Genomic DNA, 48,668 nt, shown 5'->3' on the forward strand with positions numbered 1-48,668 from the left:
GCGAGCGCCTGCCGCGCGCCCTGTCGCAGCGGCTGGCGGTGGCGCGCGGCGACCTCGCCCATGCGGCAGGCGCGCTGCGGCCGCGCCTTCTCGGCCAGCGGGTCGAGCGCGAGCGGGCGACGCTGGACCGGCTCGGCCGCGATCTCGCGCGCTCGGCGGCGGTGCCCGTGGCCGATGCGGCGCGCAAGCTCGACCGGATGCCGCTCCGCCCGACGCTGGTGACGGGACGGCTGGCCGAGGCACGCGCGAAGCTCGACGCGCTGTGGCGCGTGGCGCAGAGCCTCAACCCCGATCTCGTGCTCCGGCGCGGCTATGCGCGGGTCGAGGCCGAGGGGCATGTCGTCGACAGCGCAGCGAAGGCGGAAGCGGTCGGCGCGATGCGGCTGATCTTTGCTGACGGCGGCGTGAACGTCGTCGCCACCGACGCGCCGCCGCCGTCGCGTCCGAAGCCCCGGCCGCCGCGCGACCCTTCCCTTCAGCCGCAGCTGTTCTAAATCGGGGTTTCAGGAAAAGGATATGCCCATGCTCATGTCGCAAAGCGGCCGGGAGGCGCGGTTGCGCTATCTCGCCAACAGCTTCCGGGTGCTCGTTCCCGGCGATCACGTCACCTGCGCGGTGTCGGGGGAGAAGATTCCGCTCGACCGGCTGCGCTATTGGAGCGTCGAGCGGCAGGAGGCCTATGCCTCGGCCGAGATGTCCACCAAGGCGGAACTGAAGGGCTGATGCGGGCGAGGGGGGCGATCACCGCCGGCACGCTGCTCGTTCTGGCGGCGTGTGCCGCCTCCCGGCCCCAGCCGAAAGCGCCGCCGGAGCCGCCGCCCGCGCCGCGCCCGGCCGTGCAACTTCCCGTGGCGCCGGCAAGCGGGGGCGCGAGCTTCTCCTTCCAGGGGACGATGAGCCAGGGCGGCATGCTGATCGGCACTGCACCCGGCGGAACCGTCTCGCTGGTGCTCGACGGCGCCGACGTACCGCTCAGCGCCGATGGCCGCTTCCTGGTCGCCTTCGGGCGCGATCATGGTCCCGCCGCCACTCTCACCGCGACGCGTCGCGACGGCACCACCGTGGTCGACCGTCTCGCCGTGGCGCCGCGCGACTGGCGGATCGAGGCGCTGCCCATCCCCAAATATCAGCAGCCGCCGGAGGAGTTCCTCCGTATCCGCGCCGGCGAGCTGGCGCAGATCAAGGCGGCGCGCGAAACCGTGACGACGATCCGGAGCGATGGCTGGCGCGAGCATTTCATCTGGCCGGCGATCGGCCGCGTCTCCGGGGCGTTCGGGGCGCAGCGCGTCTACAAGGGCGAGAAGGGCAGCTTCCATTCCGGCGAGGACATCGCCGTGCCGCAGGGAACGCCGATCCGCGCGCCGGCGGACGGCGTGGTGGTGCTCGCGGCGTCGGGCGATCCCTTCACGCTGGAGGGGCATCTGCTGATGGTCGGCCACGGCATGGGGCTCGACAGCGCCTTCCTGCACCTCAGCCATATCGACGTGAAGGTGGGCGATGTCGTCCGCCAGGGGCAGGTGATCGGCGAGAGCGGGATGACCGGCCGCGCCACGGGCCCCCACCTCCATTGGGCGCTCACCTGGCGCGGCGAGCGGATCGATCCCAAGCTGGTGGCGGGGGAAATGCCGGCGAACGCGGTTAGTGGACCCTGATCGCGCGGAAGGCGCGGCCCTTGCCGACCTTGACGAAATATGTGCCGAGCAGGCCCTTGTGGATGTGGACGTTCGCGCCGACGGCCGGGCGCTCCTCAAGCGGATCGGTGTTCCGCCACGTCGCATCGCCTTCGGCCAGCACGAAATCCCAATGATCGTAGCCGGCGCCGTGCACCGCGCGAATCGTGCTGTCCAGCGTGGTCGCTTCCGGTGAGTTGTCATCTTCCTTGTCGAGCCCGAAGGCCGTCAGATTGGGAAGCGAGAAGCCGAACAGGGAACGGCGGGTCCGCTTCATCTCCTCCTTGTTGATCACCGTGATGTCGCGCTGGGCGAGCGCCGTATCGAGCGCTTCGGCCTCCTTGTCGTAGCAGGCGAGTCGCTCCGCATTCGCCGAAATGCTCCGGCAGTGGCTGATGGCGGCAACAGGACTCGCCACATCCTGTGGTGCGGCTGCCGCGTCGGCCGCGGACGAGAGGGCGAGGATCGATAGCGAGGCGGCGAGATATTTGAGGGAGGCCATGGAAACCCCTTGGGTTCGTTTCTTTCTCCTCGTCCCCTAGCACGGCATTTTCGTGTCGCAAAAGCGAGCAGACCTGTTGCGGAAATGCGACACTCCTGTTCAAAGCGCTTTTCAGGCTTCTCTAAGATTGTGCACGGCCGGGAGACTATCCTAGCAAACGCCTACGACCCAGCCGGTGACGACGGTCGGGTTCTGGAGCGTGGCGCGAAAGTGGCGTTCCAAAAAAAGGGGACATTGTTCAAATGGCATATTCAATTCGCAGGCAATTGCTTGCTTCCACGCTGATGGTGAGCGCTGCCGCGTTCGCTACGCCGGCGTTCGCGCAGGATGCCGCGACCACGCCGCAGAGCTCTCCGGCCACGGCGACCCCGGCTGCCCCGTCGGACAACAACGCCATCGTTGTTACCGGCTCGCTGATCCGCAACCCGAACCTCACCGGCGTCGCGCCGGTCTCGGTGATCGGTGCCAACGAAATCTCGCTGCGTCAGTCGACCAACGCCGAAGAGCTTCTCCGCGACATTCCTGGCGCGGTTGCGGGCATCGGTTCGCAGGTCAACAACGGCAACGGCGGCGTTTCGACGGTCGACCTTCGCGGCCTCGGCGCCAACCGCAACCTCGTGCTGCTCGACGGCCAGCGGATCGTTCCGGCCGGCCTCGACGGCGTCGTCGACCTTAACAACATCCCGCTGGCTCTGATCGAGCGCACGGACGTGCTGACCGGTGGCGCTTCGACCACCTACGGCGCCGACGCGATCTCGGGCGTTGTCAACTTCGTCACCCGCCGTGACTTCTCGGGCGTCGATGCGACCGTCTCGGAAGGCATCACCCAGCGCGGCGACGGCAACCAGCTGCGCGCCGACTTCACGGTTGGCGGCAACTTCGCCGACGACAAGGGCAATGCGGTTCTCTCGATCGGCTATCAGCGCACGAAGCCGGTCTACCAGGGCGATCGCGGCTATTCCTATTACGCCATCGACTCCTTCGCGGGTGAGGCCAGCGGCTCGGGCACGACCTTCCCGTCGCGTCTGGTCGGCATTGGCATCGTGAATCAGGCTACGGGCGCGAACACCGCGCTCACCGATTTCGCGGGCAATCATCAGATCAACCCGACCACGGGTTCCATCGACGCCTATACGCAGCCGTATAACTTCAACCCGCTGAACGTCTTCCAGACGCCGTACAAGCGGTTCAACATCTACGGCGCCGCGCACTACGACATCACCGACAACATCGAATTCTACACCCGCGGCCTCTATTCGAAGAACACCGTCAACACGGTCATCGCGGAATCGGGCGCCTTCGGCATCGCGGTCGATGTTCCGCTCAGCAACCCGTATCTGCCGGACGCTGCCTTCAACCAGATTTGCGCTGCGGCCGTCGGCCAGGGCGTGCTGACGTCGGCGCAATGCACCGCGGCGCGCACGGCCACGGGCCCGAACGACCCGAACTACCAGACCTTCCGCACGACGCTCGGCCGTCGCGCGATCGAGGCTGGTCCGCGTATCAGCAGCTTCGTCAGCAACGTGTTTGACTACCATGCTGGCCTGAAGGGCGACCTGGGCGATCATCTCCACTGGGATGTCAACGGCAGCTACGGCGAGAGCGATCAGACCCAGCTCATCAAGGGCTACACGCTGAACTCGCGCTTCAAGGATGCGCTGCTGGCGACCAACCCCGACACCTGCCTCAGCGGCAATGCGGGCTGCGTTCCGGTCAACATCTTCGGTGGTGACGGCTCGATCACGCCGGAGATGCTCAGCTACCTGACGGCGAATTCGTCGGTTGTCACCCACACCTCGCTGGCGCAGGTCCATGGCCAGCTGACGGGCGACGTGCCGGTCACCTCGCCGCTCGCGGATGATCCGATCAACTTCGCGGTGGGTGGCGAATATCGCCGCTACACGGCGAGCGTGAGCTCGGATTCGCTGGCCAAGGGTGGCGATCTGGGTGGCGCCGGTGGCGCGACGCCGGACGTGAACGGCGCCTACTCCGTGTACGAAGGCTTCGGCGAAATTGATGCGCCGCTGATCCAGAACAAGCCGTATTTCGACATGCTCGAGCTGCAGGCGGGCATCCGCCGTTCGCAGTACTCGATCAATGCGCCTGGTTCGCCCGGCTATGGCACGACCACCTGGAAGGTGGGCCTGAACTGGCAGCCGGTCCACGACATCAAGCTGCGTGGCAACTATCAGCACGCCGTTCGCGCGCCGAACATCAACGAGCTGTTCAGCCCGGTGAACACCGTTCTGACCAACCTCTCGGTTGATCCTTGCGCCGGTGCTGCTCCGACCACGAACACGAACCTGCAGGCCGTCTGTCTTGCTCAGGGTGCCCCGCTCTCGTCGATCGGCCTGATCAACAACCCGACGGCTGGCCAGGCGAACATCACGACCGGCGGCAACACGAACCTGAAGCCGGAAAAGTCGAACAGCTATACGTTCGGCACCGTGCTGCAGCCGCGCTTCCTGCCCGGCTTCTCGCTGACGGTCGACTATTATCATATCAAGATTAAGGACGCGATCACCGTCGCCACTCCGGGCGACCTCGTCGGCGCGTGCTTCAACAACATCACGGCGGCCAGCGCGACTGATCCGGCCTGCACCATCATTCGGCGCGATCCGAACACTGGTCAGCTTGACGGTGATTCGAGCACCACGCCGGGTCTCTATGGCGTCACCACCAACCAGGGTCAGCTGAAGACGGACGGTATCGACCTGACGGCGAACTACACCCGTAACCTGGGCTTCGCTAAGCTGAACCTGAACTTCAGCGGTAACTGGACCAACAGCAGCAAGTTCAAGGCGTCGCCGGCTTCGGTCAACCGCGAGTGCGTGGGCTACTACTCGGTCAACTGCGCTTCGCTCCAGCCGAAGTTCAGCTGGACCCAGCGTACCACGCTGAGCCTCGAGAAGGTCGATCTGTCGCTCTTCTGGCGTCATATCGACGGCATGAAGTATGAGCCGCTGGCGGCATTGGATGGTCCCGCCTTCGATGGTGACATCGATCCGGCGACCGGCCTGTCGGGCCACTACAACTTCAACCGTATCAAGGCGGCGAACTACTTCGATTTCACGGTGCGTTTCGACGTCACCGACAATTTCGAACTCACCGCTACGGTCTACAACCTGGCCGACAAGAAGCCGCCGATCGTGGGCTACAATATCGGTTCGACCACGTTCAACAGCGGCAACACCTATCCCTCGACCTACGACCCGCTCGGTCGCCGGTTCCAGGTCTCGGCTCACGTCAAGTTCTAATAGCCGAGAAAAGAAGTACAATAATTGGGGGGGACAGGCTTCGGCCTGTCCCCTTTTTTATTTGGAGGATAGACTCTTCGCTCGTGCTTCGGGGCGGCGCAGAGTTCGCATAGGAAGCCGAGCCGACAGCATCCTATGCTGCCGGTCGCGGGCATGAGCGCCTCCCGGCGCGCAGGAAAGAAATTCGCCGGCGATCAGCTGGCCAGGATGCCGGCCCCGGGATCAAGTTCGATGCCGGCGCCGCGAGCGACCGATTCAAGCCAGACGCAGACCTTGTCGATCTCGTCGGCATGGTGCGCGACCGTGCTCGCATATTCGGCGCTTCTTTCGGACGATCCGAATGTCTGCCCCGTCTTGGAGTGGGTGTTGAACGCCGGTCCCGAGACGAGGGCGTCGATAGTCTCGTCGCTGTGCGCGAGGCCGAAGAGCCGCGCGATGCTTCCCATCGCCTGTCGCGGTTCGGCCAACAGGACCTCGCTCGAGATCGTTCGAACGCGCGGGGCGCCAAAGCGCAACGCCATGGCGCGGAACAGATCCTGCTGCGCCAGCCATCCCAGAGCGGCGATCTGAAGATCGGTCTGTCCGAAAAGCTGATCCTGGGTGAAATCCGCCCGGACCAGGCCATCCTTCAGCAAATTCAGGAAGATATCGCGGGCGAACAGGCGCCCATCCAGCCCTTTCTTCACGATCGAGATCAGGAAATCCCGAAGCGGCGCATAGATCAGAAGCGCCCGCGCATCGGGTCGCTGCGCCATCATCTCCATCGCGAGGCCGTTGGCGACGTTCGACGGTTTGACGATGACGGCCTCTCCCGGGCCGAAGGGGCGGGCAAGAAGGGTCAGCACGCCGGAAAGCACCGTGCGCAGCTCGCCCGGATTCGCGCCCCGCCTGCGCCAGCCCACGAGATCGTTGAGGATGACCGGTTCCTTCAGGCCCATCGCCCAGCCTTCCCGATCCAAAGCGCGGGCGACGAGCGTCGAGCAACAGAAGGCCGAATGGAAAACGAAGTGAAGCGGGCCGCTATGCTCCCCCGCCGCCTGTACGGCTTCCTCCCGGCGCAGGACGACGGGTTCCGCGCCGGTGGGAAGGTGCTGGTCCGTCAGGAAGGTCGCGCGGCGGTGATCCGCCCGCGACACGGGACGGAAATGGATCGCGTCATGGCCGGGATCGTAACGATGCGCGAGCCACAGCGGATCGCGGCTAATGGTAGCGACAGGGTCATCGATCATCGGTCGGTACGGGGTCCATTGCCTTGCGGGAAACCGCTCTTTAGCATCGGCGACTCGGGGGAGTCACGAAATGCAGGGAGAAGTTGATCATCTGCTGCGTGCAGCAGGTGATGCGTTGAGAACGGGCCGTCCGGAAGCGGCTCAAGGCCATTGGGAGCATGTGCTGACGATCGCGCCGGCCCACCCCGAGGCCCTGAACGGCCTGGGGATGATCGCGTTCAACGGCGGCCGGCCGGGCGAGGCCGCAGGCTTTTTCCTGAAGGCCGCGCAGGCGGAGCCGGAAGCCGTGGTTCTCTGGCTGAATCACGCCAGGGCAGCCCGTGCAGCCGGCGATTTCAACGCCGAGGAACAGAGCCTGTTGCGTGCGGTGGAACTCGATCCGGCCTCGCTGATCATCAATGTGCGGTTGGCGGAGAGCGCGGAGCGTTCCGGGAATCCCGTGAAGGCCGGGCGATATTGGGGCGCGGTGATCGCGAGCGCCGACGCGATGCCGGAAGTGCCTGCGGACGCGCGCCCGGCCGTGGATCATGCGCGGGCTTTTCTGGCGAACCAGAATGCATCGCTGGAAAGCCGGATCGCGGACCATCTTGCTTCCGCTCGCGCTTCGATCGAGCCGCGCCGCCGTCGCCGGGTGGAGGCGGCGCTGGATCATATGTTCGGCCGGCGCAGCGTCTATTTCAATCAATGCACGGGCCTGCACATTCCTTTCCTTCCGGCGGACGAATTTTTCGACCGGGAGCTGTTTCCCTGGTTCGCCGAGCTGGAACGGGCGACGGACATGATCTGCGAGGAGCTGAAATCGGCTCCGGGACGCAAGGATGAGGGCTTCGAGCCCTATGTCAGCCTGCCGGCCGGCACGCCCCGGAACCTCTGGTCTCCGCTGGACGGCTCGATGGATTGGAGCACCCTGCATCTCTGGCGGCATGGCGTGCGCGATGATGCGGTCTGCGCGCGCTTTCCCCGCACGGCCGCCCTGCTCGATACCTTGCCTCTCGCCCGTCTGGCGGGGCGGATGCCGACGATCTTCTTCTCCGTGCTGGCGCCCGGCGCGCGGATTCCGCCGCATACCGGCGTTACCAACGCCCGCGCCATCGTCCATTTGCCGCTGATCGCGCCTCCGGGGTGCCATTTCCGCGTCGGCGGCGAGACCCGTACCTGGGTCAAAGGCGACGCCTGGGCATTCGACGACACGATCGAACATGAGGCCTGGAGCGAGAGCGACAGGCCCCGGACGATCCTAATTATAGATTGCTGGAACCCGTATCTCTCGGAAGAAGAGCGCGAGTTTCTCGTTGACTTCTATAGTGCAAGCGCTGAAGCTGGTCTTGCGTCGGGTATTGGGGAATAGCCTGCGCGTTTCCTGGTCATCATCCGGGCATGTGGGGATTCCCCGTTCAGCCCGCAGCCCTAGTAATGGAGTATACGGTGCTTAATGTCATTCTGGGGTTGATGGCCGCTGCGGCAGTTCCGGCGGCTTCCGCTGCACCGGCTGCCCAGATCGCACCGGTGGCGACAGCATCGGCCGCTCAGTCGGCCCAGGCCACTCCGTCGCCCGAAGACAAGATTCGGTGCAAGCATTATACGGAAACGGGATCGCTCGCGAAGGTCCGCAAGGAATGCCACACGGAAAGGGAGTGGCGTCTGATGGCGGATCAGGGGCGTCGCGACGCCAGCCGCATGCTCAATTCCGGCGTCAATTCGGCGCAACAGCCGCAATAAGGCCGGCCCGATAAGGGAGGTGGACGGACGGTGCGTCCGTCCACCAGCCTTCTTACGCCACCGACAATTTCAGCGCCCCGTCGCCCTCGTCGACCTTCACCATCGACCCGTCGGGCACCTCGCCTTGCAGGATCATCTCGGCGAGCGGGTCCTGAAGGTAACGCTGCACCGTGCGCTTGAGCGGCCGCGCGCCGTAGACCGGATCATAGCCGACCCGCCCCAGCCACGCCCGCGCCGCGTCCGTGAGGCTGAGCGCGATCTTTCGATCCTTGAGCAGCTTCTGGATACGCGCCACCTGGATATCGACGATCGGCGCCATGTGGTGCGCGCCGAGCCGGTGGAAGAGGATGATCTCGTCCAGACGGTTGAGGAATTCCGGGCGGAAATGGCTGCGGACCACCTCCATCACCTGCGGTTCGGCATCCTTGACCGGCTGATCCTCGCCAAGGCTCGTCAGATATTGCGAGCCGAGGTTCGAGGTCAGGATGATGAGCGTGTTGGTGAAGTCCACCGTGCGGCCCTGACCGTCGGTCAGCCGCCCGTCGTCGAGCACCTGGAGCAGGATGTTGAAGACGTCCGAATGCGCCTTCTCCACCTCGTCGAATAGCACGACCTGATAGGGCCGGCGCCGCACCGCTTCGGTCAGCACGCCGCCTTCCTCATAGCCGACATAGCCCGGAGGCGCGCCGATCAGGCGGGCGACCGAGTGCTTCTCCATGAACTCGCTCATGTCGATGCGGACCATCGCCGCGTCGTCGTCGAACAGGAAGCCGGCGAGCGCGCGGGTCAGCTCGGTCTTGCCGACGCCCGTTGGTCCCAGGAACAGGAAGGAGCCGAGCGGCCGGTTCGGATCCTGCAACCCGGCCCGCGCACGGCGGACGGCGCGCGACACCGCGGCGACCGCCTCGGACTGGCCGATGACGCGCTTGCCCAGCACCTCCTCCATCTTGAGCAGCTTCTCGCGCTCGCCCTCTAGCATCCGGTCGACGGGAATGCCGGTCCAGCGGCTCACGACCGAGGCGATGTCCTCGCTCGTCACCTCCTCGCGGAGCATCGCACCGGCGGACGCAGCCTGCGCGTCGGCGAGCTGCTTCTCCAGATTCGGAATCACGCCATAGGACAACTCGCCCGCGCGGCCGAGATCGCCCGAGCGTTGCGCCTGATCGAGCGTGATGCGCGCCTCGTCGAGCTGCGCCTTGAGCTTGGCCTCGCCGGCGATCTTTTCCTTCTCGGCCTGCCAGCGCGTGGTGAGCGCGGCCGACTCCTCCTCCAGCCGCGCCAGATCATATTCGAGGCTGCCGAGGCGATCCTGAGAGGCCTTGTCGGTCTCCTTCTTCAAGGCCTCGCGCTCGATCTTGAGCTGGATGATGCGGCGATCGAGCGTCTCGATCTCCTCGGGCTTGGACTCCACCTCCATGCGCAGACGCGAGGCGGCCTCGTCCATCAGGTCGATCGCCTTGTCGGGCAGGAAGCGGTCGGTGATGTAGCGGTTGGAGAGCGTCGCCGCCGCCACGATCGCGCCGTCGGTGATGCGGACGCCGTGGTGGAGCTCGTATTTCTCCTTGAGGCCGCGCAAGATCGAGATGGTGTCCTCGACCGTTGGCTCGCCGACGAAGACGGGCTGGAAGCGGCGCTGCAACGCCGGGTCCTTCTCGACATACTTCCGATACTCGTCGAGCGTGGTGGCGCCGATGCAGTGCAGCTCGCCGCGCGCCAGCGCGGGCTTGAGCAGATTGCCCGCGTCCATCGCGCCTTCGGATTTGCCCGCGCCGATCAGCGTGTGCATCTCGTCGATGAAGAGGACGATGTCGCCTTCCGCCTGACGCACCTCATCGAGCACGCCCTTGAGGCGCTCCTCGAACTCGCCGCGATACTTCGCGCCCGCGATCAGCGCGCCCATGTCGAGCGCCATCAGGCGGCGATCCTTGAGCGTGTCGGGCACGTCGCCGTTGGCGATGCGCAGCGCGAGGCCTTCGGCGATGGCGGTCTTGCCGACGCCGGGGTCGCCGATCAGCACGGGGTTGTTCTTGGTACGGCGGGCGAGAATCTGGATGGTGCGGCGAATCTCCTCGTCGCGGCCGATGACCGGATCGAGCTTGCCGTCCTTCGCCGCCTGCGTGAGATCGCGGGCGAACTTCTTGAGCGCGTCGTAGCGGTCCTCGGCCGAGGACGTGTCGGCGGTGCGGCCGCCGCGCAGTTCGTTGATCGCGGCGTTGAGCGCGTCCGCCTTCACGCCAGCCGCCGCCAGCGCCTTGCCGGCGGCAGTGTTGGTCGCCAGCACGCAGGCGAGCAGCAGCCGTTCGACCGTGACATAGCTATCGCCGGCCTTCTTCGCGATCTGCTCGGCGGAATCGAGCAGGCGGACGGTGTCGTTGTCGAGCCCCGGAGGCGCGCTGGCGCCGGCACCCGAGACCTGCGGAATCTTGGCGAGCGCCGCGTCCGTCTCGCGCAGCGCGACGGCGGCCTGTCCGCCCGCCTTGGCGATCAGCCCGGAGGCCATGCCCTGCTCATCCTCCAGCAGCGCCTTGAGCAGATGCTCCGGCGCGATGCGCTGGTGGTTCATGCGGATGGCGACGGTCTGCGCGGACTGGAGGAAGCCCTTGGCGCGGTCGGTGAATAGTTCGAGATTCATGCATCTCCCCTCATACTGTCCGCCATCATATGGTGTTGCTCAAAAGCAACACAAGTGGGTCGGTTGGTCACGCCTCCGCTTCTGCTTCGCGCCGGTCCATCCGGGCGAGCAGCAGGTCGATCTTCTCGTGCAAACGCATGATTTCCAGTTCGGCTCGCAGATTCACCTCATAATCGTGGCTGGCGGCGATGCGGTCGCGGTCGGAGGCGCGGTTCTGGCTCATCATGATGATCGGCGCCTGGATCGCGGCCAGCATCGACAGCACCAGATTGAGGAAGATGTAGGGATAGGGATCGAAGGATCGGCCCCAATGGGCGAGGATGTCGCTGTTGAGCAGCATCCAGCCGAACAGCACCAGCATGAACGCGATGATGAAGCCCCAGGAGCCGCCCACCGCCGCCACGCGATCGGCCAGCCGGTCGCCGAAGCTGGCCTCGGCCTCCTCGATATCGGTGGCGTCGCGGCTGATCGGGCGGCGCGCCTCGAAGCTCGCAAGGACGTTGCGCTCCTCGGGATCGAGCGCGTGGGCCTCTTTCGAGAGATAGCGGCGGGCGAGTTCGGGCAAAGGCGGGCGCTTGCGCATCGATGGCTCCGGCAACGGTGTCGCGCCAGACGTGCGCCAAAGCGAAGGCGCCGCCAAGCGCCGAGGCCGTTGCGGCGGCGAATCGGCGCTCTATGGTGACGGCACTTCGAGCCGTGAGGTGTGACCCGATGCGTTTCCGTCTGACCGCCCTGCTGCTGGCCACCGCGGCGCTGAGCCCGCTGGCCGCGGCGCCCGCCCCGGTGCAGCCCGCGCCGCTGGCCGAGATCGCGCAGCAGGTGAAGCTGCCCTATGAGCAGTTCACGCTTCCCAACGGCCTGCGCGTGGTTGTCTCGACCGATCGCAAGGCGCCGGTGGTGGCGGTGTCGGTCTGGTATCACACCGGCTCCAAGGACGAGCCCGCCGGCAAGACCGGCTTCGCCCATCTCTTCGAGCATCTGATGTTCAACGGATCGGAGAATGCGCCGGGCGATTTCTTCGGCCCGCTGGAGAAGGTCGGCGCGACCGATTACAACGGCACCACCAGCTTCGATCGCACCAACTATTTCGAGACGGTGCCGACGCCGGCGCTGCCGCTGGCGCTGTTCCTCGAAAGCGACCGGATGGGGCATCTGTTGGGCGCGGTCGGCCAGCAGACGCTCGATCGCCAGCGCGGCGTCGTCCAGAACGAGAAAAGGCAGGACGACAACCAGCCCTATGGCCTCGTCCAATATGCGCAGCAGCAGGCGCTGTTCCCGGATGGGCACCCCTATCAGCACACCACCATCGGCTCGATGGCGGACCTCGACGGGGCGAGCCTGGAGGATGTCCGCGCCTGGTTCCGCGGGCATTATGGGCCGAACAACGCGGTTCTGGTGCTGGCGGGCGACATCGACGCGGCGACGGCGCGGCCGCTGGTCGAGAAATATTTCGGCGACATCGCGCGCGGGCCGCAGCCGGTGCCGACTATGGCGAGCGTGCCGACGCTGAAGGCGCGCAAGGACGAGACGCTCCACGATCAGGTGGCGACGGTGCGGCTCTATCGCCAATGGACGATTCCCGGCCTCACTGATCCCGACACCGTGCCGCTCGATATCGCGGGCAGCATATTGGGCGGGCTCGCCAGCTCGCGGCTCGACAATATCCTTGTCCGCAAGGAGGGGCTGGCAGTCGGCGTCACCGCCAATGCCGAGGCGCTGGAGCGGGTCGGCGAGTTCGAGGTGACGGTGGACGTGAAGCCGGGTCTCGATCCCGTGATGGTCGGCAAGCGGCTCGATGCGATCATCGCCGATTTCGTCGCCAACGGGCCGACAGCGGACGAGATTCGCCGCGCGGTGACGCAGGAGGTCGCCGGCCGGCTGTTCGCGCTGGAGAAGGTGGGTGGCTTCAATGGCCGCGCCGCCGCGCTGGCGCAGGGCGCGGTCTATGCGAACGATCCGGGCTTCTACGAGAAGCAGCTTGCCCAATATGGCGAGGCGACGCCCGCCTCGGTGAAGGCGGCGCTCCAGAAATGGCTGTCGCGCCCCGTCTATGCGCTCACCGTCGCGCCGGGCGACCGCGCGCCCTATGAGGAGGCCAAGGCCGTGCAGGCCGATGCCGCCGCACCCAAGCCCGGCGTGAAGCCGACACCCGCCAGCGGTTCGGCCCCGGTCGCGACGGCCGCCCGCACCGCACCGCCGGTCGGCGATATCGTCAATCTCACCTATCCGGCGATCCAGCGGACGACGCTCTCGAACGGCGTGAAGCTGGTCTATGCCCAGCGCACCGGCCTGCCGCTCACCCGCGTGTCGCTGACCTTCGACGCCGGCCATGCCGCCGATCCCAAGGCGGCACTCGGCACCGAATCGCTGATGCTGGCCCTGCTCGACGAGGGCACGACCACGCGCTCGGCCGCCGACATCGCCGCCGAGCAGGAGCGGCTGGGCTCGCGCATCTCGGCGGGTGCGGAAATGGACACGGCGGAGATCGGGCTCGCCAGCCTCTCGGCCAATATCGATCCGGCGCTCGACCTCCTGGCCGACGTCGCGCTCCATCCTAGCTTCGCCGAGATCGAGCGGCTGCGCGTCCAGCAACTCACCGGGATCAAGGCGGAGATGTCCGATCCGGCCTCGCTGGCCACGCGCATCGTGCCGGGGCTGATCTACGGCCCGCAGCATCCCTATGGCGTGCCGGCGAGCGGGTCGGGTGATCCGGCGGTGGTGGCGAAGCTCGGCAAGGCCGATCTCGCGACCTTCAAGGATCGCTGGTTCCGTCCCGAGGACTGCACCGTGTTCATCGTCAGCGACCTGCCGCTGGATCGCGTGAAGGCGATGCTGGAGAGCCGGTTCGGCCATTGGAAGGAGCAGGGCGCGCCGGCGCCCGCCAAGGCGATCGACGCCGCCGTCCCCGCGCCGCACGGCCGGATCGTGCTGGTCGACCGGCCGGGCTCGCCGCAGTCGGTGATCGTCGCGGGCGAGGTGCTCGCCGCCAAGGGGACGGACGAGCTGCTTCCGCTCATCACCGCCAACGATCCGCTGGGCGGCAGCTTCCTGTCGCGGCTCAACATGGATATCCGCGAGACGAAGGCGTGGTCCTATGGCGTCGAGGCGGGCTTCTCGCGCTATGTCGGGCGCGTGCCCTATTATGTCTCGGCGCCCGTGCAGACCGACAAGACCGGCGCCTCGATCCAGGCGATGCTGGGCGACATGAACGCCTTCCTCACCACCCAGCCGCTGACGCAGGAGGAGCGGGACCGCACCGTCCAGCGCAGCATCCGCCAGCTTCCCGGCAGCTTCGAGACGGGCACGCAGCTTATCAACGCGATGCAGCGCAACGATCTGCTCAAGCGCCCCGACGATTATTACACCCACATCGCCGACAAGTATCGCGCGCTGACGGTCGACCAGCTCAACGCCACGGCGCGGGCCGAGATCAAGCCGGCCGATCTCGTCTGGGTGGTGGTGGGCGATGCCGCCAAGGTGAAGCCGCAGCTCGGCGCGATCGGGTTGCCGGTCGAGGTGGTCAAGGCGCCGGGCGCGCAGTAATAGGTAACTGGTTTACGTAATGGGAAAGGATGACGGAATGGCGAGCATCGATGGTCAGTGGGATTGCACCGCGCAGTCGCCGATGGGCGAGCAGCAGTCCGTGCTGACGCTGACCAGCAAGCCGGACGGCAGCTTCGCCGGCACCAATGCCGGCCCGCTCGGCGCGCTCGACGTGACCGACGGTCAGGTGACGGGCGATCATGTCAGCTTCAAGATGGAGCTGAAGGTGCCCTTTCCGATGACGCTCGCTTGCGAGGGCGAGCTGAACGGCGATGTGCTGGAAGGCACGATCGACACCGGCGCCTTCGGCCGCTTCCCGGTCAAGGCCACGCGCCGGGCCTGACCGGTGACGAGGGGCTTCCCCGGCCCGTGAGCCGGGGCGGTCCTCAGCGCTTCACGCGGGTGACGTGGCCCATCTTGCGGCCGGGGCGGACGCTCTTGCCGTAGAGGTGGAGATGGGCATCGCGCTCGGTGAGGAACGCGGCCCAGCGATCGGCGTCATGGCCGATCAGATTCTCCATCGCGACCGATTGGCCGGTCAGCGCGGTCGAACCCAGCGGCAGACCGCAGATCGCGCGGATATGGTTCTCGAACTGCGAGGCGACCGCGCCCTCGATCGTCCAATGGCCGCTATTGTGGACGCGCGGCGCCATCTCGTTGAAGATCGGGCCGTCGGGTCCGGCGAAATATTCGACCGCCAGCACGCCGACATAATCGAGCGCATCCGCAAGCGCGCGGGTGTGGCGGATCGCCGCCTCGGCCTGCGCATGGACCACGCCTTCGGAGGGCACGGCGGAAAGCGACAGGATGCCGTCGGTGTGGACGTTGGTGACGGCGTCCCACGCGACGCTCTCGCCGTTGGCCGAGCGGGCGAGCAGCACCGAATATTCCACGTCGAAGCGGACGAAGCCTTCCAGCACCGCCGGCTGTCCGCCGATCGCTTCCCACGCCGCGCCTGCGTCCCCGGGTGTGCGCAGGCGCGCCTGGCCCTTGCCGTCATAGCCGAAGCGGCGGGTTTTCAGGATCGCGGGCGCGCCGATCCGGGCGACGGCTTCCTCCAGTTCGCCAAGCGTCTCCACGGCGGCCCAGGGGGCGGTGGCGAGGCCCTGACGGCCGGCGAAGTCCTTCTCGAGCGCGCGGTCCTGCGCGATGCGGAGCGCCTCCACGGGCGGATGGAAGGGCTTCAGCCCCTCGGTCGCGGCGAGCGCCTCGACGGGCAGATTCTCGAACTCGTAGGTGATGACGTCGCACGCCTCGACGAAGCGGCGCAGGCGGGCCTCGTCCTCATAGCCGCCCTGCGTCCATTCGGCGGCGACTTCGCTCGCCGGGCCGCTCGCCTCGGGGGCGTAGACATGGCTGCGATAGCCGAGCTGCGCGGCCGCCATCGCCAGCATCCGGCCGAGCTGGCCGCCGCCGATGATGCCGATCGTGGAGCCGGGCGGGATCATCATTCGGGCGCTTCGCACACCGCTTCGGTCTGCCGCGCGCGCCAGTCGGCGAGGCGGGCGGCCAGCGCCTTGTCCTGAAGCGACAGGATCGAGGCCGCTAGGAGCCCCGCGTTGATCGCGCCCGCCTTGCCGATCGCCAGCGTGCCGACGGGGATGCCGCCCGGCATCTGCACGATCGAGAGCAGGCTATCCATGCCCGAAAGCGCCTTGGACTCGACCGGCACGCCCAGCACTGGCAGCGCCGTCATCGAGGCGCACATGCCGGGGAGATGGGCGGCACCGCCCGCGCCCGCGATCACCACCTGAAGCCCGCGCTCCTGCGCCGATTTCGCATAGTCGTAGAGGCGCTCGGGCGTGCGGTGGGCGGAAACCACCTTGGCCTCGTGGGGGATGCCGAGCGCGTCGAGCGTCTCGGCGGCGTGGCGCATCGTCTCCCAATCGGAGCGACTGCCCATGATGATACCTACGAGGGGCTGGTCGGTCATCGGCCTGCCATAGCCTGGAGGAATGGAAGCCGGGACGCTTAGCGGCGCGAATCCCGCGAGGCAATCGGAACTATGTCCTTCGCCTCGCGGAATTGGCCGTGCCCTGGCGTCAGCGTTCGCTCAGATAATAGCGGTCGGTCGGCACCAGATCGTCGGTCAGCTCATAGACGATCGGCTGGCCGGTCGGGATTTCGAGGTTGACGATCTCCTCGTCCGAGATGCCCGACAGATGCTTCACGAGCGCGCGCAGCGAGTTGCCGTGCGCCGAGATGACGACGCGCTTGCCGGCCTTGAGCACGGGAGCGATCTCGGCTTCCCAATAAGGGAGCACGCGGGCGATCGTGTCCTTGAGGCTCTCGGTCTGCGGGATGGCGATGCCGGCGTAGCGGCGGTCCTTCGCCAGATCGAACTCGGAGCCCGGCTCCAGCACGGGCGGCGGCACGTCGAAGCTGCGGCGCCAGATCTTCACCTGCTCGTCGCCATGCTTGGCCGCCGTCTCGGCCTTGTTGAGGCCGGTGAGGCCGCCATAGTGCCGCTCGTTCAGATGCCAGTCCTTCTCGACCGGCAACCACAGGCGGCCCATCTCCTCCAGCGCGAGGTTGAGCGTCTTGATCGCGCGGGTCTGCACGCTGGTGAAGGCCTGATCGAAGTCGAAGCCCTTCTCCGCGAGTAGGCGGCCGGCGGCCTTGGCTTCCTCGACGCCCTGATCGGTGAGGTTGACGTCCCACCAGCCGGTGAAGCGGTTCTCCAGGTTCCAGGCGGACTGGCCGTGGCGGATCAGGACGAGGCGAGGCATGGGCGTCTCCGTAAAGCTGTCGGTCGCTCCCTAGCCAAGGCTTGCCGATCCGTCATCCCCGCCGCATGTCGCGGGAGAATTCCTCATCAAGGAGAGTCGCGGTGGCGATCGTGAAGCAGGCGGTGCGATATGAGGTAGGCGGCGTGGCGTTCGAGAGCCTCGCCGTGTGGGACGATGCGGTCAGCGGCCCGCGCCCGGCGGTGCTGATCGCGCCGACCTTCATGGACAAGTCCGCCTTCGAGGAGGGCAAGGCCTGGAAGCTCGCGGCGCTCGGCTATGTCGGCTTCGCGATCGATCTGTTCGGCGCCGACGTCCAGCCCGCCAACTTCGACGAGGCGGGCGCGGCGATGGGCGCGCTCAACGCGGATCGCCATGCGGTGGCGGCGCGGATGCTGGCGGCCGTGGAGCAGGTCCGCGCGCTGGAGGTGACGGACAACGCGCGGGTGGCGGCGATCGGCTTCTGCTTCGGCGGCAAGTGCGCGCTCGATCTCGCCCGCACCGGCTCGGACGTGAAGGGCGTGATCGCCTTCCACGGCTTGTTCGACGCGCCTCCCTTCGAGACGGCGGAGACCATTCCCGCCAAGGTGCTGGCGCTGCACGGCTGGGACGATCCGCTCGCCAAGCCCGAGGCCGTGATCGCCTTCGCCGCCGAGATGACCGCGAAGAAGGCCGACTGGCAGCTCCACGCCTATGGCCATACGCAGCACGGCTTCACCAATGACAGCCGCCCGGAGATGTTCCAGCCCGACGCCGACCGGCGCTCGTGGCAGGCGATGCAGAATTTCCTGACCGAGATCTTCTGATGCCGCGGCCCTCCCCCTCGCCGGAGGGAGAGGGCCTGGCCGGCTTCAGATCGCGTCGATCACGTCATGGAGCGCGGCGAGGCAGTCGCGCCCCAGCTTCTTCGATCGCTCGGGCGACCAGCCGAACTCGGCGTCGGGCAGGTCGTCATTGTCCTTGAAGGGCATCTCCAGCGTCATCGCCACGCAGCCGAAGCGCTCGGCGAGCTGGTTGGTGGACATGGAGAGATTGGCCTTGCCGACGCCCGCCGTCGCATAGCCATGCGCCTTCTGGAAGTCCGGCGTGCGGGCGACCAGCGCGTCCTGATAGCGGGCATAGAGCGTTGTCTGTCGCTCCTGAAGCGAGGGGATGCCCTCGAAGCCGGCGAGGAAGACATGCGGGATCGCCTCGTCGCCATGCACGTCCATGGCGAAATCGACACCGGTCCTGTCCATCGCATTGCGCACGCACAGCACCTCGGGCGAACGCTCGGGGCTGGGCTCGTGCCATTCGCGGTTGAGGTTCACGCCCACGGCGTTGGTGCGCAGATGGCCCCGGAAGCTGCCGTCCGGATTCATGTTGGGGACGATGTGGAAGGTGGCTTGTCTGCGCAGCGAGCGGGCGATCGGGTCGGTCGGGTCGGTCAGCGCTTCCAATGCGCCTTCCATCCACCATTCGGCCATCGATTCGCCGGGATGCTGGCGGGCGTAGAACCACACTTTCCTCGGCCCGTCGCCGAGCGTCAGGCAGTCCATCTCGCGCCCGTCGAGCGTCTGGCCGAGCGAGGCCAGCGTCACGCCCGGCTGGCCACCGATGCGGGCGACGAGATCGTTGTGCCGCTCCATCGAGTAGGGCGCAAAATAGGCGAACCAGATGGCGTCGCCCTTGGCCTCGTGCGTGAAGCGGAGGATGCCGCCGGCATAATGCGTGTCCGCCACGCGCCGCCACGTCACCCGGTCCTCGGACCAGCAGGCGTGATAGCCCGGCCAGCCGTCGGGATAGGCGGACTGGCCGGCATTGGTGATCTCATAGGTCAGCCGCCGCCCGCGCACGCCGAGCGCGCGGAAGTGGAACCATTGATAGAAGTCCGAATCCTTGTCGCGCGCGATCTCCAGCGTGATGCGATCGTCGAGGATGGACGTCAGGCGGATGTTGCCGCTGTCGAAGGCGGCCGAAATGCGGATCGTCATTTCACCGTGATAGTGCGCCCCGATTCACCGGGGAAGCCCGTGAAGAGCGCATGGGCGAGCTTGGCGACCGCCGCCTGCGGCGAAGCGTCGGGGGACTGGCCCCTGGCCTCGGTCATGGCGCGGCCTTCCCAGATCACCGTGCCGTCCGAACGGCGCTTGATCTGCACCATCATCCGCGTGCCGACGATGAAGCGCTCGCGGCTGCCGATCGGCACGGTGGTGCCCACCCCGCCGCCGACTCCGGTGTGGCGGCCGAAGCTCGCGCCGCCGATGCCGAAGCTCACCGACGAGCCGGGGCGCGGATCGGGCCGGGTGCCGCGGTCGGTCATCACCGAGACGGTCAGCTCCGAGGTCGCGGGCGAGGCGGCGCGGGTGAAGCCGTAGCGGGTGAGTTCTTGCGCGACGATATCGCCATAAGTGCCGAGTTCGAGGCTGTCGGGCGCGAGCGGCGAGCCGGGGCCGGCCATCGGCACCGATTCGACCGAGAAGCTGCCCGGCGCGATCGGCTGGGCGAGATGGAAGCGCGTCACCTGCACGGGGTTGGTGGTTTCGCAGCCGGCAAGCGCGAGCCCCGCGCCGAGCGCGAGGCCGGCGGCGGCGAAGCGGAGGGCGGACGTGCGCGACTGGAACATGACTGGCCTTTCTGCGGGCGCGATTCGCACGCGGGTGATCGATCCATGAGCGTAACGCTCTGACATGGGTTTTGCTTCCCTTAAGCCTGCTTTCGGCTGGGTGAATAATGTATTTCCTGTCATCGAATCGGGCGCCGGACTTGACTTCGGAGGCCGGCTCTCATAGGCGGGCGCCTCGTTTTTCCGGGCCGCACGGCCTTCAGACATAGAGAAGCAGGGCGTCCCGCCATGAAGATCCGTAACTCGCTCAAGTCGCTCAAGGGGCGTCATCGCGACAACCGCGTCATCCGTCGTCGCGGCCGCACCTACGTCATCAACAAGACGAACCGTCGCTTCAAGGCCCGCCAGGGCTGATCCGGCGTGGCCGCCGATCGCTCGGTGGCCCGTTTGAAGAGCGTCGTTTTCGACGTCGGCAACGTGCTTGTCGACTGGAATCCGCGCGCCTTCTTCCAGCGACATATCGCCGATCCCGCGCGCCTCGACCGATTCCTCGGCGAGGTGGCGACGCTGGAATGGCACACCCAGCATGACGCTGGCCGCAGCTTCGCCGACACGTCGGCGGAGCTGATCGCGCTTCACCCCGATGAAGCCGAAATGATCCGGCTGTGGGGCGATCGATTCGACGGGCAGATCGGCGATTTGCTGCCCGGCATGGCCGCGCTCGTCGCCGATCTCGATTCGGCGGGCGTGCCGCTCTACGCCATCACCAATTTCAGCCATGAGTTCTGGCCGCCCTTCCGGGCGCGCGAGGCGGCGCTGCTCGATCGCTTCCGCGACATCCTCGTCTCGGGCGAGGTGAAGCTGGTGAAGCCCGATCCCGCCATCTACGCGCTGGCGCTCGACCGATTCGGGCTGGCGCCGGGCGAGGCGCTGTTCGTCGACGACCGCGCCGACAATGTCGAGGCGGCCGAACGCTCGGGCTTCGTCGGTCACGTCTTCCGCGACGCCCCGGCGTTGCGCGACTCTCTCCAAGGTTACGGCTTGCTCTGAGGCCCGCGCGGAGACAGGTTCCGGGCCTGTCACGAACCGGAGCCACCATGCGCCTTGCCCTTGCCTCCTTCGCCGCGCTGATCGCGGCGACGCCTGCCCTGTCCGCCCCGCTCGACACCGCGGCGATCGATCGCGCGGCGGCTGAAATCCTCAAGACGACGCAGGTGCCTTCCGCCTCGATCGCGGTCGTGGAGGACGGGCGGATCGTCTATTCCAAGGCCTATGGGCAGCAGGGGCCGGGCAAGCCGGCGGTGACGGGCGCGCGTTATCCGATCGCCTCCATCTCCAAGCAGATCACCGCCACCGCGATCCTGATGCTGGCGGACGAGGGCAAGCTCTCGCTCGACGACAAGGTGAGCAAGTGGCTCCCTGATCTCACCGACGCCGACAAGATCACGGTCGCGCAGGTGCTGAGCCATACCTCGGGCTATCGCGACTATTGGCCGCAGGATTTCAGCTTCGCGGCGATGGAGCACCCGGTCACGCCGGCCGAGATCCTGGATCGCTGGGCCAAGGCGCCGCTCGACTTCGCGCCGGGCAGCCAGTGGCAATATTCCAACACCGGCTATGTGATCGCCGGCCGGATCGTCGAGAAGGTGTCGGGCGAGCCGCTGGTGCCCTTCCTGTCGAAGCGCGTGTTCCAGCCGCTCGCCATGAAGAGCGCCGTGGATGCCGACACCGGCATGACCGCCGCCGACGCCGTGCCGCACATGCGCTATGCGCTGGGCCCGGTGCGTGTCGAGAAGCCGGCGGCGCCGGGCTGGCTGTTCGCGGCGGGCGAGCTGGCGATGACGGCGGACGACCTCGCCCGCTGGGACATCGGCATGATCGACGCCAAGCTGCTCTCGCCGGCCGGCTACAAGGCGCAGCAGACGCCGGTGACGCTCACCGACGGCAAGTCGAGCGGCTATGGCCTTGGCATCGAGATCGGCGAAGTCGATGGCCACCGGATGCTGGAGCATGGCGGCGAGGCGGTGGGCTTCCTCTCCGAGAACCGCGTCTATCCCGACGACAAGGCCGCGATCGTGGTGATGGTGAACGGGGATTTCGGCAATGCCCAGACGGCGATTGCGGACCGTATCGAGGCCCAGCTCTTCCCGCAGGCCGACAAGACGGCGCGCGCCCGCAAGGTGTTCGACATGCTCCGCGCGGGGAAGATCGACCGCAGCCTCTTCACCGTGAACGGCAATTATTATTTCACGCCGACCGCGATCGCCGACTATCGCGCCAGCCTTGCGCCGCTGGGCCAGCCGACCGGTATCCGCCAGCGCTCGGCCAAGCTGCGCGGAGGCTTCACGGCGGAGGCCTATACGGTCACCTATCCCGGCCGCACGCTCACCATCGTGCTGCGCGCCGAGCCGGGCGCGAACGGCAAGATCGAGCAGTTCACCGTCTACCCGGCGGGCTGAGCTTTCATGGGGCCCCTCCTGCCAGTGGGAGGGGCTTATTCCTCGGTCTGATAGCCCTTCAGCTCGTCGCCGGTGAGGCGGACGACGTGGAGCACGTTGGTGGAGCCCGGCGTCTTGAACGGCACGCCGGCCATCAGCACCGCTGCCTCGCCCGCGCCGGCGACGCGCGCGCGCAGCGCCATGCGCTTGGACTTGGCGACCATTTCCTCGAAGCTGTCGACGTCGCGGGTGTGGACCGCATGTGCGCCCCACAGCAGGCCGATGCGGCGCGCGGTGCGGACGTCCGGCGTCAGCACCAGCAGCGGCACCGACGGGCGCTCGCGCGCGATGCGGCGCGCGGTCGAGCCCGAGGTGGTGAAGCAGATGATCGTCGCGGCCGACACCGTGTCGACGATCTCGGCGGCGGCGGACGCGAGCGCGTCGGCGGTGGTGGCGTCCGGGCGCGTCTCGGTGAAGTGGATGCGGGCGCGATAGTTCGGGTCCGATTCCACCGAGATGGCGATGCGGTCCATCATGCCGACCGCTTCCTCCGGCCAGTCGCCGGCGGCGGATTCGGCCGAGAGCATGATCGCGTCGGCGCCGTCGTAGATCGCGTTCGCCACGTCCGACACCTCGGCGCGGGTCGGGGACGGCGACTTGATCATCGATTCGAGCATCTGGGTCGCCACGACCACCGGGCGGCCGAGGCGGCGCGAGGTCTCGACGATGCGCTTCTGGATCGGGGGCACCATTTCCGGCGGCAGCTCGACGCCGAGATCGCCGCGCGCGACCATCACGCCGTCCGACAGCTCGATGATCTCGTCGAGGCGATCGATCGCGGCCGGCTTCTCGATCTTGGAAAGCAAAGCCGCCTTGCCGCCGATCAGGCGGCGAGCCTCGGCGACGTCGTCCGGGCGCTGCACGAAGCTCAATGCGATCCAGTCGACATTCTGCTCCAGCGCGAAGGCGAGGTCCTTGCGGTCCTTGTCGGTCAGCGCGGGGAGGGGGACGACCACGTCGGGCACGTTCACGCCCTTGCGGTTGGAGATCACGCCGCCGACCTCGACCAGCGTCTCGATCACGTCGAGGCTGACCTTCTGCACGCGCAGCACCAGCTTGCCGTCATCGACCAGCAGGCGGGAGCCGGGCTCCAGCGCCTCGAAGATCTCGCGATGGGGAAGGGTGACGCGGGTGGCGTCGCCCGGTGCCGAATCGCGATCGAGCTGGAAGGCGTCGCCGGTCTTCAGCGTCACCGCGCCGTCCGCAAAGGTGCCGACGCGCAGCTTCGGCCCCTGAAGGTCGGCGAGGATGGTGGTCGGCCGGTTCAGCTCCTTCTCGAGCTGGCGGATCGCCGCGATCGACTGGGCATGATCCTCATGCGCGCCGTGGCTCATGTTGACGCGGAAAGCGTCCGCTCCGGCGAGGAACAATTTGCGGATCATTTCGGGCGAGCGGCTGGCAGGCCCCAGTGTAGCCAGCACGCGAACCTTGCGGCGACGGGGCGCAAATGCGCTCGTGCTGATCGACATGGGTACGGAAGCTCCTTGTGCGCGCGGGAAGGGATGCCCATTACCCCCTCCATTCATCAGATCAACCGGGGAATGACAGCGTTATGCAACTGGATGATGTCGATGACGCAATTGCGGCGGCCGTGTTTCGCCGGCTGGTGAGTCATCTGCGGCACCGCTCGGACGCGGAAAACATCGATCTGATGGGCCTTGCGGGCTTTTGCCGCAACTGCCTGGGCGACTGGACGGCCGAGGCTTCGGGTGGAACGATCAGCAAGGATCAGGGCCGCGAGGCGGTCTATGGGATGCCTTATGCGCAATGGAAGGCCGAGCATCAGGGCGAGGCCACGCCCGAGCAGATCGCCCGCATGGCCGAGAGCCTGAAGAAGAACCCACCGGCGGACGCTTGAGCGCAAGGCCCCGCTCTTCTATCCCCGCGCGTTCCTACCGAATCGGGAGCGGACTATGAGTGACGGCAACGTCGCGGCCGACCAGCTGCGGCTCTTCATCGAGCGTATCGAGCGCCTCGAGGAAGAAAAGAAGGGCATGCAGGACGACATCAAGGACGTCTATCTCGAAGCCAAGTCGCAGGGCTATGACCCCAAGACGATGCGGACTATCGTGCGCCTCCGTAAGATGGAGAAGAATGCGCGCGACGAGGCCGAAGCCCTGCTCGAGACCTACAAGGCGGCGCTGGGTCTGAACTGACCCGGCAGGCGATCGGCGCGCGCGGGGAGAGGGCCCGGCGATGAAGCTCTACGGTTTCATTCTATCCCCTTTCGTCCAGCGCGTGCTGATCGCCGCGCGCCTCAAGGGGCATGAGATCCCCGTCGTGCCGCCTCCGGGCGGTTCGATCCATTCGGCGGAGTTCGCCGCGATCAGCCCGATGCGCCGCATCCCCGTGCTGGAGGATGAGGACGGCTGGCACCTCGCCGAATCGGCGCCGATCATCGCTTATCTGGACGATGCGCTCTCCGGGCCGCCGCTGCTGCCCGCCGATCCGCGTGCCCGCGCGCTGGCCCGGATGATCGCCGGCCTTGTCGACACCGAGATCGCGGCGGGCCTGCGCCACTTCATGCGCCAGACGGTCTTCTGCCTGTGCTCGGACACGGGCCAGCTCGACTACGGCCGCGAGCAGCTCGCGCTCGGCCTCGACGCGATCGAGCGGATCGGCATCGGCCAGGACGAATGGGCCGCCGGAGACGTGCCCGGAATCGCCGATGCGGCGCTGATCCCGCTGCTCGCGCTGGCCGGGATCATCGAGACGCATTTCGACGGCGGCGCGCTGATGGCCGGACGCCCCGGCCTCGCCGCTTATTGGGCCCGGGTGAGGGACACCGCGATCGGCCGGCGCACCCGCGAGGAGATGGGCGGCATCGTCCCCATCGTCATGGGCCGCCGCGCCGCCCAGCCCGCCTAGCGGGTCGGGATTGCGCAACGGGCGCCTCACGGCCTAGAGACGCCCACTCAATCTTCGCAAGCAGCAGGACGATCACGGCGATGGCCGGCCATTCCAAATTCAAGAACATCATGCATCGCAAGGGCGCGCAGGATAAGAAGCGCTCGGCGCTCTTTTCCAAGCTCAGCCGCGAAATCACGGTGGCGGCGAAGATGGGCCTGCCCGATCCGGCGATGAACGCGCGCCTGCGTTCCGCCATCATCGCGGCGCGCGCCCAGTCGATGCCGAACGACAACATCAAGCGCTCGATCGACAAGGCGGCCGGCAATGACGGCGCCAATTATGAAGAGGTCCGCTACGAGGGCTTCGGCCCGGCCGGCGTGTCGCTCATCATCGAGACGCTGACCGACAACCGCAACCGCACCGCCACCAACGTGCGCACCGCCGTCTCCAAGAATGGCGGCAATCTCGGCGCGGGCGGCTCGGTGAGCCATGGTTTCGACCGCATGGGGCTGATCTCCTACCCGGAGAAGGCCGGCGACGCCGAAAAGGTGTTCGAGGCCGCGCTCGAAGCCGGCGCCGAGGACGTGACCTCCGACGAGGGCCACGAGATCTGGACCGCGACGGATTCGCTCCACGAGGTCGCCAAGGCGCTGGAAGCGGTGCTCGGCGAGCCGGAGGGCGTGAAGCTCGCCTGGCGCCCGCAGACCATGGTGACGCTCACCACGGTGGACGAGGCGGCGCTGCTGATGAAGCTGATCGACACCCTCGAAGAGGATGACGACGTCCAGACCGTCTGGGGCAATTACGACGTGCCCGACGACATCATGGAGAAGCTGGCTTGAGGCTGACGGGGTGCTGATCCTCGGGCTCGATCCGGGGCTCGGCACCACGGGCTGGGGGGTGATCGCCGCCGACGGCAATCGCCTGTCCCACGTCGCCAACGGGCAGATCCGCACCGAAGTGGCGATGCCGCTGCCGCGCCGCCTCGCGCTGCTCCACGGCGCGCTGATCGAGGTGATCCGCGCTCACCGGCCCGAGGGCGCGGCGGTCGAGGAGGTGCTCGGCAACTCCAACGCCCAGTCGACGCTCAAGCTCGGGCAGGCGCGCGGCGTCGTGCTGCTGGCCGCCGCGCAGGCGGAGATCGTGATCGGGGAATATCATCCCTCGATCGTCAAGAAGGCGGTGGTCGGCACCGGCGGGGCGGACAAGAAGCAGGTGCAGGCGATGGTCTCGCGGCTGCTGCCCGGCGTGAAGCTGACCGGCGCGGACGCTGCCGATGCGCTCGCCGTCGCCATCACCCATGCGCATCATGTGGCGAGCCAGCGCGCCATGCTGCGCCGCGTTTCGTGAGGACAAAGGGGGCATGATGATCGCACGGCTGACCGGCATCCTCGCCGAGGCGGGGGCCGACCATGGCGTGATCGACGTGAACGGCGTCGGCTATCTCGTGCAGCTCTCGGGCAAGACCTTGCAGGCGCTGGGGGGCGTCGGCTCGGAGGTGAAGATCCTCACCGACATGCAGGTGCGCGAGGATGCGATCACGCTGTTCGGCTTCGGCTCGACGACCGAGCGCGACTGGTTCCGCCTGCTGACCCAGGTGCAGGGGGTGGGCGGCCGCCTCGCGCTCGCCATCCTCTCGACGCTGGCGCCGGACGAACTCTCCCGCGCGGTGGCGTCGGGCGACAAGGCGATGGTGGCGCGCGCCAACGGCGTCGGCCCGAAGCTGGCGCTGCGCATCGTGACCGAACTCAAGGACAAGGCCGGCCCGGCGCTCGGCCCGGTGGGCATGGCGACGGCGGCGCCCAAGGGCGGCGCGGTCAACGACGCGCTCTCGGCGCTCGCCAATCTCGGATTCCGCCCGGCCGAGGCGTCGGCGGCGGTGGGCGCAGCGGCGGAGGAGCTGGGGGAGGGCGCCACGCTCGATGCGCTGGTCCGCCTCGCGCTGCGCAAGGCTTCCAAGGCGTAAGGCACGCGATTGAGCGATCCCTTGCGCGGGGCTACAGATTGTCGCCGGCGGACAAGAGGGGGCTGATATGCGGATCGTTGGGCCGGTGCTGGCCATTCTCTGCTGGGCAGGCGTGGCGCAGGCGGACGCGCCGGCTTGCCCCGAGGCGCCGAAGCTGTGGCGCGGCGCGGCTGACCTGCCCGCGGCGCATTCGCTCGCCGGCAATCCCAATCCGATGCTGACGCTCAACGTACCGGCGATCGCGGCGCTCGCCCCGGCTGAAGGGGTGAGCTTCGCCGCCCCGCTCGGCAAGCCGGTGGCGGCGGGCGACAAGGGCGGGCTGCTGGTCTTCCATGTCGCGTTGAGCGGCACCTATCGCGTCGCGCTCGGCGGCAAGGCCTGGATCGACGTCGTGCAGCGGGGCAAGTCGCTGCCGTCCGCCGCCCATGCCCATGGCGCGCCCTGCTCGGGCATCGCCAAGCAAGTCGATTTCGCGCTGGCGCCGGGGGACTACATCCTCCAGCTCAGCGACAGCCAGGCCGATCATATCCCGGTGCTGCTCAGCCGGCTTCCCTGAGCGCTGGCGCCCGCCATGCGGAACGGCTAGGGAACGGATCGACCATGAGCGAACCCGACCGCCTCCTCGCCGCCGAGCGCCGCCCCGAAGATATCGACGCCGCGCTGCGGCCCAAGACGCTCGACGATTTCGTCGGGCAGAAGGCGGCGCGCGAGAATCTCCGCGTCTTCATCGGCGCCGCCAAGGCGCGCGGCGAGGCGATGGATCATGTACTGTTCTTCGGCCCGCCCGGCCTCGGCAAGACGACGCTCGCCCAGATCGTCGCGCGCGAGCTAGGCGTGGGCTTCCGCGCCACCTCCGGCCCGGTGATCGCCAAGTCGGGCGATCTGGCGGCCTTGCTCACCAATCTGGAGGAGGGCGACGTCCTCTTCATCGACGAGATCCACCGCCTCGCGCCCGCCGTCGAGGAAGTGCTCTATCCGGCGATGGAGGACCGCGTGCTCGACCTGATGATCGGCGAGGGGCCGTCCGCGCGCTCGGTCCGGATCGAGCTGCCGCGCTTCACGCTGGTGGGGGCTACGACACGGCAGGGGCTGCTGACCACGCCGCTGCGCGATCGCTTCGGCATTCCGGTGCGCCTGCAATTCTACACGGTGGACGAGCTGGAGCTGGTGGTGGCGCGCGCCGCCCGGCTGCTGGCACTCGATCTCGCGCGCGACGGGGCGACCGAGATCGCGCGGCGTTCGCGCGGCACGCCCCGCATCGCCGGGCGCCTGCTCCGTCGGGTGCGGGACTTCGCGCACATGGCGGGCGACCCGGTGGTGGACGCTCGCGTGGCCGATGCGGCGCTCACCCGGCTGGAGGTGGACAATCTCGGCCTCGACGCGATGGACCGGCGCTATCTGCTGATGATCGCCGACGTCTATCGCGGCGGCCCGGTCGGCGTGGAGACAATCGCCGCCGGTCTCTCCGAACCGCGCGACACGGTGGAGGAGGTGATCGAGCCCTATCTCATCCAGCTCGGCCTGCTTGCCCGCACGGCGCGGGGGCGTTGCCTGACCGGCCGGGCATGGACCCATCTCGGCCTGCCGATGCCGGCGGGCGTGCAGGATGGCCTGTTCGACTGAAGCCGTCTCAGCCGGCCTTCCGGCGTCCGAAGATCAGCGCCAGCCCGATCCCCATTCCGACGAAGCCGGCCGCCAGCATCGGAAGCCCGTGGGGTATGTTCCTGGGGAAGATGCGGTCGATCAGGAAGGCGGACAGCAGCAGGTTGGCCGATCCCCACAGCACATTTTCCAGCGCCGAGGACATGCCGACCCCGCGAGGCCGCGCCCACGGCGTGTAGAAGCGCTCGCCCTGCAAGCCGGCCAGCAGATGCGGCAGGGAATTGCAGAGCAACATGCCGGCGAACAACAGCCCGAGATAGGCGATCATGTCAGTCCTCCAGCGCGAACAGTGCCTCCACCGGCTGGCCTAGCACGCGGGCGAGGCGCAGCGCGAGGATGGTGGAGGGGACGAACACGCCATTTTCCACCGTATTGATCGTCTTGCGGCTGACGCCCGCGCGCTCGGCCAACTCGGCCTGCGTCCAGCCATGCCGAGCCCGCTCCTCACGCAGGCGGTTGCTCAGGCCTTCAGCCATCCTGCATCGACGTCCGTTCGAGGGCGGCGAAGGAGATCAGCGCCGCGGCGATTCCGGCGGTCACGATCGCCCGGATCACGGTCTGCATGTCGATCGCCACCAGCCGCACCAGCACCGACAGGGTCAACGCCGCAGCGATGGCCGCGAAATAGCCGATCGCCATGCTGCGGGCGCGGTTGGCGCGGGTGCCTTCGTCCTCCATCAACCGGCGGGCACCGCGCGGCATGAACCAGCCGCCCATCCCCGCGATACCGGCAAGCAACAGGATCGCCCAGGCCACCCAGACGATCGCGAACGACATCGATCCATCCGCCGGCGAATCGAACCAGGGGACGACGAGGAACAAAGCGGCGGAAAGATAGAAGAGCAGCGTGCGGGCACGGCTCAGCCGCTCGGCGGTATCGGCATTGGTCATGGCGGTCTTCCCGTGTAACCTATAGGTGATTTGTAACCTATAGGTATCATCATCGTCAAGCGGCCGGGGTTGCGTGGGCACGACGAAGCGTTAGACCCCGCTCTCATGATCATCGACGCCACCGATCTGCCGGCGAGCGGGCGCTTCGTGGAAGGCGAGCATCGCTTTCCGCTCCGCGTGTATTTCGAGGACACGGATTTTTCGGGCGTCGTCTACCACGCCAATTATCTGCGCTATCTGGAGCGCGCGCGTTCTGACATGCTGCGCGCCGCAGGGATCGATCAGCGTGGCGCATATGAGCAGGGGCTGGGCGTTTACGCGATCACTGATCTCGCTATCCGATATCGGCGCCCGGCGCGTCTCGACGACGATCTGCTCGTCGTCAGCCGGGTGATGGATACGAAGGCCGCTTCCTGCGTCATTCATCAGAGAGTCATGCGCGGCGATGTGTTGCTCGCCGACGCGGAGGTCACTGCGGCATTCCTTTCGCCGGAAGGAAGGCCGAGGCGGCAGCCCGACGCCTGGCTCGACATATTCCGCCGCCTCAAAGGGGATGAAGTAGCATCATGATTCCGCACCTGGCGACCGACGCCGCGACGATGTCGCCGCTCGCCCTCTTCCTCCAGGCCGATATCGTGGTGAAGGTCGTGATGATCGGCCTGCTCTGCGCCTCGGTGTGGACGTGGGGAATCATCGTCGGCCATGGCGTCCGGCTGAAGCGCATCAGCGCGAAGAACGCGAAGTTCGAGCGGGATTTCTGGGCCTCGCAGGATATCGACAATTTCTACACCGTGCACCGCAACGACGATCTGCCCCTGGCCAGGGTGCTGGCGGCGGGCGTGAACGAGTGGCGTCGCTCGACCGCGGGCAAGAAGATCGACCGGGACGGCACGCGCGCGCGGCTCGCCACCACCATGGGGGCGGCGACCGGGGTCGAGGTGGATCGCCTGTCGGATCGGCTGAACATCCTCGCCACCATCGGCTCGGTGGCGCCCTTCGTCGGCCTGTTCGGCACGGTGTGGGGCATCATGCGCAGCTTCACCTCGATCGCGGCGCAGCAGAACACCTCGCTCGGCGTCGTCGCGCCGGGCATCGCGGAGGCGCTGTTCGCGACGGCGTTGGGCCTGTTCGCGGCGATTCCGGCGGTCATCGCCTACAATCGCCTGTCGCACGGCATCAACAAGATGGAGGCGCGCCTCCATCGCTTCGCCGACAATTTCCACGCGACGCTCAGCCGCGAGCTGGAAGCCGACTGATGGCCATGGGCCCTACCCCGAGCGGTGGCCGTGGCGGCCGCCGCACGCCGATGGCGGAGATCAACGTGACGCCGCTCGTCGACGTCATGCTGGTGCTGCTCATCATCTTCATGATCACCGCGCCGCTGCTGATGACGGGCGTGCCGATTCACCTGCCCGACAGCCGCGCCAAGGCGCTGGAGCAGCCCAAGAAGCCGATCCAGATCTCGATCGACGCGCAGGGGCAGGTGTTCGTCGACGACGATCAGGTGAGCGACGGGGCGCTGCCCGACCGCCTCGCCCAGATCGCGGGGCAGGGGCCGGTCGGCGGCGAGCCCCAGCAGATCTTCCTGCGCGCGGATCGCGGGATCGACTATGGCCGGGTGATGGCGGTGATGGGCGAACTCAATCGCGCCGGCCTCAACAAGGTGGCGCTGGTCTCCACGCCGGCCGACGAGCGCCGCTGAGCCATGGAACGCGCCGAACGCTATGGGCTGGGAGTGGCCGCGGCGGGGCATGTCGCCCTGTTTGTGGTGCTGTCGCTGAGCCTGTTCTCGGCGCGCATCCCGAAGCCTCCGGTCGCCGACACGATGGATGTGCAACTGGTCGACAAGGTCGGGCTGACGTCGGCCGCGCCGAAGGTGGCGACGGAAGCGCCGGCCCCGTCGGTCGCGCCCGAGCAAGGGCCGCCCGAGGAGGCGGCGCCCCCGCCGCCCGCGCCGGCTCCCAAAGCCGAGCCGCCCAAGCCGACCCCGCCTCCGCCGAAGCCCGAACCCAAGCCCGAGGTGAAGCCGGAGCCGAAGCCGGCGCCGCCCAAACCCGAAGCCAAGCCGAAGCCCGCGCCCGAGAAGCCGGCCAAGCCGACGCCCGAGAAGCAGCCTCCCAAGAAGGCCGGTCTTTCCGCCGACTTCCTGAAGGATCTGCCCAAGGACACGCCGGGCAAGGCCAAGCCCAAGGGCTCGCGGCTCGGCGCCGATTTCCTGAAGGGCCTGTCGCCCGACAAGGCGCCCGGCAAGGCGACCGCGCCGCGCGCGGCGGCGGTGTCGGCGCAGTCGATGGCGGGGCTGGCGGCGCTGCTGCTCCAGCAGGTGAAGCCCTGCTACAATCCGCCGGCCGGCGGCGCCGACGCGGGGCAGATCGCGACGGTGCTCAACCTGCGCATGAACCGCGACGGCTCGGTCGCCTCGGTCGAGATCGGCGAGCAGAGCGGCGTCAATGGGCAGAACCAGGCCTACGCGCGCCAGATGGCCGATGCCGCGCGCCGCGCCGTGCTGCGCTGCGCGCCATTCAAGCTGCCGCCCGAAATGTATCAGGGCGGCTGGGACGATTTCGGGTTCCGGTTCCGTCCATGACGGGTGCCGAGAGGAGGGAGATGAGCATGATGGTCCGTCGCATGATCGCCGCGATGCCGGCGCTGCTGCTGTCGAGCGCGGCGCTGGCGCAGGTGCCCGCCACGCAGGCCGCGCCCGGCGCGGGGCCGCAGCCCGGCCAGCGCCTGATCGTCGACGTCACCGGCGGCATCTCGCAGCCGATGCCGATCGCGATCCCCGCGATGCCGACCCCGGCGTCCGCCAAGACCCCCGCCGGCCAGACCGACGCGCTCGGCAGCCAGGTCGCGCAGATCGTCATCAACGACCTCAAGGGTTCGGGCCTGTTCAAGCCGGTGTCGGGCGATCATGCGGTCGCCTATCCGCAGGTGACGGCGCCTGATTACAACTACTGGACCACCACCGGCGCCTCGGCGCTGGTGCAGGGCTTCGTGCAGGCCAATGGCGACGGCACGCTGACCGTCGGCTGCTATCTCTACGACGTCTACCAGAAGCAGGAACTGACGCGGCAGGGCTTCGTGGTGTCGCCCGCCCAGTGGCGCCGCGCCGCGCACAAGTGCGCCGACACCGTCTATACGCGGCTGACCGGCGAAGGCCCCTATTTCGACAGCCGGGTCGCCTATGTCTCCGAGACCGGCCCCAAGAATCACCGGACCAAGCGGCTGGCGATCATGGATCAGGACGGTGCCAACCATCACTTCCTGACCAACGGCCAGTCGATCGTGCTGACGCCGCGCTATTCGCCGAACCAGCAGTCGATCGTCTACATGTCCTACACGGGCAACCGGCCGCGCATCTACACCTACAACATCAGCACCGGGCAGCAGAGGCTGGTGGTCGATTCGCCGAACATGACGCTCTCCCCGCGCTATTCGCCGGACGGGCGTTCGATCGTCTATTCGCTCTCGGTCGGCGGCAACACGCAGATCTATCGCGTTTCGGCGTCGGGCGGCACGCCGACGCGCCTCACCAACGCGCCGGGCATCAACACCGCGCCCTGCTATTCGCCGGACGGCAGCAAGATCGTGTTCGAGAGCGACCGTTCCGGCACGCAGCAGATCTATGTCATGAACGCGGACAGTTCGGGTCAGCACCGCATCAGTTTCGGCTCGGGCCGCTACGCCACCCCGGTGTGGAGCCCGCGCGGCGATCTCATCGCCTTCACCAAGCTCGGAGGCGGCTTCTCGGTGGGCGTGATGTCGCCCGACGGCAATGGCGAGAAGATCCTGACGCACGGCTGGCAGGACGAGGGCCCGAGCTGGTCTCCCAACGGCCGCGTCATCATGTTTTTCCGCACCGCGCAGGGCTCGGGCCGCGCCGATCTCTGGTCGGTGGACCTGACCGGCGTCAACGAACGAAAAATTCCGACCCCCCTCGATGGGTCCGATCCGGCCTGGTCGCCGTTGTTGCCGTAACGATGGGCCGGGCTTGACCATCGCCGAAACAATCCTAAGCCTGAAAGGGCAATAGGGGGCCGCCATTGAAAACCAAAGGAGACTCCAAGATGACTGCAAAGACTGCCACGGTATTGACCGTCGCCGCGATGGTGGCGCTGGCCGGTTGCGCCAAGAAGAAGCCGGCTGAACTGCCCCCGCCCCCGCCCGCCTCGACGGCGCCGGAATCGGATACGGGCACGCAGGCCCCGGTCGGTAGCTCGATCATTCCCGGTTCGCGCGCTGACTTCCTCCAGCAGGTCGGCACCGACACTGTTCACTTCGGCACCGACAAGTCGGACGTCGACAGCGAGGCGCAGGGCATCTTGACCGCGCAGGCCAAGTGGCTGGTGGCGCACCCGGCCGTCCGCGTGACGCTCGAAGGCCATTGCGACGAGCGCGGCACGCGCGAGTACAACATCGCGCTCGGCGATCGCCGCGCCACCGCCGCCAAGAACTTCCTGGTGAGCCAGGGCGTGCCGGCCGATCGCATCAACACGATCAGCTACGGCAAGGAACGCCCGGTCGCGACTGGTTCGGACGAGAGCGCCTGGGCGCAGAACCGCCGCGCCGTCACGGTCGTGCCACAATAAGCGGAACGTTCACCAGCAGGGTCCGGGAAAGGGGCTGGCCGAAAGGCCGGCCCCTTTTTCATTGGGCTGGGCTCAGCCGTATTTCGGACGGGGCGGGACATGGCCGGCGAAGGCGTCGTCCAGCATCTTCGCGAGCCGCAGCCCGCCGCGCAGCACCTGCTGCCGAAGCACCGGGATCAACTGCTGGATCGTCGCTTCGTCGAGCCCCGCGTCGGCGGGCCTGGTCGGCGGGCAGGCGGGGCCGTGGGTGGCCGTTGGGTAGACGGTGTCGCGGGCCAGCTCCCAGCTCTCCTTCGCCCAGTCGGTGACGGTGCCCGTCTGCATCGCGGCGCGGCTCTCCGGCGTGGTGCCGGCGAGCAGGCCTTTGGCGTCGCCCGGCGGCGTCGAGATGGCACGGTCGGCGAGCAGGCCGTCCCAGATGGAGTGGAGGTTCGTTCGCCCCGCCATCACGCCATAATGGGTGCGCAGCTTGTTGCCGCCCTGATCGCCGTCGCGTTCGGCGGCGTGGAGCGGCTGGTGCAGGTCGCCGACGAAGTGGACGAGGAAGATCAGCGCCATCAGCCGCTCACGCGGATTCAGATGCTTGTCGGCGAGCAGGCGCTGGTTGCGCTCGATCTGGGAGATCACGCAATTGCCGCCCGCGCACGGCCCCTTGGGGTCGAAGGGCTTGCACACGTCGATGTCGACGAAGTGCCAGTTGTAGGCATAGCTGAACCGGTCGCCGAGATTCTTCACGCAATCGGGCCAGACGGACGCTTCCGCGATGGTCTTGGCGGGGCAAGTCGGCGTGTCGAGCAGCTTGGACTGGCGGAGCAGCCCGTCGATGCCGGCGCGCGTCTCCGGGTTCACCTCCAGATAGGCGATGCGGGCGACCGTCTCGTGGCCATATTCCCACCAGGCGGCGGCGGGCGACAGCGGAAGCAGGAGCGCCACGATCGCGGCGAGCAGGAATTGGAGGCGGTTCATCATCGTCTCGGATCAGGAAGGGTTGCCGCTCCCCGGCGAAGGCAGCGGCCCGCTAGCAGCGCGAAGACCGGATGCCATCTTCACCGGGGAACGACCGGGGACGGGCGTTAGCGCGCGAGTCTCTCGGCAAGATTGCCGGATCGCAACATGCCGATTCAATCTTCGTCGTAGATGGCCACCTTGAGCGGCCGTTCCTGCCCCACCACGCCGCGATACATGCCCGGCGTGTTGAACGCCCAGCGGGCCTCGCCTTTGGGCGTGACAGTGATGAAGCCGCCCTTGCCGCCGAGCGCGGTCAGCTCGTCCACCATCGCGTCGGCGGTGGCGTCGAGGCCGGCGTCGGTCAGCCGCAGCCGGGCGCACAGCTCATGCGCGAGCCCGAGGCGGATATAATGCTCGCCCGATCCGGTGCAGGAGATCGCGGCAGCGCGATCGTCGGCATAAGTGCCCGCCCCGATCAGCGGCGAATCGCCGATCCGGCCCCAGCGCTTGGCGGTGAGCCCGCCGGTCGAGGTGGCGGCGGCGACATGGCCCGCCTCGTCCACCGCGACCGCGCCGACGGTGCCGTACTTCATCGCCGAATCGAACGGCATGTCGGGATGCGCCTTGATCTCGTCGAGCTGGCGGCGGCGTTCGGGGGTGGCGAACCAGTCCTGCGCCACCTGCTCCTGTCCGATATGCGCGGAGAAGGCGTCGGCCCCGGCGGACGACAGCAGCACGTGCGGGCTCTGCGTCATCACGGCGCGGGCGAGGCTGACGGGGTGGCGCGTCGCGGTGACGCCGGCGATGGCGCCTGCTTCGCGGCCGCGGCCGTCCATGATCGCGGCGTCGCACTCGATGCGGCCTTCCCAGGTGTAGACCGAGCCGCGCCCCGCGTTGAAATGCGGATCATCCTCCAGCACGCGCACCGCAGCCTCGACCGCATCGAGCGCGGAGCCGCCATCGCGCAGGATCGCGGCACCTGCTTCCAGCGCCGCCGTCAGGCCCACGCGGGCGCCCTGATCCTCAGCCTCGGTCAGCACGCCGGGGCGCATCGAGCCCGCGCCGCCATGAATCATGAGGGTCCAGCCCACGCATTGCTCCTTCTTCATGTGCTGGCGCTTATCATCTTGCGCCGCAGCGCCTATAGAGGCTCTCGACCACAATCGCGAAGGCTTCCCATGTCCATTCGTCCGTGGCGCGACATCACGCGCCGCCAATCCCGTCAGATCATGGTGGGCAACGTGCCCGTCGGCGGCGACGCGCCCGTCACCGTGCAGACGATGACCAACACGCTCACCACCGACGTGAAGGGCACGATCGACCAGATCCGCCGTTGCGAGGAAGCGGGCGTCGACATCATCCGCGTCTCCTGCCCTGACGAGGAATCGACCGTCGCGCTGAAGCAGATCGTCCGCGCGGCCCGCGTGCCGATCGTGGCGGATATCCACTTCCACTATAAGCGCGCGCTCGAAGCGGCGGACGCGGGCGCGGCCTGCCTGCGCATCAATCCCGGCAATATCGGCTCGGCGGCCCGCGTGCAGGAAGTGGTGAATGCCGCCAAGGCCAATGGCTGCGCGATCCGCATCGGCGTGAACGGCGGCTCCCTCGAGAAGGACCTGCTGGAAAAGTACGGCGAGCCTTGCCCCGAGGCGCTGGTCGAGAGCGCGCTCGATCATATCAAGCTGCTCCAGGATGCCGACTTCCACGAATATAAGGTGGCGGTGAAGGCGTCCGACCAGTTCCTCGCGGTGGCCGCCTACCAGCAGCTCGCCGAAGTGGTGGACTGCCCGCTGCATCTCGGCATCACCGAGGCCGGCGGCCTGATCGCCGGCACGGTGAAGAGCGCGATCGGCATCGGCTCGCTGCTCTGGTTCGGCATCGGCGACACGATCCGCGTCTCGCTCTCGGCCGAGCCCGAGGAAGAGGTGCGCGTCGGCTACGAGATCCTCAAGGCGCTCGGCATCCGCACCCGTGGCGTGCGCGTGGTGTCGTGCCCGTCCTGCGCGCGTCAGGGCTTCGACGTGATCCGCACCGTCGAGAAGCTGGAGGATCGCCTCAAGCATATCTCGACTCCGCTCTCGCTCTCGGTGCTGGGCTGCGTCGTGAACGGTCCGGGCGAGGCGCGCGAGACCGATATCGGCGTCACCGGCGGCGGCAACGGCAAGCACATGATCTATCTCTCGGGCGTCACCGATCACACGATCGACGACGACGCGATGGTCGATCATGTCGTGAAGCTGGTCGAGGCCAAGGCGGCCGAGATGGAAGCGGCCAAGGCGGCGGCAGAGGTTCAGGCGGCCGAGTGAAGGTGCCTGCTGGATCGTTCGTGGCGGATGGTGAGACCGTGAGCGTCACCGTCCGCGCGGCCCGCCTTGGCGACGAGGCGGAAATCCTCCGCATGATCCGCGCGCTTGCGGACTTCGAGCGCGAGCCCGATGCCGTCGAGGCGACCGAGGCGATGATCGGCCGCGCGCTGTTCGCGGACGGCGCCCATGTCCACGCGCATATCGCCGAGCGGGATGGGCAGGCCGTGGGCCTCGCGCTCTGGTTCCTCAACTACTCGACCTGGACGGGCAAGCCCGGCCTCTATCTCGAAGACCTGTTCGTCGATCCGTCCGAGCGCCGCTCCGGTGTCGCCCGCGCGCTGATGACGGCGCTGGCGCAGGAAGCGCAGGCGCGAGGCTGCGCGCGGATGGACTGGGCGGTGCTCGACTGGAACGAGGAGGCGATGCGCTTCTATCGCCGCATCGGCGCGCGGCGCTCCGAGGGCTGGCAGCCGTGGCGGCTGGAGGCGGACGGCATCGCCCGGCTCGCGGCGGGCGAGGCCTAGCTCCCGCCGCCGAGCACGTTGATCGTGAAGGCCAGAACGCCGAGGTTGAACACGAACGCCGCCAGACAGTGGAGCGTCGTGATCCGGCGCATCTGCGTGTTGGTGAGCGCGGTGTCGGACGTCTGGAAGGTCATCCCCAGCGTGAAGCTGAAATAGATGAAGTCCCAGTAGTTGGGCTCCTTCGTCTCCGGGAAATCCAGCCCGCCGCTGTCCTCGCTGGTGCCGTCGTCGTCGGTATCGGACTGGACGTAGAAGACATGCGCATAGTGCAGCGCATAGACCATGTTGGAGAAGAGCCAGGCCAGCGACAGGGTGGCGATGATCAATGCCACGGTCTCGGGCTTGGGCGAGGCTTTCTCCAGCAGCTCCGAGAAGACCGCTACCAGCACCACCAGCGAGACGGTGACGCTGATCGTCAGCAACAGCGCGCGGTTGGCGTCGTTGCGCGCGGCATAGTCGCGCATCGCATCGGCATGCGGCGTCTGGAGCAATCGCCAGAGCGACAGCAGGAACACCGCCGAGGCGAGATCGAAAGCGAGCATCGTGCCGTGCCGCCAGCCGATCGTGCTTCCCAGCAGCGGGATGCCCGCGGCCAGCAGCACGAGGAAGATGAGAAAGCGCACCGGCGCGATGCGGTTGCCGAGATCGAGCTTCATGGCCATGAGGCGGAGGATAGCGTGCCGAACCGGAAAGGCGCGCGAAAACATTCTCAAGCCGAAAGGGAGGCGGAATGGCGTGGATCTGGCTGTTGTTGGGCGGACTGGGGGAGGTGGGCTTCACCACCTGCCTGCGTTTCGTCGACGGTTTCCGCAATGTCGGCTGGACGTTGGGCTTCCTCGTCTCGGTGACGCTCAGCATGGGCTTGCTGGAGCTGGCCTCGCGCTCGATCCCGATGGGAACGGCCTATGCGGTGTGGGGCGGCATCGGCGCGCTCGGCACGGTGGCCGTGGGCATCCTCTTCTTCGAAGAGCCTCTGGGGGCTGCGCGCCTGCTGCTGATCGTCGGCCTTGTCGGCTGCATCGCCGGGCTCAAGCTGGTGAGCCATTGAGGAAAGCCCCTCCCGCATGCCGTGCGGGAGGGGCTTCCGTCATGCTTACTTCTTCGGTTCGAGCAGCTTGTCGAGGCCGGCCTCGCCCTTCGCCACCTTCACCAGCGTCGGATAGCGCAGGCCGCCGTTCCACTGCACGGCGACATCACGATATTCCGAGCCCTGCTTGACGAGCAGATGGATCGGCTGAGTGCCGCCCTTGGCCGCGGTGATCACGCTCTTGAGCAGATCCTTGTCATAGGCGCGGCCTTCCACGGCGACGAGCTTGGAGCCCGTGGTGATGCCCGCCTTGAACGCCGGGCTATCCCAGAACACGCCGCTGATCGCGCCTTCCTTGCCGATCGTGAGGCCGATCGAATAGCTGTAGTCGGAAACCTCGCGGGCCTTTTCGCGCGACTTCCACCAGTCGGTCGGCTTGTCCTGATAGTCGAGCTTGTAGCCGCCGCGCGCGATCCAGCCGAGCGTCGCCTCGGGCCTCACGGCATAGATGCGCTCGTTGAGGAAGGTCGCCCAGTCATAGGGCACGACCGAGTTCAGCGCCGCGACGACATCCTCGAAGCGGTAGGTCAGCACGCCCCAGTCGCGGTCCTTCATGCCGAAGAAGGTGCGGGCGAAATCGTCGAGCGACTTCTTGCCCCCGGTCTTCTCGCGGATGAGCTGGTCGGCATCGAGCCACACCAGCTTGCCGGCCTCATAATAGTCCTCGGACCACTGATAGCTGGTCCAGGCCTTGGGCCGGCGCTGCGAGATGCTCGGATCGTTGGTGGTGTCCTCGACCGTGCGCCACGCCTTGGCGGGGGTGTTCTGGTAATAGGCCGCGGTCGAGGCGAGGGCGTCCAGCGTCTCCTGCTTGGTGGCGAGGCCCGAGCGCGCCTGGAGGATGTAGCCCCAATATTGGGTCTGACCTTCATACACCCAGAGCAGCGTGTCCTGCATGGGGGTGCGATAGTCGGGCGTCCACAGGTCGGCCGGGCGGCGATACTTGCCGTCCCAGCTATGCGTGAACTCGTGCGCCAGCAGGTTGCGGGCAGCGACGCTCGAATCCCAATCGGTGAAATAGTCGGCGTCGGTGCCGTCCTCGGACGAGCGGTGATGCTCCAGCCCCTCGCCGCCGAGATTGTCGGAAAGCGTGAACAGGAAGTCGTAATGGTCGTAATGCTGCGCGCCGAACAGCTTCACGGCCTGCTCGACGAGGCGCTTGTGCGCGGCGATCTGCTCGGGGCTGGCCTTGAGCTGATCGGGCCGGTCGGCGGCGATGTCGAGGCGGACGCCGGGCGTCAGCTCGTGGCTCACCATGTTGCGGCCGGCGATGGCCGGCGAATCGACCAGCGTCTCGAAATCCACCACCGGATAGGTGACCGTGTCGCCCGACAGGCCGGGCGCCAGCGCCGTCGCGGACTTCCAGCCCTTCGGATAGGTCACGCTCGCCTCGAACGGAATCTGGCGGACGAAATAGCCCGCCGGATAGAGCGCCACGCAATCCCACTGGAGGCTCAGCATGTCGGGCGTCGCGACGATGCGGCCCTGGTTGCCGGTGGTCGGCGAGAGATACTGGAAGCTGGCGGTGATCTCCCTGGCGCCCGCCGGCACGTCGATGTGGAAGGCATAGACGTCGATGGTGTCACGCACCCAGGGCAGGGTCTTGCCGTCGGCGGTGATGACGAGGCCGGCCATCTTGGAGACCTGGCCGGTCGGGCTGTGGTTGCCGGGCAGCCACTTGGGGAAGAGCAGGGTGAGCTTGCCCGCTTCCGCGACGGGGATGACTTCCTTCACCGTGAAGATGCCACGGGTCACGTCGGTGGCATCGACCGCGAGCTTGATCGTGCCGCCGGGATAGGGAACGTCCTTGGGCGCGGGGATCGTGTCGTTGATCGCGACCGGCTGCGGAAAGCTGTTGGTGGCGGGCTGCATGGCATGAGCGGCGCCAAGGCCGAGGAACAGCGCGATCGGGGCGGCGCCGGCGAGCGCGCGGGCGAACTTGGTCATCGAACGGGAAACTCCCTGTCAGAAATCTGCCGCAGAGCGATGCCGCGCCCGGACGAAAAGGTCCAGATGGCGCAAGAATATTTCAGATATTTCACGACCGTCCGATTGCCTGCGCCCCAACGAAAAGCGGGCCGGAAGCGCTGTCTGCGCCTCCGGCCCGCCTTGCGTGCGTCGATCGGACGATCGGATCAGAGGTGCTTGGCGCCCGCGTCGTCGCCGGTCTCTTCCTTGGCCTTCTTGGCGGCCTCGATCGCCTCGAGAATGATCTGGCGCGCTTCGTCGGCATCGCCCCAGGTGCCGATGCGCACCCACTTCTGCTTTTCCAGATCCTTGTAGTGGGTGAAGAAATGCTCGATCTGCTGCATCACGATCTCGGGCAGATCGTCCTTCTCGCCGACTTCGTTGTAGTAGGGGAAGGTCTTGTTGTCGGGGACGGTGATGAGCTTCTCGTCGCCGCCGGCTTCGTCCTCCAGGCGCAGAACCGCGATCGGGCGGACGCGCACCACGCTGCCCGGCACGAAGGGCGAGCGCGCGATCACCAACGCGTCGAGCGGATCGCCGTCGGGCGAGAGCGTGTGCGGCACGAAGCCGTAGTTGGCGGGGTAACGCATCGGCGTGTGCAGGATGCGATCGACGAAGAGCGCGCCCGACTTCTTGTCGAACTCGTACTTCACCGGCTCGCCGCCGACGGGCACCTCGATGATGACGTTCAGCTCGTGCGGCGGGTTGGCGCCAACGGGGATGAGATCGATGTTCATAGCGGGGAGCGAAATACCGCCCGCCGCATCGGGCCTCAAGTCGCCTTGTGCATGTGCGAAGTATATTTTCCGTTTAACCGTTTTCCATTAGGGACCGGCCCCCATGAGCCGTACCGAAACACCCCAGCGCATCCGTGGCACCCAGGACCTCTTCGGCGAGGCCGCGCGCCGCCATCACGCCGTGGTCTCGGCCTTCGACCGGGTGCGGGGCCTCTATGGCTTCCAGCGCGTCGAGATTCCGATCTTCGAGGCGACCGCCGTCTTCGCCCGCTCGATCGGCGAGACGACCGATGTCGTCTCCAAGGAGATGTACACCTTCGAGGATCGCGGCGGGGATTCGCTGACGCTGCGCCCGGAGTTCACGGCGGGCCTTTCGCGTGCCTACCTCACCGAGGGCTGGCAGCAGTTCGTGCCGCTGAAGCTCGCCACCCACGGCCCCGTGTTCCGCTACGAGCGCCCGCAGAAGGGGCGCTATCGCCAGTTCCACCAGATCGACGCCGAGATCATCGGCGCCGCCGAGCCGCAGGCGGATGTCGAGCTGCTGGTGATGGCTGACCAGCTCCTCCACGAACTCGGCATCGCCGACGGCGTGACGCTCCAGCTCAATACGCTGGGCGACGCCGAGACGCGCGATGCTTGGCGTGACGCGCTCGTCGCGCATTTCGAGAAGCATCGCGGTGAGCTGTCCGAGGACAGCCTTATCCGGCTGGAGAAGAACCCGCTGCGTATCCTCGATTCGAAGGACCCGCGCGACCGTCCGATCGCCGACGCGGCTCCCGGCATCGACGCGCATATGTCGAGCGAGGCCGGCGCCTTCTTCGAGGCCGTCACCAAGGGGCTCGACGCGGCCGGTGTCGCCTGGACGCGCAATGCGCGGCTGGTGCGCGGGCTCGATTATTATCGCCACACCGCCTTCGAGTTCGTCACCGACCGGCTGGGCGCGCAGGGCACGGTGCTCGCCGGTGGCCGTTACGATGGCCTCATCGAATCGCTCGGTGGTCCCGCGACCCCGGCAGTCGGCTGGGCGGCGGGCATCGAGCGCCTCGGCATGCTGATCGACGAGCCGGCCAAGCCCAGCATCGACGTCGCGGTCGTTCCCATGGGGGCTGCGGCGGAAGCTGCGGCGGGCGGCGTGATCGCTGCGCTGCGCCGCGCCGGCCTCGCCTGCGACATGGCGTATAAGGGCAATATGAAGAAGCGGATGCAGAAGGCCGATACGGCCGGCGCGCGCTTCGCGGTGATCCTCGGCGAGGACGAGCTGGCGCGCGGCGAGGCCTCGGTGAAGCGCCTCGCGACCGGCGAGCAGGCCGCCGTGCCGCTCGACCGCATCGCGACCTGGATCGGGGTGGAGACCGCCGCCTGATGGTCTCGATCACGTCCGAGCGCATCGCCGCGATCGAGGCGCGGCACCATGAGCTTCAGTCGGCGATGGCGCGCGGCGATCTGCCGACCGACCAGTTCGTCCGCCTGTCGCGCGATTATGCCGAGCTGGAGCCGGTGGCGGTGGCCGCCGCCGAGGTTCGCCGTTTGCGCGCCGAACTCGGCGTGCTGACCGGCATGGCGGAAGACCCGGACGCCGATATCCGCGCCATGGCGGTCGAGGAGATGGAGCTGATCCGCACCCGCCTGCCGGATGCGGAGCGCCACCTCGCGATCAGCCTGTTGCCCAAGGATGCGGCGGACGAACGCTCGGCGATCCTCGAAATCCGCGCCGGCACCGGTGGCGACGAGGCGGCCCTGTTCGCGGGCGACCTGTTCCGCATGTACCAGCGCTATGCCGACACGCAGGGCTGGCGCGTGGAGCTGATGTCGGCGAACGCGGCCGAGATGGGCGGCTTCAAGGAAGTCGTCGCGTCGGTCACGGGGCAGGGGGTGTTCGCCAAGCTCAAGTTCGAGAGCGGCGTGCACCGCGTCCAGCGCGTGCCCGTCACCGAGAGCGGCGGGCGTATCCACACCTCGGCGGCGACGGTGGCGGTGCTGCCCGAGGCCGAGGAGGTCGACGTCAAGATCGACGAGAAGGATCTGCGCATCGACGTGTTCCGCTCGTCCGGCCCCGGCGGCCAGTCGGTCAACACCACGGATTCGGCGGTGCGCATCACCCACTTGCCGACCGGCTTGGTCGTTAGCCAGCAGGACGAGAAATCGCAGCACAAGAACAAGGCGAAGGCCATGAAGGTGCTGCGCGCGCGGCTCTATGAGCTGGAGCGCGAGCGGCTGGCTTCGGCGCGGGCGGGCGCGCGCAAGTCGATGGTCGGCTCGGGCGATCGTTCGGAGCGCATCCGGACGTACAATTTCCCGCAGGGCCGCGTGACCGATCACCGCATCAACCTGACGCTCCACCGCCTGCCCGAAATCCTCGAAGGCCAGATGGACGAGCTGCTCGGCGCGCTGATCGCGGAGGATGAGGCGAGCCGCCTCGCCGCCCTCGACGATGTCGCCTGACATGCGCGCGGCGCTGGCGGAGGCCACGGCCCGCCTCGCCGAGCATTCGGAGACGCCGCGCCTCGACGCCGAGCTGCTGATGGCGCACGCGCTGGGGGCGAGCCGGGAGGCGTTGCTGCTCGGCGGGCTCGACCGGCCGGCGCCCGAGGGCTTCGCGGCGTTGCTGGAGCGGCGCGTGGATGGGGAGCCGCTCGCCTACATCACGGGCAGTCGTGCCTTCTGGACGATCGACCTTGCGGTCGCGCCCGGCGTGCTGATCCCGCGTCCCGACAGCGAGACGCTGATCGAGGCGGCGGTCGATCATTTTCGCGGCACGGCCGGCCCCAGGCGCGTGCTCGATCTCGGTACCGGCTCGGGCGCGCTGCTGCTCGCCGCGCTGGCGGAGTGGCGGCAAGCGTCAGGCGTCGGCATCGATCGCTCGTCCGCTGCGCTTGCCATCGCATCGGCCAATGCCGAGGCGCTAGGCATGGGTGCGCGGGCGGAGATGATCGAGGGCGGCTGGGCCGGCACCGGCGAGGCGTTCGACCTCATCCTCTGCAACCCGCCCTATATCGGGACGGACGAGCCCCTGCCCCGCGACGTGATCGAGCATGAGCCGCACTCCGCGCTGTTCGCCGGAGCGGACGGCCTCGACGATTATCGCGCGATCGCGCCCTTGCTTCCGGCGCAGCTTGCGCCGGGCGGCGTCGCCTGCATCGAGATCGGTGCGACGCAGGGGGCCGCCGTCTCGGCGCTGATCGCGGCCAAGGGGCTCGCGGTGCGGGTCCGCCCCGATCTCGCCGGGCGGGACCGTTGCGTCATTGCGACGCACTGAAACGCATATTCCACTTGGTTTTGCGATTGCGGCACACTACATGAGGAGCAGGAACGGGGGCCACTCAGCATCGGAACATCGTGTTCGAACGCTGCGGCCCCATGCCGAAACCGATGGCCTGCCGCTCCGCATGCGGGGCAGCGACGCGGAATGGGGCGTGTGACCTCCACACGCCCGAGGCCGGCGCGCAGATCATGGACGGCGCCTGCGAATCGCCCGGGAGGGCCCGGACGAATGCCGGACGCGACCGGCGGGAGTGGTGACTAGGACCACCAGGAACGAGGACTCGGAAACGTTGATCAACAATCGGCAGAACGGCCGTCGCCGTGGCCGCGGCGGCGCGCAGGTGCGGGGCCCCGGCGGCAATGGCTCCGATCGAGGCAACCGGATCGACAACCGGGCGCGCGGCAACGCGGCCCAGCTGCATGAGAAATATCGGAATCTCGCGCGTGACGCCCAGACTCAGGGCGACCGTGTCATGACCGAATATTATCTCCAGTTCGCGGACCATTATTTCCGCGTCCTCAACGAGAATCGCGCCCGGTTCGAGGATCAGAATCCGCATCAGAACCAGCAGCGCCGCCCGCGCTTCGAGAATGACGAGTTCGAGGAAGGCGGCGACGAGGGCGAGGTCTCCGAAGAGGCGGCCGAAGCCGAACAGCCGCGCCGCGAGGAACGCGAGCCGCGCCGTCAGGAGCGTCAGGGCCAGGATCGTCAGGATCGCGAACCGCGCCGCCGCGAGCGTGAGCGCGAGCCGGTGGCCGCCGAGGCGGAAGCCCCCCGCGAGGAAGCGAGCGAGGACGAGGGCGGTGATCGCCGTCCGCGCCGTGGCCGCCGCCCGCGTCGCGCCGAGGGCGAGGCGCAGGCCGAGGGCGCCCCGCAGCGCATCGAGATCGACCGTCTGCCGCCGGCCTTCGGCCCGTCCGACGATGAGGGCACCAACGGCCATGCCGCCGCTCCGGCCGAAGCCGATGCCGGCGAGGAGCCCGCGCCGCGCCGCCGCCGCACCCGCCGCGTCGCGACGCCGAACGAGGACAGCCCGGTCGCGGCCTGATCCGCAACCGGTTTGCCGGGAATCAGGAAGGGCGCCGTTCCATCGGGGACGGCGCCCTTTCCTTTTGGGGCTTAGTGCCGCTCGTCGAACGGGTCGGCCGCGTCCTCGTCATGCCCGCTGCCCGAGGAGAGGAAGGCGAGGCTCATCAGTCCCGTGCCCACCATCACGGTGAGGAACACGCCCAGCGAGGCGGCGATCACCATATGCACCGGCACAGGCGATCCGCCCGTCTTGAAGTAGATCAGCGCCACCACCACGCAGGCCAGGGCGAGCAGCGTCATCCACCGCATGATCCGCCAATAGCGGGCCCAGGCATGGGGATTGGCGATCCGTCGCCGCGGGGTGGGATCAGGTTTCGGCATGGCTTCCATTTGGCCTCCGGTCATGGAATCATCAACCCGGCCGGAGCGGTCCAGCCCGGCCTAAAAAGAGGAGGCCGGCATGACGATCGCGGCGATTCTCCAATCGAGGAACGGGGATATCATCTCCGTCGATCCAGACATGCCGGTGGGCGCGGTCGTGAAGCTGCTCGCGGAACGGCGTATCGGTGCGGTGCCCGTGATTCAGAACGGGCGTGTCCTCGGCATCTTCTCCGAACGAGACGTGATCTACAGGCTGGGCGCGGAAGGGCCGGCTACGCTGGATCGGAAGGTTGGCGAGGTGATGACCACTCCCGCGCTCACGGTCGAGCGCAGCACGCGAATCCTGTCGGCGCTCGCGCTGATGACGCAGCGGCGCATCCGCCATCTGCCGGTGGTGGATGACGGGGCGATGGTCGGCTTCGTGTCGATCGGCGATCTGGTGAAGCAGCGCATCGACCGGATCGAGGCGGAGGCGGAGGCGATGCGCCTCTACATCGCGGGGAATTGAACGCGCGCGCCGGCGGTCCTCAGATGGTCGCCGGCTGATCCCGGCCGCGAACCATGGCGAGCGCCTGCACCACGAGCGGCCGGGCGACCAGCAGGATGAGCGCCGCATAGGCCGCCACGCCGGCCGGCACGAGGATAGCCAGTCGCGCGGGCGGCGCCATCGCCGGCAGCAGCCGGTCCACGCCCGTCACCACCAGCCCCATGCCCAGCGCCGCGACCAGGGGCGCCCAGATCGCGCCGCCGAGCCGCCGCCAGCTCAGCCCGATCACCGGCAGCGACAGGCTGCTCGACACCAGCACGAGGAGCGGCGTCGCCACCACCCACGCCGCCGCCATGCCGGTCGGCCCGAAGCGCACGCCCACCGCAAAGGCGGCCGGCAGCAGCAGTGCCCCCGCGCCGGAGGAGATCGCCCCGATCCGTGGCTTGCCGAGCGCATTGGTAGCCGGCGGATAGAGGATGTGCAGCGTCACGAACGGCATGGCGAAGGCGAGCAGCCGCACCAGCGGCACCACCTCGGCCCATCGCGGCCCCATGGCGGTCAGCACCAGCGGCTCGGCGGTCGCCGCCAGCCCCACATAGCAGGGCAACGCCACCAGCATGATGAGGCTGAGCGCGCGGGCGAAGCTCCACGCGACCGCGCCCCTGTCCGCCTGCATCCGGGCATAAGCGGGGAAGGCGACGTCGTTCAGCGCGGGCACGAACTTGTTGACGAGGATCTGGGTGAGGAACAGTCCCTCGGAATAGAGCCCCAGCATATGCGCATCGAAACGGCGCCCGGCGATGAACACGTCCGCCTGATTCTGCACGAACCACAGGATGTCGCTCACCAGCACGGTGCCGCCATAGCCGAGCGTCGCGCCCGCGCCCGAAAGGCTGAAACGAGGCCGCACCCACCAGCGCCCGAGAATACCGAGCAGTAGCGCGCGCGTCGTGAAGAGCGCGAGCGGCGCCAGCACCAGCGTCCATACGCCGAGCCCCGCCAGCGCACAGGCCGGCGCAGTGATCGCTCCCGCCAATGCCGCCAGCAGGTTGGCGCGTCCCTGTGTGCGGAAGTCGATATTCCGACTGAGCAGCGCCTGCGGCATGATGATGAAGGGCGTCGTGATGTGCAGCAGGCTCTGGACGCGCAGCAGCGCCACCAGCATGGGCTGATGGAAATAGTCGGCGGCAAGCGGGGCGGCGAGGAACTGCGCGGCGGCGATCGATCCGTTCATCAGGATCAGCACGCCGAACACCTGGCCCACCCGCCCTTCATCGAGCCGTTCGCTCTGCACCAGAGAGGCGGCAAAGCTGAAACCGTTCATGAGCGTGGCGAGCGAGATCACCATCTGCGTCATCGCAAACAGGCCATAGTCCGCGGGTGTCAGCAGGCGGAGCACGAGGAAGGTGGAACTCCACATCACGAGCTGGCCGATGATCTGGCTGCCCGAGCGCCAGAGCACCGCGCTACGGATCCGCGGAGCCATTCCCGCGGCCGACCCCGTCTGTTCCGCATCCTCTCGAATCGCAGGCACCCGATTCCCCCACATCGATCCGGCCGCTTGTGCCCGGCAGGCGTTAAAAAATCGCGGTTTTTCGCGGTGTTGCAAGCGGACCGAAACAATTTTGCAAAATGGTGTTGACGCCCGGGGTCTCAGCCC

54 protein-coding genes (1 of these 54 only partly in view) are annotated in these 48,668 nt (G+C 67.7%); 34 read left to right on the forward strand and 20 right to left on the reverse strand.

The genetic code is table 11. The annotated features are described in order from the left end of the window. The 3 genes in view from xseA to ST3T6A_RS0118680 are tightly spaced (at most 28 nt apart) and all read left to right on the forward strand, a layout consistent with a single transcriptional unit that may run on beyond the window. A protein-coding gene (gene xseA, locus ST3T6A_RS0118670; RefSeq protein WP_019834482.1) for an exodeoxyribonuclease VII large subunit crosses the window boundary here: on the forward strand, positions 1-494 show its 3' end. Its footprint begins 1,021 nt before the window's first position; only the last 494 of its 1,515 coding nucleotides appear in the window; its start codon lies off the left edge, out of view; it ends in the stop codon at positions 492-494. Between the two features lie 28 nt (positions 495-522). Beyond that, on the forward strand, positions 523-723 hold the full coding sequence (locus ST3T6A_RS0118675; protein WP_019834483.1) for a DUF2093 domain-containing protein: 201 nt from the start codon (positions 523-525) through the stop codon (positions 721-723). Continuing rightward, complete coding sequence (locus ST3T6A_RS0118680; protein WP_019834484.1) at positions 723-1,652, forward strand: M23 family metallopeptidase; 930 nt, start codon at positions 723-725, stop codon at positions 1,650-1,652. Before ST3T6A_RS0118675 ends, ST3T6A_RS0118680 begins: the two co-directional genes overlap by 1 nt. Here ST3T6A_RS0118680 and ST3T6A_RS20645 read toward each other — a convergent pair. Next, the gene (locus tag ST3T6A_RS20645; protein ID WP_019834485.1) at positions 1,639-2,172 is read right to left on the reverse strand and encodes a hypothetical protein; all 534 of its coding nucleotides are present in this window, start codon (positions 2,170-2,172) and stop codon (positions 1,639-1,641) included. The two genes, ST3T6A_RS0118680 and ST3T6A_RS20645, sit on opposite strands and share 14 nt — an antisense overlap. Before the next feature lie 242 nt (positions 2,173-2,414). Between ST3T6A_RS20645 and ST3T6A_RS0118690 the strand changes: the two genes are divergently transcribed. Further along, positions 2,415-5,429 carry a TonB-dependent receptor domain-containing protein gene (locus ST3T6A_RS0118690; RefSeq protein WP_026359869.1) on the forward strand — a complete coding sequence of 1,005 codons (3,015 nt, stop codon included), beginning with the start codon at positions 2,415-2,417 and terminating at the stop codon, positions 5,427-5,429. Positions 5,430-5,623: 194 nt separating this feature from the next. On the opposite strand, the gene ST3T6A_RS0118695 is transcribed toward ST3T6A_RS0118690, so the two are convergent. After that, a complete protein-coding gene (locus ST3T6A_RS0118695; RefSeq protein ID WP_019834487.1) occupies positions 5,624-6,658 on the reverse strand; it encodes a hypothetical protein in 1,035 nt (344 codons plus the stop codon). Positions 6,659-6,728: 70 nt separating this feature from the next. On the opposite strand from ST3T6A_RS0118695, the gene ST3T6A_RS0118700 reads away from it, so the two are divergent. Further along, positions 6,729-8,006, forward strand: a complete 1,278-nt coding sequence (locus ST3T6A_RS0118700; RefSeq protein WP_026359870.1) for an aspartyl/asparaginyl beta-hydroxylase domain-containing protein — start codon at positions 6,729-6,731, stop codon at positions 8,004-8,006. Positions 8,007-8,083: 77 nt separating this feature from the next. Continuing rightward, entirely contained in the window at positions 8,084-8,377 is a 294-nt protein-coding gene (locus tag ST3T6A_RS20650) for a hypothetical protein (protein WP_157602987.1), read from the forward strand. A gap of 52 nt (positions 8,378-8,429) precedes the next feature. Here the strand turns inward: ST3T6A_RS20650 and clpB are convergent, their stop codons facing one another. Both clpB and ST3T6A_RS0118715 read right to left on the reverse strand, forming a co-directional pair. Continuing rightward, entirely contained in the window at positions 8,430-11,009 is a 2,580-nt protein-coding gene (gene clpB / locus ST3T6A_RS0118710) for an ATP-dependent chaperone ClpB (protein WP_019834490.1), read from the reverse strand. Between the two features lie 67 nt (positions 11,010-11,076). Continuing rightward, the gene (locus ST3T6A_RS0118715) at positions 11,077-11,592 is read right to left on the reverse strand and encodes a DUF1003 domain-containing protein (protein WP_019834491.1); all 516 of its coding nucleotides are present in this window, start codon (positions 11,590-11,592) and stop codon (positions 11,077-11,079) included. A 128-nt stretch (positions 11,593-11,720) separates the two neighbouring features. Here ST3T6A_RS0118715 and ST3T6A_RS0118720 point away from each other — a divergent pair, with 128 nt between their 5' ends. Further along, on the forward strand, positions 11,721-14,552 hold the full coding sequence (locus ST3T6A_RS0118720) for a M16 family metallopeptidase (protein WP_019834492.1): 2,832 nt from the start codon (positions 11,721-11,723) through the stop codon (positions 14,550-14,552). Positions 14,553-14,589: 37 nt separating this feature from the next. Continuing rightward, complete coding sequence (locus ST3T6A_RS0118725; protein WP_019834493.1) at positions 14,590-14,895, forward strand: hypothetical protein; 306 nt, start codon at positions 14,590-14,592, stop codon at positions 14,893-14,895. Between the two features lie 43 nt (positions 14,896-14,938). On the opposite strand, the gene ST3T6A_RS0118730 is transcribed toward ST3T6A_RS0118725, so the two are convergent. The 3 genes from ST3T6A_RS0118730 to gpmA all read right to left on the reverse strand — a co-directional run bounded on the left by ST3T6A_RS0118730 (position 14,939) and on the right by gpmA (position 17,281). Beyond that, positions 14,939-16,003: a 5-(carboxyamino)imidazole ribonucleotide synthase gene (locus ST3T6A_RS0118730; RefSeq protein ID WP_019834494.1), complete on the reverse strand. Its 1,065-nt coding sequence runs from the start codon at positions 16,001-16,003 to the stop codon at positions 14,939-14,941. Next, positions 16,000-16,485: a 5-(carboxyamino)imidazole ribonucleotide mutase gene (gene purE, locus ST3T6A_RS0118735; protein WP_019834495.1), complete on the reverse strand. Its 486-nt coding sequence runs from the start codon at positions 16,483-16,485 to the stop codon at positions 16,000-16,002. Before purE ends, ST3T6A_RS0118730 begins: the two co-directional genes overlap by 4 nt. 109 nt (positions 16,486-16,594) lie before the next feature. Continuing rightward, positions 16,595-17,281 carry a 2,3-diphosphoglycerate-dependent phosphoglycerate mutase gene (gpmA, locus tag ST3T6A_RS0118740; RefSeq protein ID WP_019834496.1) on the reverse strand — a complete coding sequence of 229 codons (687 nt, stop codon included), beginning with the start codon at positions 17,279-17,281 and terminating at the stop codon, positions 16,595-16,597. Positions 17,282-17,382: 101 nt separating this feature from the next. On the opposite strand from gpmA, the gene ST3T6A_RS0118745 reads away from it, so the two are divergent. Further along, positions 17,383-18,084 carry a dienelactone hydrolase family protein gene (locus ST3T6A_RS0118745; RefSeq protein ID WP_019834497.1) on the forward strand — a complete coding sequence of 234 codons (702 nt, stop codon included), beginning with the start codon at positions 17,383-17,385 and terminating at the stop codon, positions 18,082-18,084. Between the two features lie 45 nt (positions 18,085-18,129). On the opposite strand, the gene ST3T6A_RS0118750 is transcribed toward ST3T6A_RS0118745, so the two are convergent. Together ST3T6A_RS0118750 and ST3T6A_RS0118755 are read right to left on the reverse strand one after the other, a co-directional pair. After that, on the reverse strand, positions 18,130-19,251 hold the full coding sequence (locus ST3T6A_RS0118750) for a M14 family metallopeptidase (protein ID WP_019834498.1): 1,122 nt from the start codon (positions 19,249-19,251) through the stop codon (positions 18,130-18,132). Then, positions 19,248-19,883, reverse strand: a complete 636-nt coding sequence (locus tag ST3T6A_RS0118755; protein WP_019834499.1) for a DUF4136 domain-containing protein — start codon at positions 19,881-19,883, stop codon at positions 19,248-19,250. The genes ST3T6A_RS0118750 and ST3T6A_RS0118755 overlap by 4 nt, the downstream gene beginning before the upstream one ends. Before the next feature lie 228 nt (positions 19,884-20,111). On the opposite strand from ST3T6A_RS0118755, the gene ykgO reads away from it, so the two are divergent. Genes ykgO through ST3T6A_RS0118770 form a run of 3 tightly spaced genes read left to right on the forward strand, consistent with a single transcriptional unit; the run spans position 20,112 to position 22,282 of the window. Next, positions 20,112-20,237 (forward strand): type B 50S ribosomal protein L36, encoded by a 126-nt coding sequence (ykgO, locus tag ST3T6A_RS0118760; RefSeq protein WP_004210176.1) that lies wholly within the window; start codon positions 20,112-20,114, stop codon positions 20,235-20,237. A 6-nt stretch (positions 20,238-20,243) separates the two neighbouring features. Beyond that, entirely contained in the window at positions 20,244-20,873 is a 630-nt protein-coding gene (locus ST3T6A_RS0118765; RefSeq protein WP_019834500.1) for an HAD family hydrolase, read from the forward strand. A 47-nt stretch (positions 20,874-20,920) separates the two neighbouring features. Next, complete coding sequence (locus ST3T6A_RS0118770) at positions 20,921-22,282, forward strand: serine hydrolase domain-containing protein (protein WP_019834501.1); 1,362 nt, start codon at positions 20,921-20,923, stop codon at positions 22,280-22,282. A gap of 35 nt (positions 22,283-22,317) precedes the next feature. Here ST3T6A_RS0118770 and pyk read toward each other — a convergent pair whose 3' ends face one another. Beyond that, on the reverse strand, positions 22,318-23,790 hold the full coding sequence (pyk, locus tag ST3T6A_RS0118775) for a pyruvate kinase (protein ID WP_019834502.1): 1,473 nt from the start codon (positions 23,788-23,790) through the stop codon (positions 22,318-22,320). Positions 23,791-23,873: 83 nt separating this feature from the next. Between pyk and ST3T6A_RS0118780 the strand changes: the two genes are divergently transcribed. From ST3T6A_RS0118780 to ruvB, 8 genes are all read left to right on the forward strand, one after another. Next, positions 23,874-24,179, forward strand: a complete 306-nt coding sequence (locus tag ST3T6A_RS0118780; RefSeq protein WP_019834503.1) for a DUF1244 domain-containing protein — start codon at positions 23,874-23,876, stop codon at positions 24,177-24,179. Positions 24,180-24,234: 55 nt separating this feature from the next. After that, a complete protein-coding gene (locus ST3T6A_RS0118785; RefSeq protein WP_019834504.1) occupies positions 24,235-24,477 on the forward strand; it encodes a DUF2312 domain-containing protein in 243 nt (80 codons plus the stop codon). Between the two features lie 40 nt (positions 24,478-24,517). Beyond that, positions 24,518-25,189 (forward strand): glutathione S-transferase family protein, encoded by a 672-nt coding sequence (locus tag ST3T6A_RS20655; RefSeq protein WP_019834505.1) that lies wholly within the window; start codon positions 24,518-24,520, stop codon positions 25,187-25,189. Positions 25,190-25,269: 80 nt separating this feature from the next. Then, complete coding sequence (locus ST3T6A_RS0118795; RefSeq protein ID WP_019834506.1) at positions 25,270-26,013, forward strand: YebC/PmpR family DNA-binding transcriptional regulator; 744 nt, start codon at positions 25,270-25,272, stop codon at positions 26,011-26,013. Between the two features lie 10 nt (positions 26,014-26,023). After that, on the forward strand, positions 26,024-26,521 hold the full coding sequence (ruvC, locus tag ST3T6A_RS0118800) for a crossover junction endodeoxyribonuclease RuvC (RefSeq protein ID WP_019834507.1): 498 nt from the start codon (positions 26,024-26,026) through the stop codon (positions 26,519-26,521). 16 nt (positions 26,522-26,537) lie between these two features. After that, positions 26,538-27,137 carry a Holliday junction branch migration protein RuvA gene (ruvA, locus tag ST3T6A_RS0118805; protein WP_026359872.1) on the forward strand — a complete coding sequence of 200 codons (600 nt, stop codon included), beginning with the start codon at positions 26,538-26,540 and terminating at the stop codon, positions 27,135-27,137. Between the two features lie 67 nt (positions 27,138-27,204). After that, entirely contained in the window at positions 27,205-27,693 is a 489-nt protein-coding gene (locus ST3T6A_RS21000; protein WP_019834509.1) for a hypothetical protein, read from the forward strand. Positions 27,694-27,737: 44 nt separating this feature from the next. Then, positions 27,738-28,760, forward strand: coding sequence for a Holliday junction branch migration DNA helicase RuvB (gene ruvB / locus ST3T6A_RS0118815; protein WP_019834510.1), 1,023 nt, complete (start codon positions 27,738-27,740; stop codon positions 28,758-28,760). A 7-nt stretch (positions 28,761-28,767) separates the two neighbouring features. Here ruvB and ST3T6A_RS0118820 read toward each other — a convergent pair whose 3' ends face one another. From ST3T6A_RS0118820 to ST3T6A_RS0118830, 3 genes are read right to left on the reverse strand one after another with little or no spacing between them, the layout of a single operon-like run. Next, positions 28,768-29,067, reverse strand: a complete 300-nt coding sequence (locus ST3T6A_RS0118820; protein ID WP_019834511.1) for a hypothetical protein — start codon at positions 29,065-29,067, stop codon at positions 28,768-28,770. A 1-nt stretch (position 29,068) separates the two neighbouring features. Further along, positions 29,069-29,275 (reverse strand): helix-turn-helix transcriptional regulator, encoded by a 207-nt coding sequence (locus tag ST3T6A_RS0118825; RefSeq protein ID WP_019834512.1) that lies wholly within the window; start codon positions 29,273-29,275, stop codon positions 29,069-29,071. Next, a complete protein-coding gene (locus ST3T6A_RS0118830; protein ID WP_019834513.1) occupies positions 29,268-29,690 on the reverse strand; it encodes a hypothetical protein in 423 nt (140 codons plus the stop codon). Before ST3T6A_RS0118830 ends, ST3T6A_RS0118825 begins: the two co-directional genes overlap by 8 nt. Positions 29,691-29,795: 105 nt before the next feature. Here ST3T6A_RS0118830 and ST3T6A_RS0118835 point away from each other — a divergent pair, with 105 nt between their 5' ends. From ST3T6A_RS0118835 to pal, 6 genes are all read left to right on the forward strand, one after another. After that, positions 29,796-30,260 (forward strand): YbgC/FadM family acyl-CoA thioesterase, encoded by a 465-nt coding sequence (locus tag ST3T6A_RS0118835; protein ID WP_019834514.1) that lies wholly within the window; start codon positions 29,796-29,798, stop codon positions 30,258-30,260. Further along, positions 30,257-30,946 (forward strand): protein TolQ, encoded by a 690-nt coding sequence (tolQ, locus tag ST3T6A_RS0118840; protein ID WP_019834515.1) that lies wholly within the window; start codon positions 30,257-30,259, stop codon positions 30,944-30,946. Before ST3T6A_RS0118835 ends, tolQ begins: the two co-directional genes overlap by 4 nt. Beyond that, positions 30,946-31,392 carry a protein TolR gene (gene tolR, locus ST3T6A_RS0118845; protein ID WP_019834516.1) on the forward strand — a complete coding sequence of 149 codons (447 nt, stop codon included), beginning with the start codon at positions 30,946-30,948 and terminating at the stop codon, positions 31,390-31,392. The genes tolQ and tolR overlap by 1 nt, the downstream gene beginning before the upstream one ends. A gap of 3 nt (positions 31,393-31,395) precedes the next feature. Then, positions 31,396-32,277: a hypothetical protein gene (locus ST3T6A_RS0118850; RefSeq protein WP_019834517.1), complete on the forward strand. Its 882-nt coding sequence runs from the start codon at positions 31,396-31,398 to the stop codon at positions 32,275-32,277. 20 nt (positions 32,278-32,297) lie between these two features. After that, positions 32,298-33,668, forward strand: coding sequence for a Tol-Pal system beta propeller repeat protein TolB (gene tolB / locus ST3T6A_RS0118855; RefSeq protein WP_019834518.1), 1,371 nt, complete (start codon positions 32,298-32,300; stop codon positions 33,666-33,668). An 89-nt stretch (positions 33,669-33,757) separates the two neighbouring features. Then, a complete protein-coding gene (gene pal / locus ST3T6A_RS0118860; protein ID WP_026359874.1) occupies positions 33,758-34,279 on the forward strand; it encodes a peptidoglycan-associated lipoprotein Pal in 522 nt (173 codons plus the stop codon). A gap of 72 nt (positions 34,280-34,351) precedes the next feature. Here pal and ST3T6A_RS0118865 read toward each other — a convergent pair whose 3' ends face one another. Beyond that, positions 34,352-35,245: a S1/P1 nuclease gene (locus ST3T6A_RS0118865; protein ID WP_051103505.1), complete on the reverse strand. Its 894-nt coding sequence runs from the start codon at positions 35,243-35,245 to the stop codon at positions 34,352-34,354. A gap of 155 nt (positions 35,246-35,400) precedes the next feature. After that, the gene (locus ST3T6A_RS0118870; protein WP_026359875.1) at positions 35,401-36,318 is read right to left on the reverse strand and encodes an isoaspartyl peptidase/L-asparaginase family protein; all 918 of its coding nucleotides are present in this window, start codon (positions 36,316-36,318) and stop codon (positions 35,401-35,403) included. 87 nt (positions 36,319-36,405) lie between these two features. Here ST3T6A_RS0118870 and ispG point away from each other — a divergent pair, with 87 nt between their 5' ends. Together ispG and ST3T6A_RS0118880 are read left to right on the forward strand one after the other, a co-directional pair. Then, positions 36,406-37,533, forward strand: coding sequence for a flavodoxin-dependent (E)-4-hydroxy-3-methylbut-2-enyl-diphosphate synthase (gene ispG / locus ST3T6A_RS0118875; RefSeq protein ID WP_019834522.1), 1,128 nt, complete (start codon positions 36,406-36,408; stop codon positions 37,531-37,533). Further along, positions 37,530-38,057 (forward strand): GNAT family N-acetyltransferase, encoded by a 528-nt coding sequence (locus ST3T6A_RS0118880; RefSeq protein ID WP_019834523.1) that lies wholly within the window; start codon positions 37,530-37,532, stop codon positions 38,055-38,057. Before ispG ends, ST3T6A_RS0118880 begins: the two co-directional genes overlap by 4 nt. On the opposite strand, the gene ST3T6A_RS0118885 is transcribed toward ST3T6A_RS0118880, so the two are convergent. Next, positions 38,054-38,719, reverse strand: coding sequence for a DUF1345 domain-containing protein (locus ST3T6A_RS0118885; protein ID WP_019834524.1), 666 nt, complete (start codon positions 38,717-38,719; stop codon positions 38,054-38,056). The genes ST3T6A_RS0118880 and ST3T6A_RS0118885 overlap by 4 nt on opposite strands. A 68-nt stretch (positions 38,720-38,787) precedes the next feature. On the opposite strand from ST3T6A_RS0118885, the gene ST3T6A_RS0118890 reads away from it, so the two are divergent. After that, positions 38,788-39,105: a DMT family transporter gene (locus ST3T6A_RS0118890; protein ID WP_019834525.1), complete on the forward strand. Its 318-nt coding sequence runs from the start codon at positions 38,788-38,790 to the stop codon at positions 39,103-39,105. 45 nt (positions 39,106-39,150) lie between these two features. On the opposite strand, the gene ST3T6A_RS0118895 is transcribed toward ST3T6A_RS0118890, so the two are convergent. Continuing rightward, positions 39,151-41,091 (reverse strand): M61 family metallopeptidase, encoded by a 1,941-nt coding sequence (locus tag ST3T6A_RS0118895; RefSeq protein ID WP_019834526.1) that lies wholly within the window; start codon positions 41,089-41,091, stop codon positions 39,151-39,153. 188 nt (positions 41,092-41,279) lie between these two features. Then, positions 41,280-41,849 (reverse strand): inorganic diphosphatase, encoded by a 570-nt coding sequence (gene ppa / locus ST3T6A_RS0118900; protein WP_019834527.1) that lies wholly within the window; start codon positions 41,847-41,849, stop codon positions 41,280-41,282. Between the two features lie 103 nt (positions 41,850-41,952). Here ppa and hisS point away from each other — a divergent pair, with 103 nt between their 5' ends. The 4 genes from hisS to ST3T6A_RS0118920 all read left to right on the forward strand — a co-directional run bounded on the left by hisS (position 41,953) and on the right by ST3T6A_RS0118920 (position 46,159). Continuing rightward, complete coding sequence (gene hisS, locus ST3T6A_RS0118905; protein ID WP_019834528.1) at positions 41,953-43,212, forward strand: histidine--tRNA ligase; 1,260 nt, start codon at positions 41,953-41,955, stop codon at positions 43,210-43,212. Then, positions 43,212-44,291: a peptide chain release factor 1 gene (gene prfA / locus ST3T6A_RS0118910; RefSeq protein ID WP_019834529.1), complete on the forward strand. Its 1,080-nt coding sequence runs from the start codon at positions 43,212-43,214 to the stop codon at positions 44,289-44,291. Before hisS ends, prfA begins: the two co-directional genes overlap by 1 nt. Beyond that, positions 44,281-45,105 (forward strand): peptide chain release factor N(5)-glutamine methyltransferase, encoded by an 825-nt coding sequence (gene prmC, locus ST3T6A_RS0118915; RefSeq protein WP_019834530.1) that lies wholly within the window; start codon positions 44,281-44,283, stop codon positions 45,103-45,105. The genes prfA and prmC overlap by 11 nt, the downstream gene beginning before the upstream one ends. A gap of 346 nt (positions 45,106-45,451) precedes the next feature. Then, a complete protein-coding gene (locus ST3T6A_RS0118920; RefSeq protein ID WP_235785860.1) occupies positions 45,452-46,159 on the forward strand; it encodes a DUF4167 domain-containing protein in 708 nt (235 codons plus the stop codon). A gap of 71 nt (positions 46,160-46,230) precedes the next feature. On the opposite strand, the gene ST3T6A_RS0118925 is transcribed toward ST3T6A_RS0118920, so the two are convergent. Further along, on the reverse strand, positions 46,231-46,530 hold the full coding sequence (locus ST3T6A_RS0118925) for a hypothetical protein (protein WP_019834532.1): 300 nt from the start codon (positions 46,528-46,530) through the stop codon (positions 46,231-46,233). 70 nt (positions 46,531-46,600) lie between these two features. Between ST3T6A_RS0118925 and ST3T6A_RS0118930 the strand changes: the two genes are divergently transcribed. Beyond that, positions 46,601-47,029: a CBS domain-containing protein gene (locus ST3T6A_RS0118930; protein WP_019834533.1), complete on the forward strand. Its 429-nt coding sequence runs from the start codon at positions 46,601-46,603 to the stop codon at positions 47,027-47,029. Positions 47,030-47,048: 19 nt separating this feature from the next. On the opposite strand, the gene ST3T6A_RS0118935 is transcribed toward ST3T6A_RS0118930, so the two are convergent. Further along, a complete protein-coding gene (locus tag ST3T6A_RS0118935) occupies positions 47,049-48,494 on the reverse strand; it encodes a lipopolysaccharide biosynthesis protein (RefSeq protein ID WP_019834534.1) in 1,446 nt (481 codons plus the stop codon). Between the last annotated feature and the right edge of the window lie 174 nt (positions 48,495-48,668).

Source organism: Sphingomonas sp. PR090111-T3T-6A (assembly GCF_000383095.1).
Lineage (GTDB): Bacteria > Pseudomonadota > Alphaproteobacteria > Sphingomonadales > Sphingomonadaceae > Solisphingomonas.

Excerpts from the sequence above, each read along its gene's own strand:
- ST3T6A_RS0118675 (WP_019834483.1), top strand. The coding sequence starts at position 523 with ATGCTCATGTCGCAAAGCGGCCGGGAGGCGCGGTTGCGCTATCTCGCC.
- ST3T6A_RS0118680 (WP_019834484.1), top strand. The coding sequence starts at position 723 with ATGCGGGCGAGGGGGGCGATCACCGCCGGCACGCTGCTCGTTCTGGCG.
- ST3T6A_RS20645 (WP_019834485.1), bottom strand. The coding sequence starts at position 2,172 with ATGGCCTCCCTCAAATATCTCGCCGCCTCGCTATCGATCCTCGCCCTC.
- ST3T6A_RS0118690 (WP_026359869.1), top strand. The coding sequence starts at position 2,415 with ATGGCATATTCAATTCGCAGGCAATTGCTTGCTTCCACGCTGATGGTG.
- ST3T6A_RS0118695 (WP_019834487.1), bottom strand. The coding sequence starts at position 6,658 with ATGATCGATGACCCTGTCGCTACCATTAGCCGCGATCCGCTGTGGCTC.
- ST3T6A_RS0118700 (WP_026359870.1), top strand. The coding sequence starts at position 6,729 with ATGCAGGGAGAAGTTGATCATCTGCTGCGTGCAGCAGGTGATGCGTTG.
- clpB (WP_019834490.1), bottom strand. The coding sequence starts at position 11,009 with ATGAATCTCGAACTATTCACCGACCGCGCCAAGGGCTTCCTCCAGTCC.
- ST3T6A_RS0118715 (WP_019834491.1), bottom strand. The coding sequence starts at position 11,592 with ATGCGCAAGCGCCCGCCTTTGCCCGAACTCGCCCGCCGCTATCTCTCG.
- ST3T6A_RS0118720 (WP_019834492.1), top strand. The coding sequence starts at position 11,721 with ATGCGTTTCCGTCTGACCGCCCTGCTGCTGGCCACCGCGGCGCTGAGC.
- ST3T6A_RS0118725 (WP_019834493.1), top strand. The coding sequence starts at position 14,590 with ATGGCGAGCATCGATGGTCAGTGGGATTGCACCGCGCAGTCGCCGATG.
- ST3T6A_RS0118730 (WP_019834494.1), bottom strand. The coding sequence starts at position 16,003 with ATGATGATCCCGCCCGGCTCCACGATCGGCATCATCGGCGGCGGCCAG.
- purE (WP_019834495.1), bottom strand. The coding sequence starts at position 16,485 with ATGACCGACCAGCCCCTCGTAGGTATCATCATGGGCAGTCGCTCCGAT.
- gpmA (WP_019834496.1), bottom strand. The coding sequence starts at position 17,281 with ATGCCTCGCCTCGTCCTGATCCGCCACGGCCAGTCCGCCTGGAACCTG.
- ST3T6A_RS0118750 (WP_019834498.1), bottom strand. The coding sequence starts at position 19,251 with ATGACGATCCGCATTTCGGCCGCCTTCGACAGCGGCAACATCCGCCTG.
- ST3T6A_RS0118755 (WP_019834499.1), bottom strand. The coding sequence starts at position 19,883 with ATGTTCCAGTCGCGCACGTCCGCCCTCCGCTTCGCCGCCGCCGGCCTC.
- ykgO (WP_004210176.1), top strand. The coding sequence starts at position 20,112 with ATGAAGATCCGTAACTCGCTCAAGTCGCTCAAGGGGCGTCATCGCGAC.
- ST3T6A_RS0118770 (WP_019834501.1), top strand. The coding sequence starts at position 20,921 with ATGCGCCTTGCCCTTGCCTCCTTCGCCGCGCTGATCGCGGCGACGCCT.
- pyk (WP_019834502.1), bottom strand. The coding sequence starts at position 23,790 with ATGTCGATCAGCACGAGCGCATTTGCGCCCCGTCGCCGCAAGGTTCGC.
- ST3T6A_RS0118780 (WP_019834503.1), top strand. The coding sequence starts at position 23,874 with ATGCAACTGGATGATGTCGATGACGCAATTGCGGCGGCCGTGTTTCGC.
- ST3T6A_RS0118785 (WP_019834504.1), top strand. The coding sequence starts at position 24,235 with ATGAGTGACGGCAACGTCGCGGCCGACCAGCTGCGGCTCTTCATCGAG.
- ST3T6A_RS20655 (WP_019834505.1), top strand. The coding sequence starts at position 24,518 with ATGAAGCTCTACGGTTTCATTCTATCCCCTTTCGTCCAGCGCGTGCTG.
- ST3T6A_RS0118795 (WP_019834506.1), top strand. The coding sequence starts at position 25,270 with ATGGCCGGCCATTCCAAATTCAAGAACATCATGCATCGCAAGGGCGCG.
- ruvA (WP_026359872.1), top strand. The coding sequence starts at position 26,538 with ATGATCGCACGGCTGACCGGCATCCTCGCCGAGGCGGGGGCCGACCAT.
- ST3T6A_RS21000 (WP_019834509.1), top strand. The coding sequence starts at position 27,205 with ATGCGGATCGTTGGGCCGGTGCTGGCCATTCTCTGCTGGGCAGGCGTG.
- ruvB (WP_019834510.1), top strand. The coding sequence starts at position 27,738 with ATGAGCGAACCCGACCGCCTCCTCGCCGCCGAGCGCCGCCCCGAAGAT.
- ST3T6A_RS0118820 (WP_019834511.1), bottom strand. The coding sequence starts at position 29,067 with ATGATCGCCTATCTCGGGCTGTTGTTCGCCGGCATGTTGCTCTGCAAT.
- ST3T6A_RS0118825 (WP_019834512.1), bottom strand. The coding sequence starts at position 29,275 with ATGGCTGAAGGCCTGAGCAACCGCCTGCGTGAGGAGCGGGCTCGGCAT.
- ST3T6A_RS0118830 (WP_019834513.1), bottom strand. The coding sequence starts at position 29,690 with ATGACCAATGCCGATACCGCCGAGCGGCTGAGCCGTGCCCGCACGCTG.
- ST3T6A_RS0118835 (WP_019834514.1), top strand. The coding sequence starts at position 29,796 with ATGATCATCGACGCCACCGATCTGCCGGCGAGCGGGCGCTTCGTGGAA.
- tolQ (WP_019834515.1), top strand. The coding sequence starts at position 30,257 with ATGATTCCGCACCTGGCGACCGACGCCGCGACGATGTCGCCGCTCGCC.
- tolR (WP_019834516.1), top strand. The coding sequence starts at position 30,946 with ATGGCCATGGGCCCTACCCCGAGCGGTGGCCGTGGCGGCCGCCGCACG.
- ST3T6A_RS0118850 (WP_019834517.1), top strand. The coding sequence starts at position 31,396 with ATGGAACGCGCCGAACGCTATGGGCTGGGAGTGGCCGCGGCGGGGCAT.
- tolB (WP_019834518.1), top strand. The coding sequence starts at position 32,298 with ATGAGCATGATGGTCCGTCGCATGATCGCCGCGATGCCGGCGCTGCTG.
- pal (WP_026359874.1), top strand. The coding sequence starts at position 33,758 with ATGACTGCAAAGACTGCCACGGTATTGACCGTCGCCGCGATGGTGGCG.
- ST3T6A_RS0118865 (WP_051103505.1), bottom strand. The coding sequence starts at position 35,245 with ATGAACCGCCTCCAATTCCTGCTCGCCGCGATCGTGGCGCTCCTGCTT.
- ispG (WP_019834522.1), top strand. The coding sequence starts at position 36,406 with ATGTCCATTCGTCCGTGGCGCGACATCACGCGCCGCCAATCCCGTCAG.
- ST3T6A_RS0118885 (WP_019834524.1), bottom strand. The coding sequence starts at position 38,719 with ATGGCCATGAAGCTCGATCTCGGCAACCGCATCGCGCCGGTGCGCTTT.
- ST3T6A_RS0118890 (WP_019834525.1), top strand. The coding sequence starts at position 38,788 with ATGGCGTGGATCTGGCTGTTGTTGGGCGGACTGGGGGAGGTGGGCTTC.
- ST3T6A_RS0118895 (WP_019834526.1), bottom strand. The coding sequence starts at position 41,091 with ATGACCAAGTTCGCCCGCGCGCTCGCCGGCGCCGCCCCGATCGCGCTG.
- ppa (WP_019834527.1), bottom strand. The coding sequence starts at position 41,849 with ATGAACATCGATCTCATCCCCGTTGGCGCCAACCCGCCGCACGAGCTG.
- hisS (WP_019834528.1), top strand. The coding sequence starts at position 41,953 with ATGAGCCGTACCGAAACACCCCAGCGCATCCGTGGCACCCAGGACCTC.
- prfA (WP_019834529.1), top strand. The coding sequence starts at position 43,212 with ATGGTCTCGATCACGTCCGAGCGCATCGCCGCGATCGAGGCGCGGCAC.
- prmC (WP_019834530.1), top strand. The coding sequence starts at position 44,281 with ATGTCGCCTGACATGCGCGCGGCGCTGGCGGAGGCCACGGCCCGCCTC.
- ST3T6A_RS0118925 (WP_019834532.1), bottom strand. The coding sequence starts at position 46,530 with ATGGAAGCCATGCCGAAACCTGATCCCACCCCGCGGCGACGGATCGCC.
- ST3T6A_RS0118930 (WP_019834533.1), top strand. The coding sequence starts at position 46,601 with ATGACGATCGCGGCGATTCTCCAATCGAGGAACGGGGATATCATCTCC.
- ST3T6A_RS0118935 (WP_019834534.1), bottom strand. The coding sequence starts at position 48,494 with ATGGCTCCGCGGATCCGTAGCGCGGTGCTCTGGCGCTCGGGCAGCCAG.